Here is a 56,268-nt window from a genome sequence, read left to right on the forward strand (position 1 = left end):
TCGGTTACGGCGGTATCCACCCCCCATTCGGTATAGAGGCGGAGGAGGGAGAGGGCATCGTGCATTATCCCACCCCTATCACAATCACGGGGTGGACCAGAATATGGAGCGGATGGTTTGGCGGTTTGGCATGAGCGCGGTAGAGACAAAGCCAGCCGTTCATGTCGTTCCTCATTTGCTATGCTGGCAGATGTGGGCCGCCAGCCGCGGCAACCCGGTGCTGCCGTCTCAGCCTGAATAGGGTTCTTATGCTGTTTTGTCGTCTTATGCCTACGGTTTTCCTGCTGTCTGCCACCATGCTGGTGTCGCCTGCGCTGGCGGCGGTGCCTGAGCCTGCACGTGTTTTACACCATAAAACCGGCCCCGCCGCCCAAGCCGGGCACGGGTATGTCGATTCGGAGGCTTACCTGCGCGGGATCGTGGCTGTGCGCCTGGGGGATGACCTTGAGGCAGCACAGGCCTTCCGCAAGGCATTGCAGGCGGACCCGGCGGATGCAGACCTGTTGCGGCAGGCTTTTGTACGCAGTGTCATGGTCGGTGCCCCTCAGGCGGTGGAACTGGCCCGGGTTGTGGATAAAACACCGCAGGACAGGAGTGTGATTTCCGCCCTTGTTCTGGGGGATGACGCAGCTATGCGCGGCGCATGGCCCGAGGCCGTGCAGTATTATCACCGTGCCGGGGCCGACCCCATGGCCCGCCTGATTGTGCCGCTGCTGCTGGCGTGGTGCCAGCAGGCGCAGGGCCACGCGGATGAGGCAATAGAAAACCTGCTCCATGTGCCCGGCTCCGGTCTTATGCCGTTTTATACCCTGCATGCCGCACTTATTGCGCAGGTGGCAGGCCAGTCCGACCGGGCGGGGGCGCTGTTTGTGCAGGCCCAGAAGGCCATGCCTGGCTACGACATGCTCCTGACCCGCTCCCACGCGGCGTGGCTATGGAACCATGGCCAGCAGGACAAGGCACGGGCCGTTATTCGTAAACTGGTGGCAACAGACTCCATTCTGGGGCTGGCAGGCCCCGCCCTGCAGGCGGAAATCGCCCATTACCCCGTGACATCCGCGCGGGAGGGAATCGCCCGTGCCTATGTGCTAACGGCCTTCCTGCTCCGCCAGCAGGCGCGGGAGCAGGCCCAGCAGGGAATGGAAGGGGAGGGCAGTGCGCTCAACCTGTTCCAGTTTAATGAGGCCGCCCGCCTGATGCTGGGCTTTGCGCTGGCCATGGACCCAACGCTGGCTGATGCTCGCCTGATGCTGGCAGAAATTCAGGACGACGAGCACCATTTTGCCGCCGCGCGCGAAACACTGGTGCGCGTTCCCCCGCAGGACCCGCTGGCCATGGTCGCGACCCTGCGCCTTGCGGTGCTGGAAACCACCAACGACCACCCGGCCGAGGCCATACCGCTCCTCCAGCATCTTGCCCAGCAGGTGCCGGGCCAGATTATTATAGAGCGCTCGCTGGGTAACGCCTTCAGCCAGACCAAGGACTGGAAGGCCGCCATAGCCGCCTATACCCGTGCAATTGATCTGGCCAACGTGCAGAAAAGCCCAGACTGGACGCTCCTGTTCCTGCGCGGCATGGCCTACCATGAAGCCGGGGACTGGGCCGCTGCCAAAAATGATACCCGCGCTGCGCTGGCCTATGCCCCGGATGAGCCGCTTTTACTCAATTTTCTGGGTTACGGCATGGTCGAACAGCATGAAGACCTAGCCGAAGCCGAACAGCTTTTGCGCAAGGCCCATGCGCTGGATGACCAGGACGCCGCCATAACAGACAGTCTGGGCTGGGTGCGCGTGGAGCAGGGTGATCTGGCGGGGGGGATTCCCCTGCTGGAAAAAGCCGCCGAGCAGACACCGGAAGACCCGGAGGTAAACTACCATCTGGGCGAGGCCTACTGGCGTATTGGCCGCAAGACCGAAGCCGTGGACCAGTGGAATGTGGCGCTGGGCTTACACCCCAGCCCGGCGGATGAAAGCCTTATACGGGCGGCCTTGCAAAAAGCGGGTGTTCCCCCCACACCTCCTGCCGGGGTGGGTAGCCCTGCGGCACAGCCGGCTCCGGCCGCGCAACCCGCCCCCGCACAACCTGTTCAGGAACAAGGAAAGCACACGCCGTGACCGTTGCAGCACTGGATGTCTCCACCTTTGCATTTACAGAGGCAGCCCCCGCCAAGGTGAACCTGTACCTGCACGTTACCGGCCGCCGGGCGGATGGCTACCACCTGCTGGACAGTCTGGTGGTGTTTGCCGGGGCGGGCGATGTGCTGCACTACCAGCCCGGCCCCGAACCACTGAGCCTGCATGTTACCGGCCGTTTTGGCCGTGTGCTGGATGCTGCCTCCACAGGGGCGGACAACCTTGTGCTTCGTGCGGCCCATGCCCTGCAGGGGCTGCGCGGGAGCCAGACCCGGTTGCCGGGCGGTACACTGGTGCTGGAAAAAAAGCTACCTGTGGCCTCTGGCATTGGCGGAGGTTCGGCCGATGCCGCTGCGGCCCTGCGCCTGCTGGACCGGGCATGGAACGTGCAGGCCAGCCGCGCAGACCTGCTGGCACTGGCCCAGACACTGGGGGCGGATGTGCCCGTCTGCCTGCTCAGCCAGACAATGCGGATGGAAGGAATAGGGGAAAACCTGACCCCCGCCGCCCACCTGCCCGAATGCGGGATGGTTCTGGTAAATTGCGGGCAGGCTGTTTCCACTCCCGAGGTGTTCCGCCGCCGGGATGGGGCTTTTCTGCCGCGCGCTCCCTTGCCCGATAACTGGGCCGATATTGCCGATGTGGTGGCTTTTCTCAAACAGCAGGGGAATAGTCTGGAAGAGGCCGCCTGTGCTGTCTGCCCCCCTGTTGCCCATGTTCTGGCGGATATTGGCGGGCAGGATGGCTGCCTTATGGCCCGTATGAGCGGGTCTGGCGCAACATGTTTTGGGCTGTTTGCCACACCGCAGGCGGCACGGCAGGCCGCAGACCGGCTGGAAGATGCACACTCCGCATGGTGGGTGTGGGGGGGCGGTCTGGTATAATGCGCTTGCAGAGTTAATTTATCGTCAACGCGTATAGCGTATAAAGATTCATTAACCATTTTTTATAATTCGGCCACTAAGCCTTTTCCCTCAGGGTATTTTACAGGGGAGGGGGGTGGCGATGGTGCATTATGTCAATACCAATGGCGTAAGCTGCGCAATTACGGACCATCAGGGTTTTCTGGGGGTGCGCGACGGCTACCATGTGGCCATGACCGCCCCCGATGGTACGCGCATTTATGCCGGTGTTATTCACCCTGCCATTTTTGGCGGACAGACCAACGGGAATGTCCTTTTAGGCACGCACGGGTCGTCCCGTGCCGTGCCAGCACCTGCGGGGGGCACCTATGTTGTGCCGCCGGGCGTGCACGCCACGTTTGGCATAGGCCCCGCTACCGGGCACGCTCCGTTGGGGAGTGCATTCTACATAGGTGGTAATGCCCTGCTGGGTGTGGCCCTTGGTGCGCCCGCTGGTTTGCGGGTGTATGTGGTGGGGGGGTACGCCATGTTTGCCCCCACGGAGCCCAATGCCACACTCGATGGTGTGGAACTGAACATTGCCTATGGGGGTGTGTTCTCCTGCGGGGCTGGGCTGGCCGACGTGCTGTGCGGGGCCACGGTGCGCTTTGGGGCCGGAGGCGGTACGGTGGTGATCCACGCGGATTACGCACCGTTTGACCTGTCTGGCACCGCAATCATGGATTACAACCCCGAACAGGCCATGATCGAGGTCCGCCATAGTGCTCAGCCAGTCGTGACCTGCCGCGTGAGCGCGGACCGCCATTGCCGGAGCATTGTCCTGTACGGTCAGGGGCAGGAGGAAGTCGGGCGTTTTACTGTGGAACTGGCCCAGGGTGCCGTGCTGGATGCCGGGGAATACCATGTGGCCGATACACGCTGCCCGCTGCGCATTACGGCGGAAAAAGGCCAGACCCGTACCCGAGCCTGCTTTATTGAGGGCACGGACATCCACACCGCAAATGCTCCCGCAGAGGTAGAGGCATTGCAGGCCGGCAGCCTTGTAGATGTGTGGAGCAAGGGCGGCATGACAACCCAGCGCTTGTTGTGGGTTGCCCGCGGGCATGTGCAGGTCCGCCCCGACTGCGCGGAGAAGGAGGCAGGCTACCCCATTCGCGTTTTACGCCATGCACTGGGGCAGAACCTGCCCGACCGGGACCTGCTGCTCACCCCCCAGCATACCGTTTTGCATAATGGGCGCTTTGTGCCCGTACGCCTGCTGGTGAATGGTGGCAGTATTTTTTATGATCACAGTATTACCAGCTATAATTACACCCTTATGCAAACAGAAACGCATGCTGTTCTTGTAGCCAATGGCGTACCCACAGAGTTTTATCTGGCGCAGGAGGCTGGGCAGGCAGAGGCATGGGCCGGTGGGGTTGTGCGTGTGGGCCGTGCGGCCCCCCATGTGTGGGAGAAGGAGGTTCTGCCGTCCCCGCAGGTGGAGCGGGCGGCATTGGCAGCCATGTTTGCCCAGTTACGCGCACGCGGCCCCAGCGTGCCGGGGTGCAGGCCGTTTGCGGCCGCACCGGAACTGAGCATGGACCCGGACCTGTTTTTGGTCACGGATCGGGGGCAGCGTATCAGGTTGCTGCGGCGTGAGGGAGACAGGTGCTTTTACATGCTGCCAGTCGGGGTGAAAAAGGTTTTCCTCACCTCGCGCACCACCCAGCCTTCGGCTGTTCATGGCGCTTATGGGGATGGCAGGCGTACTTTTGGGGTCAAAATAGGGGGCATAACCCTGTTTAGTGGTGGCCGGCATGTGCCCCAGATATGCCATTTGCGGGCGGAGGGCGCCGCATGGCCCGGCTGGCATGTTATGGAGGCCAACGCAATAAGCCGCTGGACAACAGGTTATGCCGAATTACCGCTCAAGGGGGTAAAGGAAGGGCTGATCGGGCTGCTGACCATTCAGGTCCATGCGGCGGGGCCATTTGTTGTGCCGCCTCTGGCCGGGGTGGGGGATGGCAGGTTGCGGGCCTGAACAAATGAGCTTTGCAGGGCGGAGTGGTTTTTTTATAACTCCGCTCCCCCTGCGCTTCCACGGCAGAGGTGGGGGCGCAGAGGGCGGGCTTTAACGGCCCTGATCGTGCGGGATCAGTCTTTACGGCACTGGCGGATGTGGTTGAATGCCGCACTCAGCCCCATGGCTGCGAGCGCACCAAACAGGCTGGCCCGCAGACCGGATGAGACAAAAATCGTAAACGGGCTGTTCAGCCTGCGGGCCTTGGCTTCAAACGGGCCTTCGGCGCCGTAAGCGCCGGGTACCGGGTTGTACAGGTCATCTGGCTGAATGCCCTCAGCCCAGTCATGGCTCATCTGGGCTTTGTAGCCGTGGCTGGCCAGCCGGGCCTCGCGGCAGCTGCGGCCAGCCAGACGCCAAAGGGCGGCAAAGCTGTTGGCCCAACCGATGGAAATGGAGCGGCTGGTGGTAAAGGCCGCGCGGCAGATGGCCTCTGCCGCAACTTCCGGTTCGTAAACCGGGCCAAAGGGTTTGAGCCGTTTGCCGGTCAGGTTGCGGGTCCAGCCATAATGCGGGGTGTTAATGGCAGGCAGGTCCACCATAACAATGCGGATATGGTCTGCATCATGCCGCAGTTCCGTGCGCAGGCTGTTGCAAAAGCCGCGCAGGGCCGCGCGGGAGCCGTTTTCTGCTGCCTGTAGGGGCAGGTCACGCAGTGTGGGGGCCAGATCAAGGTTGATAATTGCCCCCTGTCCCCTGCGCCGCATAACGTTCAGGGCTGCCAGTGTGCCGTTAACGCTACCAAGGTAGGTAACTTGCGTGGCCCGTGCGATGTCCTGTGCATTCAGGGCTGCAACCTGGCCAACAACCGTGGCCCCCGCGCAGTTGGCCCAGACAGAAATGGGGCCAAGTTCGCTTTCAACCCGGTTGGCGGCGTCCTGCACGGCCTGTGCGTCGGCCACGTCCACGCTGATGACAAGGGAGCGGACGGAATGCTGGGCCAGATTCTGTGCCGTGGCTTCCAGGCGTTCCTTGTCCCGCCCCAGCAGGGCGACATCAAACCCCGCGCGCCCCAGTGCGCGGGCTGCTGCACGGCCAATGCCCGAACCTGCTCCTGTAATGACCGCAATCTGAGTTGCCATGCCTGATGTGCCTCCCGCGTTGGTTCTGGTGGTGTGGATGGGGTGTTAAAAACTGGGTCTTTCTCCCTGCGCGAGCAGGGGGTGGAGCGCAAGGCGTGCCAGAGCGCGCCTGCCTTGTGCGCCACAGGGGCCATATGGCCCCGTTAAGGGGCTACAGGTAGCGCAGCGCCAAAAAGCCGCCAAGCAGGGCAAGGGCGAATACGCCCGTAACCAGCGGCAGGCGGGTTTCCAGAAAATCCTGAATGGTTGGGCCAAAGCGGCGCAGCAGGCCCGCCACCAGCGCAAAACGCGCGCCACGGGTTACAAGGCTCGCGCACATAAAGGGCAGAATGGCAAAATGCGCCATGCCGCTGGCAATGGTTACAAACTTGTAGGGGATGGGGGTCAGCCCCTTGAACAGAATGATCCATACCCCCCACTGGCGGAATTTTTCCTGCAAGGAGAGCAGTGTGTGTTCGGCATGGTAAAAATGCACAATGGGTTTTGCCAGCGTATCCAGCAGCAGCGCGCCAATCAGCCAGCCCAGCAGGCCACCGGCCACACTGGCCACGGTGCAGATGGCGGCGTACCGCCATGCCTTGTCCTTTTGTGACAGCACCATGGGGACAAGCAGCGTTTCCGGCGGGAGGGGGAAAAAGCTGGCTTCTGCAAAAGCCAGTGCCGCCAGCCATAAAGGCGCGTGGGGGCTGGCGGCATGCCGCAGAACGCGGGCGTAGAGTTTATCGAGCATTCAGGTCCGTTACAGTCGTTCTTGGCGCAGCACGGCTTCCGCCTTGCTGTGGATCAGGTCGTATTCCGCCTGTGTCAGGTTGCCCCGATGCAGCATTTCGCTCGCGCGGGCAAGGGCATCCCTTGCATGGGTGGCGTCTGGTATGGGGTAGCGGCGGCCGGGTAGGGCAAAGGCGCTATCGGGCAGGGCATTGCGTTCTTGCGTGGTCAACTTGGACATGTGCGTATTCCTGTTCCCTCGGTTAAAGGTCGGAGGCACTTTCCACTTCGTCCAGTTCCGCCATGGCGGCTTCTGCACTGGTGGTTGGCACGTCAGAAACTGGCGTGCTCCGCATATCCTGCGCCGGAGGGTGCGACGCGGGAGCCGATGTGAGTGTTTGCGTGACACGGAATGCAGTCAAGACCGCAAATGACCCAAACAGCACTGCACCCATGGCCTGCCCCACCTGTACCCCCTGCGGGCCATAATGCGCGCATAGCAGAACAAACGGAATGGTGCCCAGCGTTGCCCGCCCCCAGTTGAACGCGGTGGAATACAGGGGGAAGCCAAGGTTGTTGAATGCAGCATTGGCAACAAACAGCATGCCAACAAACAGGTAACTGCCAATGGTCCATGTGCAGAACAGGTGCAGAAGTGCCGCAGCATTCCCCTGTGCATTGTACATGGCAATAATTAGGTCCTGCGCAAAGTAGAGTGCAACCCAGGTCAGCCCTACGCTGAGCACAACCAGCTTGAGTGCGGCTGTCAGGGTCTGGCGCACACGGTCGGAGCGGCCCGCGCCCACATTCTGGCCCATGATCGGGCCGACCGAGCCAGTTAGCGCAAACACGAGCGAGAACAGCACCGGTACCATGCGCTCAATAGAGGCCTGCCCGGCCACGGCTTCCAGCCCAAAGCCGGACATGGCGCGCGTGACGTACACCCCCCCTGCGGGTGTTGCCAGATTGGTCAGGATAGCGGGGAGCGATATGCCAGCCACCCGGCGGGTGTCGGGCACAATGCGGCGCAGGCAGGGGCGGGCCAGCATGCTGTGCCGCAGGGCGCCACGCAGCCCGGCCCCGGCCACCACAATGCGGGAGAAGGTGGTGCTGATGGCAGCCCCCACAAGCCCTTCATGCAGCCCGAAAATAAACAGCGGGTCCAGCACGGCCGCCACCACGGCCCCCATAAGGGTAATATGCATGGAGCCTTTGGCATCCCCCACCACGCGCATAAGGGCCGAGCAGCCCATGCCAACGCAGATCAGGGGCAGGGCAACGCTGAGAATACGCAGGTAGGCTGTGGCTTCGGTCAGGGTTTGCCCTTGTGCGCCAAACAGGTGGAGGATGGGGGCGGCCTCCATGGCCGTGGCAAGGCCCAGAATCCCCGTGACCACGGTCATGACAATCATGGAAGAGGCGGCAAGGCAGCGGGCTTCCTCATGCCGTCCGGCACCGATCTCACGCGCTGTGGCGGCACTTATGCCAATGGTCAGGCCAATGGAAATGGCAATCTGTAGGCCAATAACAGCACTGGCAAAGCCAATGGCCGCGGTCATGGCGGTGTTGTTGAGGTGACTGATATACACCATGTTGAGCATATCAACCGCAAACACGGCCATAAGCCCGATGGCCCCCGTTCCGGCCATGACCAGCACGTGCCGCATGATGCTGCCTGTTGTAAAACAGGCTTTATGGCGGCTGCCGGGCGGGGGTGGCCGGGTCATGCTGGCTCCGTTGGGGCTTGCTCGTTGCGTATGGGCACGCTCGGGCGGACATTACAGCCGGGCAGTATGTCACGTCCGGGCGGCGCTGCGAATAACCTGTTGGTGGATTAAACCGCATGGCTCGGCTGATTTATGGCGTAGGGGCGTGAATCCCGTGCGGCCATGCCGGGCGGGGGATGTGCCCATGCGTGCCCGGCCCGGCAGTGATAGGCCCGTGAGTTGTGCAGGATTCTTATGCGTAATGCGCATGGTAGGCATGCAATTGCCGCTAAGGGGGTATGCCATGCTGGCAAGGGGCCTGTGGCTGCCTGCCGGGGGTATTCTGGGGCGTGACTATCCGCGCGGAAGAGGGGGGAATGCGGCGTATGTGGCGGTAAACAGCCATTGGCGGGGTGTTGTGCACCAGACTGGCAAGGGCTGAACCTGCCAGGCGGTGCTGCCCGTGCGGGCAGTTTGCCCGGAACACAGGCCCGTACCCGGCCCGACCGCAACGCTCCCACTTAGAGAAAAGGGCGGATTTGCGCAAGTTAAGGATCATGGACAGGGCGGAGATGCGCGGCTTTTAGGCCACGCCTGCACCCCGGACGCATCAGGCAGGCCGAAGGGTGGATGACAATGGGGCGCGCGGTTGCTAAACCCCCCCTCGCTGCAGTCTTCCTTCCTAATTCGTGTAACAGCTGAGGCCGGGAACCGTCCTTGTCATGAAAATCGTCGCCTGTAATAGCAACCTGCCACTGGCCCAGGCCGTTGCAGCAGAGCTGAACCTGCCCCTGTGTAACGTAACCGTGCGCCGCTTTGCGGACATGGAAGTGTTTGTTGAAATTCATGAAAACGTGCGCGGTGAGGATGTTTTTGTCATCCAGAGCACCTGCACGCCCACGAATGACAACCTGATGGAACTGCTGATCATGCTGGACGCCCTGCGTCGCGGGTCGGCCAAACGTATTACGGCAGTTATTCCGTATTTCGGGTATGCCCGTCAGGACCGCAAATCCGGCCCCCGTACGCCTATCAGCGCCAAGCTGGTTGCCAACCTGCTGGTGGAAGCAGGGGCCAGCCGTGTGCTGACACTGGACCTGCACGCTATGCAGATTCAGGGCTTTTTTGATATTCCGGTGGACAATCTGTACGCAGCCCCCCTGTTTGTGCGCGACATCCGCGCCCAGTACGGTGACCGCGACCTTATGATTGTCTCCCCCGATGTGGGTGGGGTGGTGCGCGCGCGCCAGCTTGCCCAGCGCCTGAACACCGATCTGGCCATTATTGACAAGCGGCGTGAGCGCGCAGGCGTGTCTGAGGTCATGAACGTGATTGGCGACGTCAAAGGACGTCACTGCCTGCTGGTGGATGATATTGTGGATAGCGGTGGGTCACTGTGCAACGCAGCCCGCGCCATTGCCCAGCAGGGTGCGGCATCGGTTGGTGCATATGTTACCCACGGTGTGCTCACCGGGCAGGCCGTGCCCCGTATTGCCGAGTCCCCGATTGAAATGCTGACCCTGACAGACAGTATTCAGGCAACAGCGCCGGTCATGGCGGCCAGCAATATCCGCCAGATCACCATTTCCGGCCTGCTGGCGCGCGCCATGCGTGCCGTATCGGACGAAAGCTCCGTATCGTCCCTGTTTGACTGAAGGTGCCATGACCGTGCTTCTCCCCCGTCCATACTGGTATCTGCGGCACGGTCAGACGGACTGGAACAGGGCCGGTCTTTCTCAGGGGCGTACGGATGTGCCGCTGAACGAGACCGGGATTGATCAGGCGGTGGAGGCTGGCAGGCTGATCGAGCAGGCCATACGCGCACAAGGGGCGGGAGCCATTACACGTATTGTGTGTTCCCCCCTCGAACGTGCCCACCGCACGGCCCAGATTGTGCGGGATGAACTGGTCGCCTACGGCCTGCCGCAACTTCCCCTGAGCGTGGATGAGGATCTGGCCGAGGTCTGCTTTGGCGAGCAGGAAGGCCAGCCGATTGCCGACTGGTACGATGACTGGATCGCCGAGCAGTACACCCCACCGGGGGCTGAACCGTTTGCCGAGCTTAAAAGCAGGGCTGCCCGTGCGCTTAACCGCGCCACGGCAGCAGATGGGTTACCTCTGGTGGTGGCCCACGGGGCGCTGTTCCGGGCCTTGCGCGCGGTTATGGCCCTGCCAGCCAATGTACGCCTGCCCAACGCCATTCCGCTCAGTGCAGTGCATGATGCACAGACCGGCTGGAATCTGAGCGAACTCCCCTGATATTACGCCTCTGACCAGAAGGTTTTTTGCACCTGCTAACTGCGCTGGGCCAGCGTGCCCGCCCGGTGCGGTACAGTAGAGCCGTGCCTGATGTGGGGGCATCGTATGCCTGCCACATCAGGTCAGGCGGGTTGGCGGCTCATTCCCGAACCGTGGGCGGCTGCGGGAAAAGGGACGGGTCATGGATGGCCCGCAGCCTGACGCATTGCGGCAGCATCTTGCGGATCATCTTCATGGTTGCCAGGTCGGAAAGGCCTGTCTGTTCAGAAAACCAGTCCAGTTCTTCTTGCAAAAAGAATCCCCGCACTTCTGCCTCGGTTGCGGGTGGGCTGTGTGGCGCGCTCTGCCAGCGGCGTATGGTGCTGATCATGCCCATGGCCTGTGCGCGTTTTTCCAGCTTACTGGGCAGGTCGGGCCGGGGGACGGGGCCGAGCACTTCGTTCAGTGCGGTCATCAGGCCCGATTTGTCGCCCGTGGCGCCGGTAATAAAATCCCCTACATGCGTGATGGCATTGGAGACGGTGTTAAGGAATGTCATGGTAGCCCCCTGTTGTTAAAAAAGGAGATACAGGTGCAACGGACCGCAGGGCGGTGGAGTTGCAGGGCGGAATATTAAATAAAAAACATCTGGCAGCCCTGTGCGCAGCACTCTGGCAAAGACCTTGCCTGCCCCCTACATTACGTAGGGTTCACGTGGTTGCCCCTTTTTGGGGGAAAGCCGCAAAAGCAAGGAAATACCATGTCTGATCTGATCGTGCTGGGCTTTGACCATATTGATGACGCCGCCAAGGTGCTGAGCGAATGCCACACCTTGCAGAAGGAATACCTGCTGGACCTGGAAGATGCCGTTGTGGTCACGCGGGATGCCACCGGCAAGCCGCGTTTGCACCAGAGCGTTAATCTGGAAAAAGCGGGTGCATCCTGGGGACTGTTCTCTGGCGGGTTCTGGGGTGCGGTGGTCGGGCTTTTGTGCCTTAACCCGCTGGCAGGCTTTGTTATTGGCAGTGCCGTTGGGGCCGGTGCAGGCGCTCTGGCAGGCAAGATGTCCGATTACGGGATTGATGACGGGTTTATTACCAAACTGAGCGACACCATTCCCCCCAACACCTCTGCCCTGTTTGTGCTGGTGCGCAAATCCCAGCCGGATAAGGTTCTGGCCGATCTGCAACAGTTCAAGGGCCATGCCCGTATTTTGCAGACGTCCCTCTCCCCCGAAGCAGAAGCACGGCTCAAGGCGGCTCTGGGCGATGCCTCAGCCCCCGCTCAGCCTGTGGCCTGAACTCCAGCGTTTTAATGCGGTGCATGCAGGGGGTGGCGGGCATATGCCCGCCACCCCCTGTTTTTATGGGTAGGTGTATCGGGCGTGCCGTGTCTGAGTAGAGCGTGCCTGCCCTTACGGTTTTCTGCGTGGTTGTGCAGGCGGGGCTGGCATAGTAGGGGCACGTCTGCCTTCTTTTCCATTCTGTCGGGTTATGCTGCCATGGTACGTCTTGTCATGCTCTCGGTCGGGGCGTTCATATGGCTTGTGACCGAGGTCATGCCCATTGGGTTGCTGACCGATATTGCACAGGGGCTGCATGTATCCCCCGCTCAGGTTGGGCTGCTGGTTACAGGCTATGCTTGGCTGGTGGCGTTAACGGCCATTCCGCTAACATTGCTGACTTCAGGCGTGGACCGGCGGGTACTTGTGGCCAGCCTGCTGCTGCTGGCTGGCGGGGTGGATATAGCCTGCGCCTTTGTCACCAATTATGCGCTCATGGCCGTGCTACGCATTATGCTGGCATTGGGGCATGGTATTTTCTGGTCAGTTATTGCGGGGGTTGCGGTCCGTCTGGCGCCGGACATACCTGTGGCACGGGCCACGGGCTGGGCTTTTACAGGGGTCGCGGTGGGGTTTGCCGGGGGTATTCCCCTTGTGTCCGCCATTGGGCAATGGCTGGGCTGGCGCGCGGCTTTTTTAACCTGTGGTGCAGGGGCTCTGGCGGTGTTTGCTGCAGCTCTGGTGCTGTTGCCCGCCATGCCGGCCCAGCGGCGGCGGCTGGACCTGCTGCGCCTGCTCCGCCAGCCTGTGTTCGTTTATATTGCGGTGCTGACAATGCTGGTGATTATCGCGCATTTTACGGCTTACACGTATATCATCCCGCTCCTGCAAACCATTCCGCATAGTCCTGAACGGCTTATTCCCGTTCTGCTGCTGGTGTATGGCGTTGCGGGGGTTGGCGGCAACTGGGTGGGGGGGCGGCTACCCTGTTCTGCCGGACGGCTGATTGGTGTGGCAACGGCGGCCCTTGTAGCCAGCCACGGCATTATGGTGGCGGCAGGCTGGTGGCCCGGTCTGGTCTGGGTGGATATGGTCGTGTGGGGGATTGTTGGCGCGGTTATGAACATGGCCCCCCAGAGTTACGCCATGGAACTGGCCCCGGATGAGCGCGAGGCCGCATGCTCCTTTAGCGTGACCGGCTTTAATGCCGGTATTGGCGGGGGTGCTTTGTGCGGCGGGGTGGTGCTGGGTGCCGCCGGCCCTTACGCGGTGCTGGCATGGAGTGCGGGTATTGCTCTGCTTGCCCTGCTGGTGCTGTGGGCCGGACGGTTTGTGGTGAGTGGCAGAAAACAGGGCTGAACGGGGTGTGCCCATTCAGCCCCGGTTGTTAAAACCCTTGGGATATACCGCACAGTATGGTCCTGCGCAGGCCGTATTGGGGTGCGGTAACACCAATGCCCGAACCATCACGCAGCATGTAGGTGTGGTCTCCCAGATTGATCACATCCAGCCTTAGCTGCGTATCCCCCTGCCATGCCGAACCAAAGGTGTTGTGAATGGTCTGCACGGCAGAAAAATTAACGGTAGCATAAGGTGTTAATGCAAGCCCGTTGGGGATGCCGTTTGCATCATCATCCGCGCGCAGGCCACTGCCATAGACCAGCGTGGCAGACAGGCGCAGCGGAGCACGGGTTTTGTGGAAGAATGTGTATGCTGCTCCAGCAGATGCGGTCCAGCGCTGGTCATGGTCCAGATGGACCCAGCGGCTGCTGATGTAGTCCAGTTCGCCCTGGTCAAAATTGAACTGCGCACTGGTAATTTTTTTACCAATGGCGCGTGACCATGCAAAATTACCGTAAAGGGAGAGTGGGCCGCGGTCGTAGGAGGTGCTGACTTCGTACCCGTTTACCTGCCCATGGCGGTAGTTAAAGCCGCTCAGAATAATGGGGGCGCCAAACTGGCCCTCATCAATCAGGTTCTTGGCCAGTTTGTAATAGGCGTCAAAGGCAATATGCCAGCCGGGCAGAATGGTCTGGTCAAACCCTGCATCAAAATAATGGTCGCGCTCGGCACGCACTTTGCTGTTTGTAAGCGAATTGGGCGCGCCACTGGTGCCGTACAGATGGGTAAGCGATGCCCCGCTTACAATTTCAAACGGTGGGGGGGTAAAATAGCGCGAGTAGCCTGCGTGCAGGGTGCCGTTTTTCCATGGTTTCCACACAAGGTTTACACGCGGGCTAAACTGGTGTTCGGCTGTGTATTCGCTCACGCCATCAAAACGCAGGCCGTAATTGATGGTCAGGTTACGCAAGGGGCGCCATTCGTCCTGCGCGTACACGCCATAAACCATGCCGGTTTTGCCGCTGCTGTCATACACATTAAAGGGGTTGGGGCCGTATGTGGGCGGGGTGCTGCCAACATTGGTCTGTGGGAAAACGGTTGATGTGGTGCTCGAAACATTGCGTTCCACAAAAACCTGAAACCCGAAGCGCACAGTATGGTCGCGCGCTGCGCGCCAGGTTACGTCGTGCTGGGTGCCGGTGGAAAAGACCGAGCGCGCGGCCCGCTGGGCATTGCCAAGGTAGAGCAGGTCCCCCGTGGGGTCGGGGGAGTAGCGCAGGGAGCTGTAGCGGGTAAAAACGGAATCCTGTAGGCTAAAAGCCCCGATTTCCTTTTGCAGGGCCAGCACGGCAAAGTCGGTAATCTGCTTTTGGTGTTCGTTCAGGCTATCGCTGTTGGTAGTGGCCCCTGCGGGAGGCGTGTAGTTTTGGCTCCAGCTATCGGGGGTTAGGCCGGGGTTGTTAGGGAGCTGGTATTCCGCGTTGGAAATGCCTGCAATCAGGCTGATCCGCGTATCTTCATCCACAGTATAACGGGCATGGCCCAAAAAGTGGTACTGGTTGCTCAGGTCATGCGGGGCATTAAATGAGCTTGTGGTGTTTTCTATGCCCACGCGGTCATGCACAAAGTCCGCCGTGGCAAAAAAATCCCACTTTCCTTTGTGAAAACCATATTGCAGGGAAGGGAAGAAGTAATCCCGCGCCCCACCGTAAATGGACAGGTTCCCCCCTGCATTGGTCGTGCCATTTTTGGTGGTAATATCCACCACGGCCGCCTGCAGGAAGCCAAACTGGCTGGGCAGCGCGCCTGTGGTCAGGGACATGTTATCGGCAAAGCGGGTCATCAGTGCCTGCCCGAATACGCTCAGCCCTTCGGGTAGCTGCACGCCATCAAGGCGGAACTGCACTTCGTTATGGTCCCCGCGCACATGGATCTGGCCGTAACTGTCCTGCGCAACCCCCGGAGCTTGCAAAAGAACCTGATTAAGCGGGGCATTATCCCCACCGGGAATATTCTCCAGCGCCTGACGGCTGAAATGGTACACGCTGGCCCCCGTGGTGGGCGACAGCTCGGAGCGGGCACGGTCCAGATGTGCGGTTACAATAACCTGCTCCGCCTCATGCGTGGTGGAGTGGGGGATAACCTGCACGGTTTCCGCCCCTTTGCGCACGGGCTTTTTGGCCGTGGCTGGTGTGCCAGTGCCTGCAAGTGTGCCTGTGGTTGTCGTGGCTGTGACCTGCGTGGTGGTCGTGGCCGTCTGGGCTGCTGCTGCATGGCCTGTTGCCAGCAGGCTGCTCAAAAAAGAAGAGCAGAGGAGAAGACCAGATGGTCGGTAGGTCATAATTACATGCCGCCTGAATTGGAGTGAGCCAAGGGCCGCATAGCTATTAGTTATAATATAACATAACAATCAAATTATGCGCCGCACCGCAAACAGGACCAACCTCTGTTGCATTTGTGCAACGCATGGCAGACCCACCTCAAACAGTGCCCTATACAGCACCATGCCATACAAAAACGCCTCTCCCCCACAAGGTGGCGGGGGAGAGGCGTTTGAAAAAACTCGCTTATTATAAAAAGGTTATTTGGTTGTGTAACCACCGTTGACCAGAATGGTCTGCCCTGTCATCCACCAGCCATCGGACACCATAAAGCGTACATGGGGCACAATATCTTCCACCTCTGTCAGCCCTGTCTGACTGAAGGGGGAAAGTGCTGCGGCACTCTTGTGGTAGGCAACGGCCTCTGGTTCCTCCTGCCCGTAAAAAAATGGGGTATCCATGGGGCCAGGCCCAATGGCGTTGACCGAAATACCGCGTGCTCCCAGCTCCTTGGAGGCTGCGCGGGTAAAGTGCTCCACGGCTGCCTTCGCACCTGCATAGGTGCTGTAGAACGGGGTGTAAGCACCAAGCAGGGAGGTCACAATACTGAGCAGTTTGCCGTTGTCGTTCAGGTGTTTGCCGGCTTCGCGGATAAACTGGAACGCCACCTTTGTGTTAATGGCGAACATGGCATCGTATTCTTCATCCGTTGTGTCGGCTATGGGCTTTTTGAGCACTTTGCCCACGGTGTTGATCGCTATATCCAGACCACCCGTCATCTGCTGGGTTTTTTCAAACAGATCCGCCATGGCTCCGGGCTGGGTCAGGTCCGCCTGAATAACAAAGGCTTTTGCGCCAACATTGCGCACGGCTTGCGCTGTGGCCTTGGCATCTGCCTCGGTTGCGGAGCTGTTGTAGTGAATGACAACCGTTTGGGCGCCATGCCTTGCCAGATCACGGGCCACCATTCCGCCAAGGTTTTTGGCCCCACCTGTGATCAGAACGGTTTTGCCGGTTATGCTGTGTGTGGTCATGTCTGTGCTGCCTTAGCTGGTGCAAACAGGCGCTGGCCCGTTTTTTCTGTCCGGGCACAGTATCATTTGTAAATTACCAATAAAGCGGCGGAATATGATAAGACCTGTCAGCTTTTACGAATAATCAGGGTGGGGCAGGGGGCAGGCCAATGGACCGTATAGATCAGTGCCGCATATTTGCGCGCGTGGTGGAAACGGGCAGTTTTACCCGTGCGGCAGAAACATTGGGCCAGCCACGCTCCACCGTATCGACCGCCGTGCAGGCACTGGAAGCACGCGTGGGGGCGCGGTTGCTGGCGCGTACCACCCGCTCCGTAACCCCCACCCCAGACGGACGCGCGTTTTACGAACACTGCGTAAGGCTTGTGGCGGATATGGACGAGGCGGAGGACCTGTTCCGCCGCGAGCGCGGGCACGTGCGTGGGGTGCTGCGGGTTAACCTGCCTGCGCGTATTGGCCGCCTGATTGTTGCCCCAGCACTGCCGGAGTTTGTCGCGGCCCATCCAGATATTCAGCTTGAACTGGGGGTAACGGACAGGCCGGTAAACCTGACGGAGGAAGGGCTGGACTGTGTGCTAAGGGTAGGCACATTGCATGATTCAGGACTGATCGCGCGGCGCATGGGGCGTATGAGCCTGCTCAATGTTGCCAGCCCCGCCTACCTTGCCCGCCACGGCATACCCCAGGCCCCGGCTGATCTGGCGCGCGATGGGCATGTTGCCGTGCGTTACATGTCCCCCGCCAATGGGCGGGTGGAGGCATGGGAGTGGGAGGAAAACGGAGCCCTCCACACGCTGGACCTGCCCGGCCCCGTAACCGTGAACAGTGCGGAAACCCAGATTGCCTGCTGCCTGGCCGGGCTGGGGCTTATTCAGGTGCCGCAATATGATGTAAAGCCTCTGGTGCAGAGCGGGGAATTATGTGCGGTGTTGCCGCACTGGTGCGCGCCCGCCATGCCGGTAAACCTGCTTTACCCCCACAGGCGGCACCTTTCCTCCCGCGTGCAGGCTTTTGCCGGGTGGATGGAAGGGCTTTTGGCCCAGCATCTGGTCTGACCCGCCATAGCGGCGGGCCATTACGCAGGGTTCAGGGCAGGCGGGGGATAATAACCGGATTTTTGGAGTTGGGGTCCGGGTTAAGTTCAACCGTACCCGACTGGGAGGAGTAGGTGGACCCGGCGGACTGGTTGGGGCCCTTGGGCTCATGGAAGGCAGAAACAGGGCCAAACAGCAGGCTGCCTGTGTTTTTGTTCATTGTGCCTTCCGGCTGGCGGGAGCAGCCGCGGGTAATAATGGAGCAGATCCCGTCCGAGCCAATCAGCTCATCATTATTGCCGGTGTAATGCACATCCGCCACCCGGTCATGGTCTAGCCGGATCACGGCGGAGCAGGTGGTGCCACCCCCACCCCCAAGCTGGTTGATGGTGGTGACAATGTCCCCCACCGGAATAAGCGTGGAGCCCCCATAGCTGGGCTGGGGCTGTGTGCCGTTATAGATAAAAATCTGTGTTGTATCGTTTAACTGCTTTGTGGCGGAGGGTAGGCCCGCGCAGGCTTGCAGGTCGTATGATGTCATGCCGATCATGGTAACTTGCGCCTTATGCGCGGCACGCGAGTCAAAGTAACCGCACCCGCTCAACCCCAGACAGAGGGAGGACAGGGCAAGGGTGTTTAAAAGACGACAGTTCATATAAAGGCATATCCCAATAGCCAGACTTGGCGCATGCCCCCGCATGGCACACATTCCGCGCCCAGCCTACTGTGTTCTGTGCGCGCGATGCAAGGCGCAAACAAAGTGTAAAATAAAACCGTGCCAGTAAAATATGCTGTGTCCGCTATTATAGATCGGGCACCGGGCAGTCCTGCCCTATGGGGGCGGTCGCTATAAATGCGTCCGCCGCAGTCTTGCCATCCGTGTTATATGCTTTCATCATAAGGGGTGTGGTCACTGGGTGTGGCATCTGTTGTGGATATAAAAATCACAAGTGACGTCTGCCCGTTTGCTTATTGCAAACATTGTTTTCAATATTGGGTGTGCTTGCCGCCTCACCTCTGGCCCCTGTAAGGGAGAACTGCCGGTTATGTTGTTTTTGTTCCGCCATAAGGCGGCTGCGCTCTCCCCTTTCATGCTGTTGCTGCTGGGGGCGTGCGCCTATGTTACGCCCTCCCAGCCTGCGGCTCCGCCCTTGCCTGCTCTGGCAAAGCCTGCTCCGTTCAGTGCAGCGGATGCGGTTTTTGTGCAAAAGCTCAACACCATGGACCTTGCCCAGATTGGCATGGCCAACATAGCCAGAACCCATGCCGCCCGGAACGATATTGCCCTTGTGGGGGAGACGATCTCCAAGGACATAGGCGCGCTGCAAGCCCGGCTGGCCAAGGTGGCTGCGGCCCATGCCCTGACCCTGCCTGCCCAGCCATCTGGCCCCGAACAAAAACAGATCGAACGCCTGCAACGCTGGCAGGGTGCTGCGTTTGACAGGCATTACATCCGCTCCTTTACGGCTACACATGCCAAAATTAAGCCTGTGCTTGCCAGCCAGATTGCCACCTCCAAAAACCCCGATCTGGTCGCAATCGCGCGGGATGTGCAGACCCGGCTGGCGGATTATCAGGCCGTCATGCGCTAGGGGCCTGCCTGCACGGGAAAGGTGCATGCAGTCTTTTATGAGGCTGTGAGTTGATAATGGCTTGCACAAAAACATGAAGCCCCGCAAAGGGCATGCACCATGCTGACAATCGAATTCATTCTGCTGCTTTTACTGCTGACCGCTGTGAGCAGCCTGATAACCTTGCGGTTTAAACAAAAGGTGCCGCAGCCCGTTATTCTGATCGCTCTGGGCGTTTGCGCCGGGCTTGCGGGCATGCATGTGCAGTTGCACCCCGAACTGTTCATGTTCGTGTTTCTGCCGCCTCTTCTGTTCGCGGATGCATTTCGTATGCCCCTGCGCGAGTTTGGGGAACTGCGTGGGCCAATCCTGTTTCTGGCCTTTGGGCTGGTGGTGCTCAGCACCCTGCTGTGTGGCTATGCCATTCACTGGATTTTGCCGGTCATGAGCCTGCCGGTCTGCTTTACGCTCTCGGCCGCCCTGTCCCCCACAGATACGGTTGCCGTGTCCAGCCTGATCAAGGGCAGGCGGGTGCCTACCCGGCTGTTGCAGCTTTTGTCGGGCGAGGCGCTGTTTAACGATGCCTCGGGCCTTGTCTGCTTCCGTTTTGCCATGGCCGATGCGCTTACGGGTGAGTTCTCCTACCAGCAGGCGTTTGGCACGTTTTTGCTGGTCGCGTTCGGGGGGCTGGCCATTGGGGGGATTGTCGCCTGGGTTGCCGCCCGCCTGAACAAGATGCTCACCCGCTCCGGGTATGATGAAACCCAGTCCCAGATTGTGCTGGTGCTGCTTCTGCCGTTTTTAATGTACGCTCTGGCGGAAGCCATGGGGTGCTCGGGCATTCTGGCCGCGGTTGCGGGCTGTATGGTGGTCAAGCTTTCAGGGATTGTGGAAGATGCTTCCACCAGCACCCGCCTGCAATCCACCACGGTATGGACCATGGTCAGCTACGTGTTTAACGCGCTGATCTTTCTGTTCCTTGGCTTGCAGCTCCCCAACCTGTTGCAAAGTGCGCATACGCTGGTGCTGGCCCAGCATGTGGGCATGTGGCGGCTGGGGCTGCTGGTGGTGCAGATTTACTGCATTATGCTGGTCATGCGGTTTATGGGGGTCTGGCTGTCCATTGCCTGCCGCTGGGCTTCCGCACGGATCAACCACATTCCGTTCGAGGCCACAGGGTTTGCGGCCAGTCTGCTGCTGAGTTTTGCCGGGGTGCGTGGTGCGGTTACGCTGGCGGCGGTGCTGTCCCTGCCTACAGGGGAGGATGGCACAATGTCCTTTCCCACGCGTGAAGCCGTGGTGGTTATTGCCGCGGGGGTTATTGTTCTTTCCCTGCTGGTTGCCAGCGTGATTATTCCCTTATGCCTGAAGTTTATCCCGGCCGAACTGGTGGATAAAAATGCGCAGGAGGAAAACATGGCCCGCCAGCGGTTGCTGCGTGCCGCACTGGACCTGCTGCGCAAGGCCGAAACCATGCCCGCCATAGAAACCCCGCCCGAAACAGAGGAGGAGAAAGCCGCTCTGGAGGCCGCCCGTGTGGAGGTTATTGCCCGCCTGACCAAGCTCTACCAGACCCGACTGGAGCAGGAGGACGCCACCCCCCGCATTGCCCAGGCCGACAGGCGTAACGCCATACGGCATGCCCGTATGGAACTGGCCCTGCGCCTGCAAATCCTGCGGGCCGAACGGCAGACCATGCGTGAACTGGTGGCCCAGCAGGATATTAATGACCAGACAGAGTGGAAACTACAGCAAGAGCTGGATTACGAAGAAGAAGTGATTCACGCCCTCGCCCAGCGCCTTCCAAGGGAGGTCTGACCCGGCAGGTATCCGTATGGCAGGGTGTCTGGGCTCAGACCTCTTGAGGAGATTGAAGACGAGTGACCTGTATGGGCTGACGGACGAGCAGATGGATCGTCTGCGGCTCTTTTTCCGAAGAGCCATGGCAAACCTCACGTTGATGACCATCGTGTGTTGAGCGGGATCATTTTCGTGAACCGAAATGGTCTGCGCGGGCGTGATGTCCTCTTTCCGGGAATACGGTCCACACAAGACGCTCTACAACCGCTGGAATGTTACGGGGATATTCATCTGCATGATGCAGAAGAGCCCGTATACTGCTGCCCTACACTGCAGAACGCCTGACCTTTCTTCAGAAAACCGGTCTCACCGATGATAGGGGCGCTACCTGCAGTGCCCAGATGCTCGACCACATGCTCCCTGACGACATCACGCAGGGATCGGCACCCCACTGCCTGCAACCCCAGAAGCGCCTGTTGTCGCCATGGAGCGGGATATCCTGCGGCTTCCGCATGCATCCATCCCGCCTTGCATGGTTCATTGCCAATTAGAACGTCAAGGAAGGCACAAGTAGAAGCAGCAACATGCTTCTGCGTAAACAACGGTGCGATCTGCCCCCTGTTTATGGAGAGGATGAACACCCCAGTATAAAAATATCGTTCCGTGCAAGGTGAATATAAATATAAAATATTCAAAATAAATAATTATATTATTTAGAAGTGATATTAGGAATATTACCGAATTCACTTTTCATATTTATTGTTTTAAATTGAAAAATAACATGAAACGGGATTGCTGGGCGATCCCACGCTACTCCTAAGTTTACGGGTTTACTCCAGTCTTCACCAGCAAAAGACAGAGTTTCTATAAGACCGTCAAGAACTGTTCTTTTTTCTTTTATTAATATATTTTCTGAATTTTGAAAAAATAATACATATTCTTTTTGGTCTATCCATTCTAGATCAGTAAGAATCTCTAAGAGAGCATTATAATTTTTCCCCGCATAGTCTGGGGCATGAAGTTTTTTATATATCTCATTATAAACGTCATTAATCGTTTGCATCACATCACCCAATAAAATGATTGGATTAGTAAAGTTGAATTTTTCTTCTCTATCTTCAGTTTGGAAAACCCACGGACCGTTGGTGTTTTTTAATGTGGAAATATCAAACATTTTATCTTAACCCATTCCTTTGAATGTCTGATAGTGATCAGATGTATAGCAAGCTTTCCCGTTGCCTGCCTATAATAATAGGTTCTTTACTACGATTAACTCCATGCTGAATGACCTCCACTGAATACTGCACCGCCTACTGCGGAAACTGCCTCCGCAAGACAGTTCATCACTGCACTGACCAGAATTTTCTGTGTGTTCGGGTCACTGCTTCGCTGTATCCGTCGCCTTCCATTTACAGATCAGCCGAAGCGTTTGATTGATGGAGATATACGATTTATAGCCAAAGAACGGGATGACCAGATCTGTTGCCGGCATACTCCCGTCATCCTGCAGTTTTGCTTTTGTGAACTTTAACGGTCCTTATGGGACAGCTTTGAGGGCTTGTCCTGTCAGGCCTGTAGGATATGTCTGTCCCGCAGAACCGTCTTTTCATCATTAATATTTTACAGGATAGAAAGCCTGTTTATCGAAACCAACGTTATGGGCATTGAATATATCAATCAGTTTCTGTCCAAAAAGCCTATCATCACCAGAAGCCAGCCATGCATCAATAAAATTACGGCCTTTTTCCATTAAATAAAACTGATAGGTTGACCATATTGCTCCTCCATCTGCATTATTAGGAGAATTATCGGACATCTTCTTGAAAATATCATCCATTTCCTGACCTGCAGGATCCACATCGGGATAGTCGAGAACCATGAAATTTATTTTGATTACTCTATACGCAAAATCGAGTGCTTCCTGACACCATGTGCTTGCATATTCAACTCCCGAAAGCTTGTATATTCGGAAACTTTCGGAAGGCCAGTAATAAAACAGGCTATTAACATCATGACGACAGATTTCAAAAAATTTTTTGTATTGAAGGATTAATTCCACAGCCTACTCCTTTGGGAATTTCAATTTTAAAACGTTTGTACTATTAAGACTTTTAAGGATATCTATATTTATTTCAACTGTGGCCGCAACATCTGGAGTCCGAAAACTAGCCGCCCCAGCAGGTCTAAATGTTATAGCAGTTCCATAGGAAGACCTGTCAGAAGAACGAACAGTATCTCCGTGAGCACCGCGCGGTCGGGCACACGCGGGCGTTCGCCTTTCGCCCGCACAGGAATCACGTGAAGGAGTGCTCTGATCACCATTCCAGAGTATCGGAAACAAGAGAGTTGGCATGTCCTCCCACCACTTATCCCCCTCAAAGTACAAGGAGTTTTGAAAGGCACTTTCAACGATTGCCCTATGCTTGAGACTATGGCGAACATTTCTTGATACTACGCGCTCCCTCCCATGACACATAAGAAACTGTCTTACCTTCTACTGTCGTGATTTTTTGAACATTTATAGCATTGCCTCTCGCCTCTGGCGTGGAATTATATGCAGCTACAATGTACCAGTTCCCTGCTGGAAGATTAGAAAAGACAAAGTGAGCAACTGATGGACAAAGGCTGGGACCAGCCATAGGACAGGTAAAATGAGGGATGAAAGGCAACACTGATGGAACAACCCAACGAGGGTCATTTACGTTTTTATAATCATTAACACGAAGATTATATACTTCCATTTTCTTCGCTAGAATGTGCATATACTCACTCTCTGGAAGAAGATCTATTGTAAAATTTTTTTGCGGCGTTTCTCTAAAAGAACTTTCTATTGGATAAGAGTCATAGTTTCCGTCAGGTACTTGATAAGAATAATATTTTGTAAATTCGGCACCACTAACGCACCCTTTAATGGTCGCATTCCCGGGTTTTTGGGCCCATGCGACTTCAGCGCTATTGAATGGTATTTTGGGAGGTGCGGGGTGCACGCAGCCACTCAGCAGTAACATGGGAAAGAAGGTAAAAAATATTCTTTTGACACTAATATTTTGCATTATTTTTTGCTCTTTCTTCATCTATTAGATGGGGGTTCCATCCGCGTAGGCCAGCGCTTTATTCAGGTCAGGACGAAAGACTTTAAAATCCACGTTGGAAAGATGGAATCACAGGGTGCACATTAAAACCAGAGGGGTTTTAGGGCACTCCACCTCCACCCGGATCTGGCGGTGATGAGCTTAATCCGCTAATAAACGAAACGGCCCAGTCGATGGGGATAGATCACTATTCCCGAGAAAATGAAGTATGTTCATAAAATTAAGACGGAAACCGCTCAGTTTCGGAGGGGTTATGGGAAATATCATGATTAATAATAAACAGGTAACAGAGAAAAGTCCGTTTTCAATTTTTCATCAAGAGTGGTGGCTTAATGCTGCTACAGATGGGCATTATGATCTGATTGAAGTTAAAAAAGATGGTCTTGTTATTGGTGATCTAGCCATTTTTATGCAAACGCATTTGGGTATGAAAATAATAACACGTCCTCCTTATACACGAACCCTTGGGCCACGCTTATTTTTGCCTCCATCCAAGCCATTTCGCCGCGCGCAGAATATTCGCAATACCATTGCCGAGTTAGTAAAAAAAATACCATCTTACGATAGCTTGCATATAAGTCTTGATCCGGAAGATGAAACTGCATTTGCTTTTTCTTTATGCAAGTTCACAATTGGTCAGGCTTTCACATTTCGTGTTCCATTGGATATCCCTCTTAAAGACGTATGGGATAATTGCGATCAAAAAACACGCAATCTGATTAGAACAGCAGATAAAAAACTCTCTGTCGTCTGTAATACTAATTTGGACGATTTTATTCGTATCTCTCTCATTGACCAGCCTCGCGCCCAAAATAGTCACGATTTTGCACGTATGAAAAAAATTTTTGACGCATGCTGTCAGAGAGAACAAGCCTGTGTCATGAGCGCGTGGGATGAGCATAATCAGTTGATTGCGGCTGTCGTGTTAATCTGGGACCAGAACAACCTGTACTTCTGGCAATCAGCCAGAGATCGTGGAGCCACTATTGCCGGCTCTAACATGCTCCTGATCTGGCAAAGTATAGAATACGCCCATAACAAAGGTCTCACATTTGATTTTGACAGTTTTGCCTCAGCAAAATCTGCAAAAATGATTGCCAGTTTTGGACTGCCTCCCATTGTCCGCCCACAAGTTTTAGGCGCGTCCATACTTCGGCAATGGGAAAGATCTGCGAATGGCACGCTGAAAATTTTTAAAAATAAGATTTTAGGTCGTGCTGTCAGTTAGCGCGTGATGTGGACAATAGTTTGTACCAGCTGACACTATGTGTTTTACGAAGTTTCTTGATGATTAGCTCATTGAGCAGCCCAGCCATCATATGATTCGTTGAGCAAAAAACACAAGCCGGAAGAATCAACGGAGATGATGACTGTCGACGCCATGGATAGAAATCGGATAACGGACGAACAGTTGTAGCGTCCTGCACTCACCTCTTATTTTGTAGGGGCTTTGCCGCTAATACCCCCACTAGCTAACGCCGCGACTAAGGCTTGAGCTTCTTCATTGCTTAAGGTGCCGGGATTATCTTGAGGCATAGAATAGCGGATTTTTTGGAACAGCACGGCAGGCCGTGACAACCATTTTTGCGCAAACGCTGAGCCCGCAAGGAGTGGAGCCTCGTCCAAGCTACGAGAGGGGGTGTTGTGGCATGCACCACAACGCTGCTTGTAGAGCGCAACTCCATACGTCACCTGTTGTGAGGTGGCAGTAATGCCCGCCGCCTGCGGCACAGCACGCCCTTGCACGGGAATTGCCACCAAGAGGCTACACACGGTCATTCGCGTAGCACGCAATATGCTTTGTCGCATGTTGGGCACTCTTTTACTAGTCGACCCGCTTGCGGGTGCCGGCTTCCTGCTTGGGGGTAACTTGGTGCTTGTCTGGAAAAACCGGGTCACTGAAATGCTCAGCGTCATATTCTGCCTGCTTGAGCAAGTCTGCTGTGGGCGGCAGAGTTGGCGCGGCTTCTGGCGTTGCTCCAAAACGGAAGGCTGAGATGAGATCTCCAAACGTATCACGCCGCCACTGGGTAATATTAGGTTCGCGCACGCCTGTTATACGCTCAAGAAATTGGAGTGTTGAGGTGTGATCAAAGGTTTCGCTGCATACCCAGCCGCCTACTGTCCATGGAGAAATAATGATGCAAGGTACGCGAAAGCCTGCCCCAATAGGCCATTTATCAACATATTCTCCGGATGTACCGTCGGGGGCAAACGGCGGGGGTACGTGATCAAACAGGCCGTCATTTTCATCATAATTGAGAATAAAAGCCGTTTTTGCCCATACGTCTGGGTTGGCAGCGAGTGCGTTGAGTTTTTGCGCGATAAATTCAGCCCCGGCAGCGGGCATGTAGTCAGGGTGTTCGCATGCCCAGTCGGGGGGGCATAGCCAAGAAACCGTTGGCAGGCGATCATGCAAAGCATCATGTTCGAACTCACCTTCAGATGGTTCTGGCACACCTTTACGGTACAGGGCAGAGTTATGGGGAGCATCCATAAACTGCCGGAAATGTTGTAACTGATTAAAGGGGCGGCCATGTTTGCCGCACTGGTAGACGCGCCAGCTTACCCCTGCTTCTTCCAACCGTTCTGGGTAGGTTTTCCAGGCAAAGCCTTCTTGTGGTCGAATGTTGCTGGTAATGGGGCCGCCACTGGTCCCGTCTGGATCTATCATGCCGGTCATGTAGTACAAGCGGTTTGGTCCCGTTGGGCCGAGAACCGAGCAATGGTAGCCATCACAAATTGTAAAAGCATCGGCCAGGGCGTAATGGAAGGGAATATCCTCACGCTTGAAATAGCCCATAACGTAAGGGGCGTTTTCTTTATCGACCAAACGGTGGGCTAAGAGCCACTGATCCATTCTGCCACCATTCCATGCAATATGCTGCACGTTCCATGCGTGGCTGGTTGAAGGCAGTTTTTGCGCGTTAGTTGTTTTAGTATCAAGGTGGAAAGGCAGCAGGTAGCCTGAATGGTAATTTTCCGGGTCTGGTTGGTAAAAAACACTTTTGCCGTTTTTAAGGGTTAGAGCGTTTGGATCGTTAAACCCGCGCACACCAGCCAAAGTGCCAAAATAATGGTCAAAAGAACGGTTTTCCTGCATGAGCAGGACAACATGTTTAATGTCTTTGAGCGACCCTGCCCGCTTAGGCGTTTGGGCCATAAGTTTGCGCACATGAGGCGGCATAAGAGTTGCTGCAGAGCTAAGCGCTGCTAGACGGGCGGCACCTGTTATAAGGCGGCGGCGCGTTGACGGGCGTGAGCGAAACATAGATTAGCGCTTCCTGCTTTTATCTATACATATACGCCGTTCAATAACGCTTAAAGATGCTGTAGCTTATGACCGGCAACAAGAATGAAACGAAAAACAACCAGATTTTTAAAGAGAAAAATCTAAAACTATGCGACTGAAGTCATGTATTCAGGGTACCCATTGCGCTCTCTGTTGAGACTTTGCAACCAGTCAGCAGGCATGCAACATAAGTGTCATAAAAGGTGTGGCGGACAGAAGCTGAACTTTATGTAGACGCAACAGCACGCCCGCCCTTTCGGCATGTCGTTAGTTAAGCAGGATGATGATTGAAACGAATTGCACGGCTGAGTGAAAGGTTGATTTCAGCCCTCAGTAAAGAGTGAAGTCTGTTTCTCATTGTGTTTTGGCGGTATTTCAAGAATTCACGGCGCGCCAGAGAGATTGAGTCAAAAGTGACTTCATATTCTGTCATAAAACGTTCACAAACAAAGAATGATAAAATGCTACACGTCCTACGCATTCAGGGTGGGGCGTCTTTATGCTTGGCGATCAACATTACAGCTACTGGTTCGCGAAACATATTCTGCCGAATGAGCACGTGGTGAGAACATGGCTTGGTCGCTTTCCTCAGATCGAGGTAGATGACATCATTCAGGAAGCTTACGTCATCATGGCGGAAGCTGAGCTTGATAATATTTCTAATCCTATTGCCTATTTTTATACGGTTTGCCGGAACCTTATTTTGAAACATTATAAAAAGGCCCGCATTGTAGAAATAGTAGCTCTGGCTGATGTACAGAACGATCTGTTGGCAGATCATATGCCGTCACTTGAAGAAGTGGCAGATGCTAGAGCAGAACTGAGGTTTCTGAATTCAGTAATCCAGCGTCTGCCTGAGCGCTGTCGTAACGTGTTTATTGATCGCAAGATTAACGGGTTCACACAAAAAGATTGTGCAAAAAATCGTGGAATTTCAGAAAACAGTGTTGAAAAACAACTGGCGCGCGCATTGCTTTCCATTTCAAAATTCTATGCCCAGCGTGACAAAAGCCAGGCAATACCCATAAAAGGAGGTGTGGGTAATGACAAAAAAAGCCACTCCTGATCAGATTGCAGCAGAATGGATCGCACGTCTTGATAGGCGACAGTTGACAGCAGAAGAAGACCGTCTGTTGCAGAACTGGATTCGTGAGGATGTACGGCATAAAGGTGCGTTTCTGCGATGTCAGGCTATATGGCACGCAACAAATAGAGCGCAGGCATTACGGTCTCCTACCGCCAGCTGGAGCCAGAGACGGCAACTTCCATCCAGACGGATGGTTGTTTCAACAGCGGCAGCTGCATTTTTTTGTGCCATTTTTGTGCCGTCAGGAACAACAGAAGCAAAAATTTTCTATGAAACCCATAGGAATATTCTGCATACTCCAGAAAAATGGCGTAGAAAACTGATACTAGACTGTCATACCAAAGTGGAAGACAGTTCTTGTGACACCCGTGTAATTTCTGGTCTCTGTTACGTTACCGCGTGCGACGAGCTGGTGAAAACAGCCAATCTGAGATTTATAGTGAACGGCAGTCTGCTGGTTTCTCAAGGTCAGAACCACGAAAGCGGTGTTGTGATTAACGGCAGTGCTCATGTGTGGGGGCGCAGCATATCCGATCCTAAATGTCTTACCACAGGCACTCGTATTACGGTGACATCACGCGGAACATTACGGTTCAGTCATTTGGATAAGGATGAACTTGTCCGTCTGCTCGCATGGACAACAGGTCAAATAGCACTCGAAACAGAAACTATTTCCGAAGCGGCAGATATTTTCAATCGCTACAATCAGAAACAGATCATTTCTTCTTTTCGATTGGGCGATCAGAGGCTCTCCGGCTTATTCGATCTTAATCGACCTGATATATTTGTCCAGGCAGCCCGAAGCATTGCGGGTGCACGGGTAAGAGAGGACGCACACCACTTTTATCTGGAATAGCTTCCTGGGCTCAGGGCCCATTGATATGGGAGGCAGGCGGGAAACCGGTAAAATACAACAAGTGGGAATACAAACGCCGCAACCGTATCGCGATCATGTTCGGTAGGCTCAAGGGCTGGAGACAGGTCGCAACACGCTATGACAGATACCCGACCGCCTTCTTCTCGGCCATCTGCCTCGCTGCAATTGTCATGCTCTGGCTATAAGTCCTGAGCTTAGCATCGGGATGCGTGTCTTATTACTGTCACAAAAAAAAACGACGGAAATGGGAATGCCGACGACTCATTGAAGGCAGATGCTTCTGTTACACAAGGATGTTGTCATGTCTTTTTTGGGCGCCGAGATGAGCTGTCTCGCACCCTCATAAGTGCGGCATTTTTGATACAGGATATTTTTTGACACAAAGTGCTCGGCTATATGCATCATTGCCAGCAGCCTGATCTTTTTCATAAGACGAACGCGAGGGTATGACGGTGACAACACGTAGAGATTTTTTAAAATACGCCCTCTTGTCTGGAGCAGCTGCCGGATCTGCTTCAGTGTTGCCTTCTTCCATTCAGCGGGCTTTTGCCATTGCGCCGGATATTGGTTCAACATGGAAAGATGCCGAGCACATCGTTATTCTTATGCAGGAAAACCGCTCTTTCGATCATGTCTTCGGTACTCTGCAGGGTGTTCGGGGATTTAACGACCCCCGTGCAATGCGCCAACCAGACGGAGTTTCAGTTTTTGCCCAAACCGGCAAATCGGGCAAAACTTACCTACCATGGCGTTTGAACATCAAGGATACACGTGTAACATGGATGGGCTCAATTCCTCATTCCCGTGACAGTCAGGTTGACGCATGGAATAATGGCGGACATGATCAGTGGATTGATGCCAAAAAATCGCATCACAAGGGATATGGCAAATATCCTTTGACGATGGGATATTATACCCGCGAAGATCTACCCTTTTACTACGCTCTGGCTGATGCGTTTACTGTGTGTGACCAGAATTATTGTGGCGCAATGACAGGCACGTCCCCTAATCGTCTGTTGTTCATGACCGGAACGGTAAGAAATCAACAGGATGTCTCGTCAAAAGTGTATATGCGCAATGACGAAATTCTTGAAGGGGGGATGACATGGACGACCTTCCCCGAGCGGTTAGAAAAAGCGGGTATTTCCTGGAAATATTATCAAAATGAACTGACACAAACCGGCGGCATGAGTGAGGCAGAAGATGCATGGCTCAGTAATTTTAGCACAAATATTCTAGAATGTTTTGATCAATATTGCGTTTCGGCCAATCCGGGTTTTGGGGACTGGCTGGAGGCACGAATTAGCGAATGTCAGAATGATATTGAACAGTTGCATAAGCGAGAGATGCTTACGTCTGAGTCTCATAACGAACAGTTAACCGAAGCACGCGCCCTGCTTGCGGTCCTTTTGCGTAGACGTTCTGTTTCGGACTTAACGAAAGAAAAACTGTCGGAATCAGAGCGTAATCTTTTTGAAAAAGCATTTGTTATTAATAGAGGAGACAATAATTATCGGAAACTTGAAGATTTGTTTTTTAATGATGGGGTAAATAACTTGCATATGCAGGCCCCTAAAGGCGACGTTCTGTACCAGTTTCGTCAGGATGTAAAAGCAGGCAAATTGCCAACGGTGTCCTGGCTTTCAGCGCCGGAACACTTTTCCGATCATCCAAGTTCTCCGTGGTACGGCGCATGGTATGTGTCAGAAGTGATGGACATTCTGACGGAAAACCCGGAAGTATGGAAAAAGACCATTTTCATCATAACTTATGATGAAAATGACGGATATTTTGACCATTGCCCTTCATATACCGCACCTGACCCCAAGCGCCCTGAAACAGGACGGTCATCAGCCAGTATTGGTCCGGACGGGCTCGAATATACGACAGCTCAGGATGAAATGGATATGGGAGTACCAAGTCGTCTGGCCCGTACTGGGCCGATTGGGCTTGGCTTTCGCGTGCCAATGATTGTTGCTTCACCATGGAGCCGAGGTGGCTGGGTGAATTCACAGCTTTTCGAGCACACGTCAACCTTGCGTTTTCTGGAGTCATTCATTCAGGAAAAGTTTGGCAAAACTGTTAGAGAGACCAATATTTCGCCATGGCGACGGGCGATTAGTGGTAACCTCACGTCGTGTTTCCGTCCTTATGATGGCTCAATTCCGACTTTACCGTACCTGAACCGCGACGCTCATTTACACATGATTGAAGGCGCGCGCGATCAACCCATGCCGGGTGGCTTTCGTCCCCTTACAGCGACCGAAGTCTCGGCACTGCGTAATTTTCCCACAGACGTTCGCAACACGATCCAGCAGGAGTCTGGCACCCGCCCATCCTGTGCTTTGCCGTATGAACCTTATTGTGACGGTAGTATCGAAAAAAATGGAGGCACAATTAGTCTGCATCTACAGGCAGGCACCAAGATTCACGGAAACCACGCGGCTGGTTTACCTTTCAATGTGTATTATCACGATGTTCAAACTGCTTCGAGCATGCAAGCAGCCACCTATGCTGTCGCAGCGGGGGATACGTTAAATATTCCCTTCGACACGTCATCTTTTAAGCACCAAGTGTATGATGTCTCAGTCCATGCACCGAATGGTTTTTATCGGGGGTATAAAGGGCAGTTGCAAGGCCCACAGCTTCATATTCAATCTGCTTACCTCCTCGCTAAAAAGAAAGATTTTGTCCTGCGGTTGACCAATCGAGGAACGAAACCGGCGAACATTATCAGTGTGCTGAAAAGTCAGGAAGGGCAAAAAATGACCACCCTGCAGCCCGGGCAGAGCACTGAGCTTGTATTTGACCTGACGAAATCTTCAATGTGGTATGATGTTGTTTTAACTAGCCCGGATGATTCTGATTTTCTGTGGCATTTTGCCGGTCGGGTTGAAACCAGGAAGCCGGGAGAAACAGATCCAGCAATGGGTAATGTTTATCCGGTTCCTGAGAGACACAACGAGAAACTGGGCATGTCACGGTAATCCTCCAACTGATTCTGTCATAGTCATATGTCCAGAGCCATTGTGTTGCGGCCTCTTGCTCGTTTTGAATGCTTTCAAATAGATACTGCTCGAGCAATTCCTGCCGTACATTTCTGTTATAGCGTTCGATATAGGCGTTCTGCTGTGGATTACTTGGTTGCGTATAGCACTAGGTAATCCCCTGCTTTTCGGGCCGTTAAAACAATACATGCTGATATATTCAGAGTCATTATCTATTCGTATAGGCTCTGGTCTGCCTCTTCATAACCAGTGTCAGGTAACGGACAACCCGACAAGCTGGTAAGGAAAAATCAACCTCAATCGTCAGTCCTCCACGGTTGAAGTCAGCCTGGATGTTCAGAAGCCGAAAGGTACAAACATCCAAAAGCCTGTCAGGCATGAAGTCCATGGACCGGATCCTTTTGAGAAGGGCAGGGACTGACGGCTTTTTAGATTTTTTGCGTATCAGACGCTTACGGGGTTTATTACACAGATTGAGTGACTGTTCCCAATAACCCCGCTTATGATACCGGGCCTAGATCCGCACATTGCGTAGATACAAAACGCTGTGAGTCTATGTCAGTCTTTCCAGAAAATCGGTAATCCAATCGTTCTCCTTTGCCCGTCGTGGATGGTAACGACAGCAGGATCCGAGATTCCCAAAATTCGACAGGCTTGGATACTGTGACTTTGTGGTGCGGGGCAGCCTGTCCGACCATTACCCAGTGCTGGGCTGACGGATCGCACCTATGATCTGTGCGTCAGTAAAGCGATCACTCTTCATCAGAATCTCCTCATTCTTATGCTGAGAAAATTCCCGTCTAAAAGCAGCTCTTTTTATGGAGGGATTACCATGGCAAGTGTCCAGTATCAGAGAAACTCAACGCAAAACACGATAATCGCCGTCCGCTTGTGCGTTCAGGAAATCAGTTTTCTCATCGTAAAGCTTGCTGAACGGAGAGAACCCTTCAGATGGTCCGTCCTTGGACGAACACATCAGACCGGTGCTCTACGTGCTGACTCATGAAACAAAATACAACCATAGAGTTAATTATAAACCAGCTCAAAATAAATGCTGCGGCCATAACTTTCTTTTGCTTCAAGGCGGTTGAGGTTCTCCCCATAATACATGCGTGTATGTGAGCCAGCTAGATTGTAAACCTCGTATTTTATACGCAAGCTGTCTGTAATGTCATGCCAGGCACCAATGTCCAAACTCGGCTGAGAACCGTAACCATAGATTTGTGTCGGATCATCATTCAGCCCCTCAAGATATTTGGCAGAGTAAGAAAATGATGCTTTCACTGCGCCACGGACTTGTGGAATATGCCAGGTCACACTTCCATTAAAGACGTATTTCGGCTGCTCGACCAGTTGGTGAAGCTTGTAGGATACACCAGACCCTTCATATGTCATGCGGCCCTGCATCCATGTTCCGCTAGCATTAATATCGAAAGACTGTCTCCATGGACCTTTAATGTTTCGGTTAACAAAAGAAACCTCAACCCCCATGAGTGTCGAATTGTTGGCGTTACGTGGCTGCTTAACGTAAGTGAGCTGATCGTTGATAAGTTCTGTTGCCCTTGTCGTGTAAATATCATGTTTGATCATTTTGTTAAAATACGCGACACTTACAACGCCATTTCCATGATTGAAAAATTTATCAATTGACACGTCAAAATTCTGAGCCTGACGGGGCTTCAGATTAGGGTTACCTTGCGTTAGCGAACAATTCACCTGCCCTTGCGTATCATCCGAATTACCACAGCTAAATTGTGCAGCCTGCGCAAGATCAGTCGGTTGTGGACGACCGACAGACTGGCTGTAAACAGCATGAAGTATCAGATTTTCTGGGAATTCATGCACAAACGTCAAAGACGGCAGAGGATTGATATACCCGCTATTCTTTTTATTAATATTACCTGTTGGGTTAGTCCCGTCCGTTTCAGGAATAAATGCATTGAAGTTGACAGAATCCGCGCGCACCCCAGCAATAAGTTGTGAATGACGCCATTTATAATGAAGCGAGACATATCCATCAAAAAGCTGTTCCTGATACCGGAAGTAAGCCAGTTGGGTGTAATTTCTGGATTTTGTTACGTCCAGCGTTTGCTGATTCCATGGAAAATGTTGCACGTCTACAAACGGCCCATTAGGATTTTTCATGTCTGGAATAAACATGCTTGAAGCGGCATTGCCGCCAGGTTTATACCAGAGTTGGTCTGACGAATTGGTCGCATTAAGGCTGCGCCATTCAAACCCGCTCGCAAAACCAAACCCAAGGGAATTAGGCTTGAGATTACGCGTATAATCCAGGCGGACGTTCGTCATGCCTTCATGATCTCGGTCAAATTCCTGTTGTATATACTGATATTTATATCCGCTATTCAGTAATTTGTTCATGTCACTAATATCTGTAAGCGTTGCGACATTGTCCTTATCTATATAGTAATCAGCAAAAATCGCGTTACTTCCTTTTTCACTTGGATAAGATCTGGCTGTGATATACGGCTCATGGTCATAGTAATCTTCCCATGTGTATCCGGCCCGCAATTTAAGAGTAGAAACATCGTCATGCCATCCTAAATTACCCAGCACCCCGTTTGTGTTCATTTTCCAGTTGTCTTTACGGGCAATGGTCCGTGCCCGGTAAATATACTCACGACCAGTCGTAGGAGTCTGGTTCCATATCCCTGTATCATCGAGAAGGTATTCATTATGCTCCATAAAGGAGTTTTCCCATCTCTGATATGCGTAACCCATAACGGAAGCTTCGAAACCGCTATCTTTGGGGTGCCATTCCAGACGGGCAGCACCTCCTAATGTGTTCAGATCATTGGAATATGTTCCGCTATCCACATAGCGTGGCGCTGTCATACCATTCCAGCCAGGAGTGCTGGACGCATTCGGCTTAAGAATCTTCCCCGACGTATTATAAAAATTGTAACTGTCTTCCTGCCAAGTCTTGCTCGTATTGCGCGTACGCATCTGGTAACGGAATGAGGTCATAAAACCAAATTCCTTGTCTTTACCAAATCTGTCGGAAAGAACGACTTTAGCCCCACGACCCAAATGGGGAGACATGCCGGGTATTCTGTTCGCGCCAGCAGACCCTTTTTCTGTTCCGTAAATACCATAAATATCAATATACTTATACAACCCTTTGTGGTCGAAAGCGCTACGCGGATTCATATCAATAACCGCGCCGATAGCGCCACCATCCTGCTCGGCAGTAAAGGTTTTATAAATACTGTCTTCTCCCGTCATTTCAGCCGGTATATTCTGCAGATTAACGCGGCGCCTGATGCTGCCTCCATCGCTGATACTTGCAAGCGTTATGCCATCAAGCGTTGTCTGGTTCAGGTCTGAGGACACACCACGCACACTGATGTATCGGGGTTCATCACCGTTACGAATTCCGGTCACACCAGGTAACTGTGTCAGTAGCTGTGCCAAGGAGGTTGCGCCACCAAGGTTGGAAAGGTCGTTATAGGTGACAGTGTCTACAACACCTGCAAAATTACGTTTAGTCCGAAGCTCGCGCCTGTGTCCCTGTACAGTCAGGTTATCCTCGCCACTTGTTTCTAAACTATGCTTTTGTTTAGACGTTTTTGTACGGAGCGTAATGACGCCCGGATTTGATGCGTCAATTTTAAAAGCAGGGTTGCCAATAAGTTTATGGAGCGCCTTCAAGTTATCCATTTTTCCATATAGTGAAACCGAGCGCAGGTTATCGGCAACCTTACCATCAAATGCGATATGTAGCCCGGTCTGACGGCTGAATGCCATTAAAGCAGATGTCAGCTTTTGTGCTGGAATTGCGAAAACACTCTGTGGATCCTGAGCAACGGCACTAACTGGAGCGAAGCATGCGACGGAGGACGACAGGGCGAGCACGCGAGATCGGCTTAGGAAAGACATTCTTGCAACCTTGATTGAGACAGACCATCTACTCCAAAGAGTCCTGCATGCGCGTTTTTCCGCCGTCTTTTTTTGTGACGATTTTAAGACGCAGGCAGCGCCGGACTGTGCAGAAAATAAAACATCTGCTGAAAACCGTGATGGCTAATTTCCTCGGGGCTGTGAGGATATCCTTAGTTTTCAGGCAAGTAAGTTGCGCAAGAGCAACAGAAAGTCTTCATTGTCCCGACATGGTTGCTTTCTATTTCCAGGTCACGCGAAAGCAGGCAGGCCGTTTTGAAGCCAGCCACACGATCTGAAGGCTTCAGATCAGGGAAACGTCTATAAGGACAAGCTATCATTAATCAGGTATTCCGTCCGTTCATCGTACAGAGTGTTCAAGTTCTGGGTGACCAGGATCATGAAGACCAGTGCCGGATGAAACGGAGGACGTTTGCCTTTCGAAAACATAGACGCAAAGCTGCAAAACTGAAGGCGTGTAGACAACAGATACGGCTGTTGCACTCATACTTTCACGTTCGTAATTCATATAGCCGCAACCTTCATCTTCTATCTCAAAGAATGAATTCCAGGCTTGGCATTTTCATTAAATTGTCACGGTCAAGCATGCTCGTGATGCAGTATGACATCCGCTTTCTTAAAACGTATTGAGGTTATTCTTATGGATCGTGGTGCTCTGATCCTTCTAACGATGCTGATTTGTGGTGACACGCTGATTCCACTTCAAGTCGGGCACGCAGCAACGATAATGTTGCCAGATGGCCGAGGATTTTTGCCGCCACCGCCAGTCATCAAATCTCATGCGCAGGAAGCTGATATACAGGCTTTTGAAAGTACACGGGCTCTAAAAAACAGTAATCGCTGGAAACTGGCGCGCAATGACGCGGATCTTAATCCAGAACATATGATTGGTGACTTTTCATGTGCTGCAGGATTCAAGCTTTTGCCGAGCGAACTCCCCACTCTTGTTGCTGTTTTGAACGCATTGGAAAAGCCCCTTGAACAGCGCATAACGGAAGAAAAAGAGAATTGGCGGCGGCAACGGCCTTTCGTGGGCACAAGTCAGCCTGTTTGCACGCCAGATGCCGACAAACTGGCATCGAGTTTTTCCTATCCATCTGGGCATACTACATGGGGCTGGCTGGTAGCCTCTATCCTAAGTAGCGCTATGCCGGAACGCTCAAGTCAAATCATGCAGCGTGGACGAATTTTTGGCGAAAGCCGTATTGTCTGCGGTGTGCATTGGAAAAGCGATGTACAGGCAGGCTACATGAATGGCAGCGCCATGTTTGCAGCCATACAGGAGCAGCCATGGTTTGCAGAAAAAATGGATTCAATTCGTAAAGAATTACAAAATGCGCGTGTTAAAGCGACACCCGCGGAGAGTGCGACTTGCGTTTTAGAGCACGAAGCATCTCAAGAAACGTTTTAGAATAAATAAATTTATAAAACCGGATAGGTAGAAAATGGAGATCGGCAGAAATCTCCTTAAATATAAGCTTCTTCCGGACACTATTAGTTTTGCTAGTATGATGCCTTTATGCCCTGCAGGCCGACATTCCTCATCTGACATGCTCGGCCCTGCATCGCTGCTTTAAGCGTCACGAGATCTCACGGTTTTGGGGCATGCAGAGGCAAGCCAAAACGACAGCGCTTCAAACGCTATCCCATAGGCTTTTTTCACATTGATATTGCCGAAGCCCAGACTGCTGAAGGTAAGCTACACCTCTTCGTTGCTATCGATCGGACAAGAAAATTCGCTGTCACACAACTGGTCGAGAAAGCAGACTGGAAGACAGCCTGAGAATTTCTCGAGCGTCTCCTGAGCATTATCCCTTATCGGGTTCATACCATTCGGACCGATAACGGCAGCAGTGCGCTGAACAGCCTCGTAATCAAAATACGACGTGGTCGCGCCCCATGCGTTTCGACATGATCTGCGAAGCCCACGGGATCGAATATCTTCTGACTAAGCCTAATTGATCTTAAATCCAATTAATTAACAGTTTTTTGCATACTAGGTCCAAATCCCCCCAGTCGCCCGTTAAAATATATCTCTCACCGGACCATATTAAAAAATCTATATTGCCAATATCTACTGCACCATCTAAATCAATCGAAACGACATTTCTTAAACAAAATTCAAATATTTTAATATCGTTGAATATCAATACGCCATTTTTATAATAATATTTCTCCCCATTTTTTGGGGTTTGATACTGTGGATGATTTTCTTTTAAAACAAAATTCATCACAAATAAAATTTCACTTCCAGTGTATATTATTTTCAAAACATAACTATCTTCCAAATATATATCTTGAAATAAATTTAACTCCGAATAATCTCTGAGATTATTTTTATCGATCTTATTAAAGATCATAATTAACCTCCGTATGGTTTCTCAATCAGTTTCTGGCCAAAAAGTGTGTCATCACCAGAAGTCAGCTATGCTTCAATAAAATTACGGCCTTTTTCCATTAAGAATTTTTAATGCTATTATTAACTTTTTGGTTCAGATGAAACAACGTCTCCACAAACTCCGGGGTAGTTCAGCATTTTGATCAGGGCTATCGTGCATTGCTTGTGCCTATTTAAAGCGTTCATTCTGGATTATGCACCCCACCACAGAGGATTACCTTCAAGGGTATCATACCGTTCACGTATTTTTTTATCTCGTGCGTCATGAATACCCATCGCAAACAAGGGGGCGATAATGTCTCGTCCAATCAACAACGGGGTATATGAAGTATATTTTTTATGAACCCTTTCTGCTGTATCCATACATATTTCAAAAGATGAAAAATAAGAATCAAATATATAAATCAATTTATTTCCACTTTTATTTAAAGTAATATCAAATTCTTTCAAATTAAATCCGTATAAATCCACTTCAGATATGGTAATTTCATTAAATATATTTCTAATTATTGATAAGTTATTCCTGAGTTCATCAAAATTTTCTACACTAACATATCTCCGATACAGCCTGTCTGTCACCAAAGGTAGCTGTATTTTTTTCTGATATTCAACAAAGTGATTAACACATCTAAAGAAATACTCGACCTCTTCAGATGAGCCAAGTTCTGTCAATAACGATCCACCATAAACAGAGACAGTCATATTATTACCTTTCTAGTCTTTAAATCTAGGCTTAGGACTCATAGCCAGAACAAGATGGTTGCGGCGAGGCAGAGTGCCGAGAAGAAGACGATCAGGCATCTGTCATAGCATGTTGCGATCCGCCTTCAGTCCTTAAGCCTGCCTAACATAATCTCGATAAGGTTGCTGTGCTTGTATTTCCTCTTGTCGTATTTGACCGATCTCCACGAGATTTTCGGCCAAGAATACAGGGTTTGATTACTTTCTCCTCCAAGGCATGTCTGAACCAGTCAGCGTCATAGCTCCGGTCTCCTAGCATCCATTCGGCTGGTGGGAGACCATCCAGCAGGGCTGTAGCACCAGTGTAATTACTGATCTGGCCTACTGTTATGAAGAAGTCGAGCGGATGTCCGTTCCGCTCGGTGACGGCATGCAATTTCGTATTCATTCCGTCTTTGGTCCATCCGGTCAGACGGCCGGGGCCCTCTTTTTCAACCGCAGGCTCGAAACTGCACGATGGGCTTTGAGATAGGTCGCATCAATCATGATCGTCTGAGGCTCTGTTTTGCCGGTAGCCAGTTCCTCCATCATGCGGATGAATATCCCCATGGCACCCAGCGTTTCCAGCGGCTGTAGAGCGTCTTGTGTGGACCGTATTCCCGGGGCGGATCATGCGAGCGCAGACCATTTCTATTCGCGAAAATGATCCCGCTCAACACACGACCGTCATCAACGCGAGGTTTGTCATGGCTCTTCGGGAAAAAAGCTATGGACGATCCATCTGCTCGTCCGCAGTCAATACAGATCACTCACCTTCAGTCTCCTCAAGGAGCCTGAATCACATCCTGCTGCTTATATCAATGGACCCTGAGCCTAGGGAATAGTTTGATCAAGCAAGACTTCCACCCCGGGGACGATCCGCTGGATCAGGTCCCCTTCGGGCTGGGGGGTATTGGTCACGACATGAATACTGGCCGAGGCCGCTATGTCCTTTTTGGCAGCAAGCAGTGCGGTGCGGGCGTTTTCGCGCCAGTTTAGTGTGCGGCTGGTGCCGAGTGCGGCTAGCCCCGCACGGGCCAGATCGGCCAGTTGGGCCGAGGCTGCCAATGCCGGGGTCAACCCCGTGTTATGGGCTGCTGCGCGGGCAAAGGCGCTGTCGTTACTGGCCCAGCGGGTGAGTGTATTTTCCAGCTCATGGCGCAGTTCGGTATGGCCCGCAATAAAGGCTTTGGCTTCGGTATTAAAGGTTTCAGCCTCAAAACTGTCTGGGCTGGCAATATCCGCCGGGGTGCCGAGCTGTTGCAAGGTGGCGGTCTGTTTATGCCGGATTTGTAAAAACTCATGATTATGGGCGTAATTACGCACGGGTGAGACCGCCTGAAGCAGCACGGCAGCGGCCTCAGTCTCCCCCGGAGCAAGGCGCTCAAGCATGCGCCGGGTGTTGGCGTGGGCCTCCAGCCCCAGCAGGTCCAGCCGGTCTGCCATAATGGCCAGTCTGGGGTACAGGGTTGTGGCATCGCACTGTTCCGGCGCGGACCAGAACCGCTCGGCCAATGCTGCTGCTCGTGGCCATATGCGTGCATCCAGCATGTCGGGGGAGACAACCTCGGTCCACAAGGCGGCTTCCGCACCCAGCACATGGGCTTTTTGTGCGTCATTCAGGGGGGGGGGAGGGGCGTCCTCCGCCTTTGCCGGGGGGGCGGTGGGTGTTGGCGGGGTGTCGGGCGGGTTGGGGCCGGTGGTCTGGGCTGCTGCCTGTGCTTCTGCCGCATCCTTGCGCATGTCCAGCGGGTCTGTGGTGTAGTAAGCGCTCGCTGGGAGCAGGCGGTCCAGATAATAGGGGCCGGAAATAACCGTGTCATGGCCAGCGGTTGTGGCCTGTGCGGTATGGGCGGGGCCGCGCCAGCTTTCTATAATGGTGTCAGGGGGAATATCGGCTTCCTGTACCTCATCCCAGCCCATAACAGTTTTGCCACGCAGGCGCAGGGCGTGGGCTACGTGGCGGGTGTAATCCGCCTGCAAGGCCGCAACCGAGGCTATGTGGTGCTGCTTCATATACGCGGCAATGTGGGGGGATTGCGCCCATTGCTTTGCCACCACCTCGTCTCCCCCGATGTGAAAAACGGGGTCGGGGAACAGGCCCGCCATTTCTGCGTACACGGCGTTTACAAAGCTGAGTGTAGCCGGGTTGGTGGGGTCGAGGGCTGCGCGGTTGATCTCGGCCCGGTCGGTGGTGTTGAGCGGGGCGTTGGCGGCATAGCGCGGGTATGCCAGCAGCATGGCGTAGCTGTGGCCGGGTGTATCAAACTCGGGCACCACACGGATACCTCTGTCCGCAGCCTCGCGCACAAGCTGGCGAACCTGTTCCTGCGTGTAATACTGCCCATGGCTGCCAAGTGTGTGCAGGCGCGGGAAAACCCTGCTCTCCACCCTGAAGGCGGCACCATCGGACAGGTGGATGTGCAGCACGTTCAGCTTGACCATTTCCATGGCGTTCAGCTGGCGCAGCAGGTCGGGCAGAGGCATGAAGTGCCTGCTGGTATCCAGCATAAGCCCACGCCAGGCAAAGCGCGGGGTATCCTCAATATAGGCCTGTGCCAGCACGGGGCCATCGCGTTCCTGCCGTACAAGCTGGCTCAGGCTGGTCAGGCCATGCAGCACTCCGGCCACCCCTTGTGCATTCAGGGTTATGCCGGTGGGGGCAACATCCAGCGTATAGCCCTCACGCATGGTGGGGCTGGGGAATGTGATGTCCTTGGGGGTGTTGATGTTCAGCACAAGCCCACCCGGTGGAGGTGGGGCCTGAGTGAACATAATGGGCCTGCCTGCCAGTATGCAAAGCCGGGTACGCAACCGCTCTACAGCCCGGAGCAACAGCGGGGTTGGTGGGCTGTTCCAGTGCAGGGTCAGGCTTTGGGGTAAGGCAAAGGCAGCCCCCGATGCCTGTAGAACAGCCGGTGCTGGCATGACCAGCGGCAGGCGCACGCTATTGCGCACAAAAGCCAGTTGGGGCGTGCCGGGGGATGCGTCCAGCGCATTTTGCGCCATGGCCACACAGGGTGTGCTCCCTGCCAGAGTAAGGCCACACAGGAGCAGTGTTCTGGCCGGGATGGATTTGAAAAAGTGAGCAATCATGGCTGTGTGTTTTGCACCGAAAGTGAGGTTGCAAGCCTGTGCACCCATGCCGCATCTACCTCCCAGCCTGCCAGCTGGGCTGCACGCAGGGCGGCGCCACCCAGTGGGGGCAGGGCGGGAGGAGTTGCGGGTTGGCCCAGCAGTGTGCTCACCCGCGCACGGACGACCGCGCTGGTCATCACACTCCCGCCATAGCTCCACGGCAGGCCTTTCAGGGGCTGTTCAGCCGGAGGGCTGGTGGGTGCAGCAGGGGGGGGCAGCACAAGGCCGCGGCAGGCCGTATGCGCCAGATCGGCCAGATGCGCGGCCGCCGCATGCAGTATGGCCAGAGCGTGGGGGTCATGCGTCTGGGCCAGTGCATGGACTATGGGGGCCACATCTCCCACGGCGGAGCGTGGGTGGGGGCGGGTGCGTAGCCACTCGCGCAAGGCGTCGGCGGCGTTGGGGCCGTGGCTGGGCAGTTCCAGCGCATGCAGCACGGCGCGTGCAAAGGGCGCAAAGGGTGTTGTGGGGTCATCCAGAAAACGGGCGGCGTGGTTAAGGGCCTGGCAGCCAATCCAGTAGCCGCCCCCTTCATCCCCAAACAGCCAGCCCCAGCCGCCTGCGCGGGTGATGTGCCCATCTTGCGTGCACGCCTGCGCTACGGAGCCTGTGCCTGCCAGCACAAAAACTCCCGCCCCTCCGGCAAAGGCAGCCCGGTGGGCGGTCTGCACATCGTTTTCCAGTTCCAGCGGGATGTCTGGCCCAAGGGCTGCGCGGGCAACGTCCATCTGCTGGTGGGAGGAAGGGCGCGCTCCGTCATACCCGGCCATGCCCAGTACGGCCGCGCACAGGCCGTTATGGGGGAGTGCGCGCAGCAGGGTATGCAGGTGTTCGGCCCAGTCTGGCCGGTCATAGGGGTTGCAGCCGGGGCCGGTGGTGTGGGCCAGCAGGCCACCATCCCGCGTGATCAGGGCAACGCGGGTATGGGTGCCTCCGCCATCGAGTGCAAGAAGGGTCTGGGCCGGGGGCATTAATACAGCATCTGTTCGGGCGCGGGTGTGGTGTTATGGACGGCGGGACCTACGCCACGTGCAGCCTGCACGGCCAGCAGGTCCAGTGCCCGGCGCAGGTGCCCGTCGCACAGGCGGAGCAGCATACGCCCCTGTGCGGGTTCCAGCCCCTGACGCAGCAGTATGGCCAGTTTGATGGACCCATCTGCCTTGAGCAGGGCGGCCTGTGCCTGTGTGTCCGAGCAATCGGTTAACTGGGTAATCATCCGCAGTGCGCGGTGCACCAGCTTGGTGTTTACAATGCGCATGTCCACCATATGCCCCCGCCACGTATGGCCAAGGCGGATCATGAGTGTGGTGGAAAGCAGGTTGAGGCAGATTTTCTGCGCAGTGCCTGCCTTCATGCGGGTGGAGCCTGCCACGACTTCCGGCCCGGTTTCGGTCAGGATGCCTATGTCGGTTTCGGCCAGCAGGCGGGCTGCGGGGGTGCAGGACAGGCCAATGGTCAGGCTGCCGCAAAAGCGGGCGCTGGCAAGGGCTGCGCAGGTGTAGGGGGTGTTCCCGCTTGCGGCAATGCCGATCACCACATCATCAGCCGTGGGGGTGTGGCTGGTTATGGCGCGCTGGGCTTCGTCCTCATCATCTTCAGCGCCCTCCACGGGGCTGAACAGGGCGGCCTCCCCACCTGCCAGCAGCAGCACCAGCCGCTCCGACGGCCAGCCATAGGTCGGGATCAGTTCCACACCATCCTGCAAGCCAATCCGCCCCGATGTGCCTGCCCCTACGTAAAACAGCCGCCCGCCCCGTTCCAGCCGTGGCACCGCCTGTGCAATGGCAGCCTCCATGTCCGCCAGAGCGGAGCGCACTGCCGCCGTGGCCGCGAGCTGGCTTTCCAGCAGGCTTTCCAGCACGGTGGCGGTGGGCCATGTGTCCAGTCCGTCATAACGCGGGTCCTGCATTTCCGTGCGGGGGGGCTGGTTTGGTGTGTGTTGAGTCGTCATGATTTTGGCCTCCGGTTGCGGGCGGGCAGGGGGTACGGACTAAGGTGCATGATATGGAGCAGGCCGGCTAGCCCGAATAGGAGAATCACGCCCAGTACGATCAGCCACGCAAAGGCAAGGGGGTGCCCGTTGGGGCGCAGGGCCAGCATGGCCCAGACCATGCACGGCACGCTTAGTGCAAAGGCCGGTGCCAGTGTGCGTGCCTGCACACGGGGCATGGCCATGCCCGCAACAAACGTGCCCAGCATGGGGCCATACCCGCACGCGGCAATGGACAGGCCAAGCAGAATGGCGGACTGGCTGGCATGGGCAAACAGCCCCGCACATGCCACCAGCGCGCAGGCCCACACCACGCTAACCAGCCGGGCAAAGCCCAGCGCGGAGCAGCGCAGCCTGCGTGCGGCGCGCGCGCACAGGGGGGCAAAATCCCCCACGCTGGCGGCGGTCATGGCCGACAGCGTAGCCGAGAGTGAGCCCATGGTGGCAGCCAGAATACCCGCCAGCATAAGCCCGCGCAGGCCCGGTGGCAGGTCGTGCACAATATATGCAGGAAAAATGGCATCCGGGCTGGCATAGCCCGCCTGCGCAAGTGTGAGCCCGCCATTGCGTGCCCAGAGCAGTACGCCCGTCAGGCTGAGCAGGGCAAACAGCACACCCACCCCCAGCGCGCTGCCCATAAGGGCCAGCCGCGCATCCCGCAGGCTACGTGCGGCCAGCACACGCTGGACCATCAGCTGGTCGGTACCGTGGGATGCAACCGAGAGCAAAGCCCCTCCGGCAAGGGCGGCAAGGGGTGTAAACGGGCTGTTCAGCAACGGGGCGCCATGGGCAAACAGGTGCAGCCGTCCTGCCTGTTGCAGGCTGTGCCATGTGCCCGCGGGCGCGCCATGCCAGAGCAGCAGCGCGCAGGCTGTCGCCCCGAACAGGTACAGACCGAACTGGATACTGTCTGACCAAACCACTGCGCGCAGGCCGCCACAAACAGTGTAGAACAGGGTCAGCAGCATAATGCCCCCCAGCAGCATGGGCTGGGGCAGGTGTATGTGCAGGGCTGCCAGCATGGTGGCCAAAGGGAGCATGCCCGCAAACAGGCGCACGGCCTCTGCCAGCAGGCGGGTGGTCAGGAATGTGGCGGAGGCTAGCCGCTGCATGGTGGAGCCAAAGCGCTGGCCCAGCCAGTCATAGGCGCTGAGCATATGCCCCTGCTGGTAAAGGGGTAGGAACCACCACGCAACAATGGCCCGGCCCACAAGGTAGCCAAGGGCCAGCCCCACAAAAACCATGCCCGACCCATAGGCAATGCCCGGCACGCTGATGACGGTCAGGGTAGAGGTTTCCGTTGCAACAAGGGACAGGCACAGCGCCCACCATGGCAGGTCCCTGTGCCCTTCCAGGTACGCGGTGGGGGAGGACTGGCGACCCGCCAGCATAAGGGCCACAACCGGCATGGCTGCCAGATAGGCCAGCATGACCAGCAGATCGGTAAGGCTCATGGTGTGGTCCTGTTCATGCCGTGGGGCAGGGCTGGGGGAACGCCATACCGGGCGGGCCAGCCCGTGTGCGGGGTAAGGCTGGTATGGCGCACACGAACTTTAGGAACAGCCCGCGCGGGCAGCAAGCCTCTATTCCCGTGCCCCGCGTGGCGGGCCTGCCCGGGGGAGGCGCTCGCCCGAGTGTGACAGGCCGGGGGCTTGGCGCAGCAGGCTTGCGGGCGGTAGTCTGGGCAGCAGGTAGTGCCCCGGTGCGGGGTGGCTGGTGCACCGCACCGGTTGGAGGCAGAAAGGAACCGTTATGACCAGCAGTTGCAGTTCTGGCGGGTGTGGCCCCCGTGCCCCCCTGACCCCCGAACAGGAGCAGATTCTGCTCGGTCATGGCACGGAATACCCCGGTTCCAGCCCCCTGAACGGGGAAAAACGCCCCGGCACCTACCATTGTGCGGCATGCGGTACGCTGCTGTTTTCCTCCACCACCAAGTATGAGAGCGGGAGCGGGTGGCCATCCTTCTGGGCGGCAGAGCCGCAGGGCGTTGCCACCCGGCGTGATACAAGCCACGGCATGGTCAGGGAGGAAGCCCACTGCGCGCAGTGCGAGGGCCATCTGGGCCATGTCTTTAACGACGGGCCACCCCCGACCGGGCTGCGTTACTGCATGAACGGGCTTGCGCTGGACTTCCGCCCCAGTATTACGGGCAGCGCCGGGTAAACATACAGCCCCGGTGTGGCGGGGCGCACAGGTGTGTGCTCAGCCCGGAACCTGCTGCGGGGCCGGGGCAGTCTGCCTCCCCCCTACGGCGTTGAGGAAAAAAGACCATGCCTCGTTAAAAAAAGCATCGCGCTCTTCCTCGGTCTTGAGCGGATCAAGGCCAAAAAGGCTGTCTTCCATTGGCCAGCCGGTAACCATGCCGGTCAGCAGGCGGGCCGTGGTATCCGTGGCATGGCCAGGGTTGATCTGGCCTTTCTGCTCCGCCGCTTTGAGCAGGCGCACAAAATTATTATGGAAAGGCTGGCCAATGGCCGCCACCGCCTGTTGTTGCAGGGATGGGTGGCGGTGCCCGTCGGCTATGAGAATCCGGTACGTGCCCAGCGCATCGGGGCGGAGGGTCAAATCCAGCATCAGGCGGCTGATGTGGCGCAGCTCCTCCAGCGGGTTGGTCAGGGGGGTCTGTTCCATGGCCCGCAGTACCGAGCCGGTCAGGTTGGTGACCACTGCTATGAACAGCGCTTCCTTGGAGGAATAGCGACGGTAGATTGTCTGTTTGCTGGCGCACGCCTTGCGGGCGATCTGGTCGATGGAGGTGCCCGCGTAGCCATGCTGCACAAACAGGCCCGCCGCGATTTCCAGCAGATACTGGTCAAGGTCTTCCGTAACATCGGTCGTGGGTCGCCCACAGCGCCGTTTACGCCCCTGCAGGCAAGGGTTTGCCATGTCCAGAGGACGGGTGGCAAAGGTAAGGGCCTTGCTCAGGTAACCTTTGGGTGAACGGGGGGCTGGGGGCTCAGACAACGATTATCCGCTTTGTGTTAGCTGGTGTAGGGGAAGGGGTAGGGAAACACATCTGCAATGTGGCGGTTTTATACCCGTGTCGTGTTTTTATTTCGAGGTCTTTCCGTGCGACGCAAGAATGTGTTGCAAGAAAAGGGGGTGTTGCGGCAGCTCTTTTCCGCCACACACAAAGCACACATACCATGTGGCGCACGATCATGTCAGGAAATAACCCCAGTGGAACAGCAGATGCTTGAGGGCGAACAGGCTCCCGCACCAGACCAGCCCGGCCAGACCAGTGCGTATAAAGGGTTGCTCCCCACCCCCATGGCAGATGCGGCAGGGACCGCCAGCGCGGAGCAGATAGCCGTTCTGGCCCTGAACGTGCAAAAGCTGGGGCGTATTCTGCGCCGCTTTTACCAGCTTGCCATTGCCGTGGTGGCGGCCCTGTGTGTGGGGCTGTTCATTTACGCGGGTGGGGCCGTGGTTATGGTGGTGTTTGCCGCAGCCCTTGTGGCGGTGGTCCTGCATGGTGCCGCGCGGTTGATCTGCCGGGTGCTGCCCATGCGGCAGTGGGTGGCGGTTGTGCTGTTCCTTGCCGGGCTTGTGGGGGGTGTTTCGTTTGTTGTGCATGTGTCCGGCCCCGAGCTGGTCACCCAGCTTTCCCACCTGTATGCGGCCCTGACCCATGAGCGCGATGCCCTGCATGCCGCACTGGACAAAAACCCGATCGGGCATTCGGTGCTCAACCACATTCCCCGCTTTTTTGGTGGCAACCAGACATCCGGCCCCCTTGGGTCGGAGGGGGCTGGCGGAATAGATTTTGCAGGCTCCATGACCAACGTGCTGACCTCCACCTTCGGGTCGGCAGGTACGCTGGTGGTTATTGTGATTGCGGGGGTGTATTTTGCGCTCTCCCCCCACCTGTATGCCAATGGCCTGCTGCGGCTGGTACCCACGCGCTACCGTGGCACCGCGCGTGAGCTGATCCGCACAACAGCCCATGTGCTCTCTGCCTGGGTTGCGGGGCAGCTGCTGGATATGACCGTTGTGGGCGTGCTGACATGGGTTGGCCTGTCCCTGCTGGGTATGCCGCTTGCTTTCCCGCTTGGGCTGGTTGCGGGTACGGCCAACTTCATTCCCTATCTGGGTACGTTTATCGGGGCAGTGCCTGCCTTGCTGATCGCCCTGTCCATCAGCCCGCGTGAAGCCCTTATGGTGGCGGGGCTGTATGCCTTTATTCAGGCGTTTGAAGGGTATGTGATGTCTCCCTTCATTCAGAAAAGGGCGGTCAGCATGCCGCCTGCGCTGACCATTCTTTCCCAGACCATATTTGGCGCTTTTCTGGGGATGTGGGGCTTTGCTTTTGCCTCCCCCATTACGGCCGTGCTGCTGGCGGTGATCGACCACCTGACCGCCCCTCTGCCGGAGGAAGAACAGGTCTGACAGAGCGCATTTTTGGCATAAAAGGGTAAAAAACAGGACAAAACAGGCACGATCTGCGTTTTTGGGGGTGGTTTTCCCGCTTGTGTGCATGCACATTCCCCACAACAAGAATATCCGCTTGAAGGAAGCACGGGATGTCCAGCCCAGCCGACGACTTTCAGAAATACCGGCACCTCAGCCCGTTTGAACTCAAGGACCAGCTTATCCGGCTGGCCTCGGGGCGAGCACAGCGGGCCATGCTGGATGCAGGGCGCGGCAACCCCAACTTTCTGGCGACCTTGCCCCGGCAGGGCTTTTTTCAGCTTGGCATGTTTGCCGCAGCCGATTCTGCGCTCACCTTCTCCTATATGGCCGAAGGGGTGGGGGGGATGCCCCGCCGTGCAGGAATAGAAGCCCGGTTTGAGGCATTTCTGGCAGCCAACAAGGATGTGCCCGGCGTGGCCTTCCTGCGCCGTGCCCTATCTTATGTGCGTGACCAGATGGGCCTGCCAGCCGATGCGTTCCTGCTAGAAGCCACAGCGGGCATTCTGGGGTGTGACTACCCGACCCCACCCCGCATGCTCCGCTATGCCGAGCAGGTGGTGCGCCACTACCTGCTGCACGAAATGGCAGGCGGCACCATGCCCGAAAGCACGACAGACCTGTTTGCGCTGGAAGGGGGGACGGCTGCCATCAGCTATATTTTTGCCTCCCTGCGGGAGAACGGGCTGATCCGGCCGGGGGACAAGGCCGCCATTGGCATGCCAGTCTTTACCCCGTACGTGGAAATCCCGGAACTGCGGGACTACCAGTTGCAGGAAGTGGCCATTAATGCCGACCCCGAGGCCGGGTGGCAGTACCCGCCAGAGGAACTGGACAAACTGCTTGATCCCTCGGTCAAGATTTTTCTGGTGGTGAACCCCAGCAACCCGCCATCGGTCCGTATGAGCGATGCAGGGCTTGCCCGCATTGCCGAAATTGTCAAAAAACGCCCGGACCTGATTATTGTCACCGATGATGTGTACGGCACTTTTGCCGATGATTTCCGGTCCATTTACGCCATTTGCCCGTACAACACGGTGCTGGTTTATTCCTTCTCCAAGTATTTCGGTTCCACGGGCTGGCGGCTTGGTGTTGTGGCCATGCACCAGAACAACGTGCTGGACCATGCGCTGGCAGCCCTGCCTGAAGCCGAAAAACAGGAGCTGGACAAGCGTTACGCCTCGCTCACCCCCGACGTGCGCGGCCTGAAGTTTATTGACCGGCTGGTGGCCGATAGCCGCACCGTGGCCCTTAACCACACGGCGGGCCTGTCCACCCCCCAGCAGGTGCAGATGGTGCTGTTTGCCCTGTTTGCCCTTATGGATGGGCGGGATGCATATAAAAACGCGCTCAAACGCCTGCTACACCGGCGCGAACTGGCCCTGTACCGCGATCTGGGCGTAAAAGCGCCGGATGATGACGGCAGCACCCACTATTATACGCTGATTGATCTGGCCAATGTGGTCACGCAGCTTTATGGCCGCCGCTTCGCCCGGTGGTTGATGACCAAGGTGGACTACCAGACCATCCTGTTCCGCATTGCGGAGGAAACAGGCGTGGTGCTGCTGCCCGGTGATGGCTTTGCCGTTAAACGCCCATCGGCCCGGGCCTCGCTCGCCAATCTGAACGAGTACCAGTATGCAGCCATAGGTACGGCCCTGCGGCGCATGGCGGATGAATATTATGCCCGCTACTGCACGGAAAAAGGGGTGAAGGCCGTAGCCCCCGCACCTGCGGCACACTAAAGCCGGGCAAAGGCCGGGGTAGGGGGTAAGCCCTGCTCCAGCCTGCCCGGTATTGCCCCGCATGGCCTGCGCGGGGCTGGTTGCGTGGGGGCGCTAGCCCCTGCAGCCGTCAGTCGTTTTTGCCAAAAACCGGGCGGGTGGTTTCAAACAGGAACCATGTGCGGCGCTCTGTTTCATCAATCCAGTTTTCCAGCAGGCTGGCGGTGGCAACATCGTGGGCATCATCACAGATTTCATGCACCGCGCGCAGGCGTTTAGTCAGGGTCAGGTTGTCTTCGCGCAGTTCGGCCAGCATGTCCTCGGGGGTGACGTACAGGGCGTCGTTATCCAGAATGGCCGTTTTGCGGCTGATTTCCCCAACGGAGTGCAGCGTGGTGCCGCCAATCTTGCGTGCGCGCTCGGCCAGAGGGTCGGTCATGGCAAAAATCTGCTGGCTCTGCTCGTCCAGTAGCAGGTGGTAATCGCGGAAGTGGCGGCCACTCATATGCCAGTGGAAGTTCTTGGTTTTGATGTAAAGGGCGAACACATCCGCCAGAACCTCGGCCAGACCTGCGGCCACAGCCTTGACCTTTTCGGCCTTCAGGTCTGTGGGCGTGCCAAGATATTCCTTGATGTGACGTTCTGAAGCATTGGGTTTGGTCATGGGAATGCCAGCCTTTCCAATAAATGTCAGTCTGCGGTGCGGGGTGTTCCCCCACCGCTGCATCCAACGTGGAAAGTGCATGGGCAGATACAACCCCATGCGGGCAAAGACTCCACCCCTCACACGAACGTGACAAAACGGGGTGCGCGCATTGCCAGAGCGTAGCCTGCTACAGAGTGTGCGCAGGGCGGGCGGCTAAACCTCGCTTTTAAGCGGGCGGCTGAGCAGGTTGTGGGTGGCCTGTTGCAGGGTGATCTGCCCTTCCATAAAGGCGGCAATGCAGTCGGTTATGGGGGTTTCCACCCCATGGGTGCGGGCAAGCCTTTGCAGGGCGGCTGCCGTTGTTACCCCCTCGGCCACGCCGGGCAGGCTGTTCAGGGCGGTTTGCGTGTTCATGCCCTGTCCAAGGGCAAGCCCCATTTGATAATTGCGCGAGGATGCACCCGTGCAGGTCAGGAGCAGATCCCCCAGCCCCGCAAGGCCCGCTAGCGTTGCCGCCTGCCCGCCAAGGGCTGTAGCCAGCCGGGTTATTTCGGCCAGTCCGCGGGTAATCAGGGCTGCGCGTGCGTTTTCGCCCAGACCTGCGCCTATGGTCACGCCCGAGGCTACGGCAATTACATTTTTGGCTGCCGCCCCAAGCTGCACCCCCACACAGTCCGTGCTGGCGTAAAGGCGGAACAGGGGGGTGGAAAGCAGGGTGCTCAGGCTTTGCGCGCGTGCGGTGTCCGGGGCCGCCAGCACGGCGGCTGCGGGCAGGCCTGCTGCAATCTCGCGCGCAAAATTGGGGCCGCACAGCACAGCGCCGGGGACATCTGCCCGCTCCCGCGCGAGAATATCCAGCGGAAAAGCCAGTGTCTGGCGTTCTATGCCCTTGCAGCACAAAATGGCGGCAACACCAGTGGGCAGCAGGGGCAGAACAGAGGCCAGATACTGCGTGGGCACGGCAACCAGCACGCAGCGCGGCGTAACTGGTGGCAATGCGGAGCAGGGGTGAACGGTAGGGGGGAGCGGGTAGTCCGGCAGGCGCGGCATGGCCCCATTGGGTAGGGTTTGCGCGTTGCGTGCCCACAGGTGCACCTGTGCTCCGGTGCGGGCAGCATGCAGGGCCAGTGCAGTGCCCCAGGCACCGCCGCCAAGTACAAAAACAGGATCGCTCATGCCTGCATCGGTGCCAGAAGCCAGAGGAGTGTGCAAGCGGGGTAAAAGGGCAGGAATAAGCCCGGCTGGCGTGTGCTCAGGCAGAAGCAGCCATGGCCACGCTCTGCTGGCGGGCGGCGTGGGCGGCCAGTTCAGCCTGCTGCATGTGCCTCATTTTGGCTTCGCGCAGCAGGCATACAACGCCTTTAACGCAGTTGCCGCACTGGGCCTTGCACCCGCGGGCGGCATAAATCTCACGCGGGTGGTTTGCACCATCGGCCACGGCGGCTTCAACATCTTTATGAGTCAGTAGGTTGCAGGAGCAGACAACCATTACTTTGCACCTCATGGTTACGAGTCTGACCTCACTCAACCATAAATGAGAATTAGTCGCAATACTTTCTGTGCGCTGCACTTCTCATTTGCCCCAAAAAGTGATTACAGGGGGCCGTGCCCCTGCCGTGCTGCCACAAAGGGCGGGCTAGTGCGGGAGGGGGAAGGCCCGGTCATACGCCATGTTGAAGACAAAAGCGTACACCAGATAAAACAGGGCAAGGGAGAGGGAGAGCGAGAACGTCTCCATCAGCGGGGCATGGGTGTACAGGGCAATCCCCGGCACAAGGGCCACCTGCAACCCGGCCTCGAACAGTAGGGTATGCACCAGCCGCCCACGCATGGTTTTGTGCGTGGTGCGGTAAAGATGGGTCATCACCCGGTCAAAAATCAGGTTGTACAGGTAGTTCCACACCATGGCGGTTATGGCGCTGCCAAGGCCAATAACGCCCATGGCGGATTCGTGCAGGCCAAACAGGGCGCTACCAGCCGGAATGGTAATGGAGAGCGCAATAAGCTCGAACAGCAGAACATGGCGCAGGCGGTCCATGCCCGAACGCATGGGAACCACAGGAGGTGCGGGTAGCCCTGCCGCGCTCATGGCCGGGGGCTGGCTGGAAGAGTAAGTTGACATGGCGGTAATCTATCGAGCCTGATAGGAAAGAAAAGATGGAACCTATCGGAAAAACAGATGGATGAACGTTTCTCTCGAACAGCTTGAAGCCTTTGTGGCCACGGTGGATGCGGGGTCTTTTTCCGCGGCAGCGCGTGCGCTCGGGCGTGCCCAGTCGGCCATTAGTACGCATGTGGCCAACCTGGAGGTGGACCTTGGGGTTGTCCTGTTTGTGCGCACAGGGCGCACCCCCGTACTGAGCGTGGATGGCGAACGCCTGCTGCGTGAGGCCCGCGTGGTGCTGGAACGGCGTGAGCACCTGATTGGTGTTGCCCGCTCGCTGGAAAGCGGGGTGGAGAACAAGCTGGTTGTCGCCATAGACGAACTATACCCCGAGCATGCCCTTGGCCCGGTTTTTGCAGAATTTGCACAGGTTTTTCCGCATGTGGAAATGGAAATCCTGTTTCCACTCATGGAGGATGTCGGCCAGCTGGTGCGTGATGGTGCCGCCCAGCTTGGGGTTATGTGGCAGCAGCACCGCATGCCGCCCGAACTGGCCTTCCGCACCATTGGGCGGGTACCGCTCAAGCTGGTGTGCGGGCGCAACCACCCGCTGGCACAGGGTGGCCCCGTAGCGTGGGAGGAGCTTAAACGCTACCGCCAGATTCTGGTCGCGGCCCGTGGGCAGGAGCGCGAGCGGCATTACCTGCGGCTGGCAGGGGAAGTCTGGTGGGTGGAAAGCCACTGGGTCATTCTGGAACTGGTGCGCCACGGCATAGGCTGGGCCTTTGTATCCGACCATGTTCTGGCGGCATCGCCCGCTGCACCGGACATTGTGGTGCTGGAGCAACAATTTGATGCAGGCAACCGTCTGGTGCCCCTTGCCGTGGTCTGGCACGCCAAGGGTTCCCACGGGGTTGCCGCGCGGTGGCTTTTGCAACGATTTTTTAAAAAAGAAGGGAATTTTTAAAATCGACCACCGGATTTCCGCGGTCGGTTCCCGGTCGTGTCAGGTTGTTGACATATGTGTGCAATTTTTGTGTTGAAAAGGCAACAGTAACGACTATGATACGAAAATCCTGAAGGAAAACGAGAGAAAAACAGGTCTGCATGTCCCTTCTTAGCCCCCGCAAATCATGGCTTGGCCTGCTTCTTGGCAGTGCGGCCTTTTTTTCAGCAGCCACCGTTCAGGCCGCCGAACCCGTCCTGCAAACCGAGCAGAGCGACGTGGTCACCCTAAAACCTTACAGCCCCCACACCATTTTGGTGGAAGACGCGGTTTACACCCATAACAAGGATGGCCGTGTTGATGTGGTGGACGCCGACCGTGGCGTATTGCTGGGTATGGTGCAGGCTGCCTACAACCCCAACATGGTGCTCAGCCCCGATGCCAGCCACTTTTATGTGGGTGAAACCACATGGGAACGCGGCAACCGTGGCGCACGGAACGACCTTCTGGCCGAATACGATTCCCAGACACTCAAGCTGACTGCGGATGAAAAACTGCCGTCCCGCGCACTGGTGACCCCCAAGCGGAACGACATGGCCATCAGCGCCGATGGCGCACGGGTTTATGTGTACCAGATGAGCCCCGCCAACGCGGTGCAGGTGGTGGACACAAAGGAACACAAAGTTACCCATACGGTGGAAATTCCCGGCTGCGCCCTTGCATACGCCTGGGGCAATGCCGGTTTTTCCTCCCTGTGTGGTGATGGTACTCTGAGCAATGTCAGTGTCGAGGCAGATGGCAAGGCCAGTGTAACCCACAGCGCTGCGTTCTTTGAACCCGACAAAGACGGCATTTTTGAACAGAGCCCCAGTGTCGCCAAAGACGGTTCTACGTATTTCATCAGCTATAGCGGCAAGGTTTACCCAACCACCCTGTCTGCCAACAGTGTTGTGCAGCCTGCATGGTCCTTGCAGGAAGGGGCCGGTCTCAAGCCCGGGTCCGATGCTACGGCACCGTTTGAAGTCACCTGGCGTCCGGGTGGGTGGCAGATGTCCGCCCTGCACAAAGACACGCACGAGCTGTATGTGCTCATGCACCGTGGCACGTTCTGGACCCACAAGGATTCCGGGACCGAAGTCTGGGTGTACAACACGGACACGCACAAGCGTATCCGCCGTATGCCGCTCAAGGTGGCCAGCACCATGGTCGGCGTGACGCAGGACGCAAGCCCGCTGATGTTTACTGCGGATGAAGATGGCAACTTCTTTATCTCCGACGCCCGCACCGGCAAGCTGCTGCGGACCATGAAAGGGCTTGGTACGTCTTTGATTTTCACGGTTGCGCCGGGTGAAGGATGAGCCTGCAGGCTTCGCCTTTTCTGGCACCCGTATGGTGCGTTGAGACAGGGCAACTGGTAGCGGCTTTGTGTGCAGGTGGTATTGGTGCCCTGTTTATGGTGGCCGGTATTGCCAAACTGCGTGCGCATGACACGTTTTTGGGCACACTTGCCGCTTACCGCCTGTTGCCCGCATGGTCGTACGAAAGTGCGGCCTGGGCACTGGCTGTAGCCGAAATCGGGGTCGCTGCTTTGCTGTTTTCCGGTATTGGGGCAGGTGTTGGTAGCATGGCTGCGGCGGTGCTGCTGGTCGTGTTTGCCTGCGCCATGGGCGTGAATGTGCTGCGCGGCCGTACGGACCTGTCGTGTGGGTGCACGCCGGGGGTGGCTGGTCAAAAGCTCTCC

48 protein-coding genes and 8 pseudogenes (2 of these 56 cut by a window edge) are annotated in these 56,268 nt (G+C 55.8%); 25 read left to right on the top strand and 31 right to left on the bottom strand.

The window, feature by feature from the left end; all coding sequences use genetic code 11:
• A protein-coding gene (locus ACSYTG_RS02410; RefSeq protein ID WP_194301277.1) for a uracil-DNA glycosylase crosses the window boundary here: on the bottom strand, positions 1-65 show its start. Its footprint begins 781 nt before the window's first position; the window shows 65 of its 846 coding nt (coding positions 1-65); it begins with the start codon at positions 63-65; its stop codon lies beyond the left edge, outside the window.
• Positions 66-248: 183 nt separating this feature from the next.
• Here ACSYTG_RS02410 and ACSYTG_RS02415 point away from each other — a divergent pair, with 183 nt between their 5' ends.
• The 3 genes from ACSYTG_RS02415 (at position 249) to ACSYTG_RS02425 (ending at position 5,018) form a co-directional block, all read left to right on the top strand.
• Positions 249-2,114: a tetratricopeptide repeat protein gene (locus ACSYTG_RS02415; RefSeq protein ID WP_489783791.1), complete on the top strand. Its 1,866-nt coding sequence runs from the start codon at positions 249-251 to the stop codon at positions 2,112-2,114.
• Positions 2,111-3,016, top strand: a complete 906-nt coding sequence (locus ACSYTG_RS02420; protein ID WP_489783790.1) for a 4-(cytidine 5'-diphospho)-2-C-methyl-D-erythritol kinase — start codon at positions 2,111-2,113, stop codon at positions 3,014-3,016. Before ACSYTG_RS02415 ends, ACSYTG_RS02420 begins: the two co-directional genes overlap by 4 nt.
• Positions 3,017-3,137: 121 nt before the next feature.
• Positions 3,138-5,018, top strand: a complete 1,881-nt coding sequence (locus ACSYTG_RS02425; protein ID WP_489783789.1) for a Hint domain-containing protein — start codon at positions 3,138-3,140, stop codon at positions 5,016-5,018.
• A gap of 113 nt (positions 5,019-5,131) precedes the next feature.
• Here the strand turns inward: ACSYTG_RS02425 and ACSYTG_RS02430 are convergent, their stop codons facing one another.
• From ACSYTG_RS02430 to ACSYTG_RS02445, 4 genes are all read right to left on the bottom strand, one after another.
• Complete coding sequence (locus ACSYTG_RS02430) at positions 5,132-6,139, bottom strand: SDR family oxidoreductase (protein ID WP_415424569.1); 1,008 nt, start codon at positions 6,137-6,139, stop codon at positions 5,132-5,134.
• A 151-nt stretch (positions 6,140-6,290) separates the two neighbouring features.
• Complete coding sequence (locus ACSYTG_RS02435; protein WP_489783788.1) at positions 6,291-6,869, bottom strand: YqaA family protein; 579 nt, start codon at positions 6,867-6,869, stop codon at positions 6,291-6,293.
• Positions 6,870-6,878: 9 nt separating this feature from the next.
• Complete coding sequence (locus ACSYTG_RS02440) at positions 6,879-7,088, bottom strand: hypothetical protein (protein WP_086647229.1); 210 nt, start codon at positions 7,086-7,088, stop codon at positions 6,879-6,881.
• Between the two features lie 22 nt (positions 7,089-7,110).
• The gene (locus ACSYTG_RS02445; RefSeq protein ID WP_489783787.1) at positions 7,111-8,574 is read right to left on the bottom strand and encodes an MATE family efflux transporter; all 1,464 of its coding nucleotides are present in this window, start codon (positions 8,572-8,574) and stop codon (positions 7,111-7,113) included.
• Between the two features lie 241 nt (positions 8,575-8,815).
• Here ACSYTG_RS02445 and ACSYTG_RS02450 point away from each other — a divergent pair, with 241 nt between their 5' ends.
• The 3 genes from ACSYTG_RS02450 to ACSYTG_RS02460 all read left to right on the top strand — a co-directional run bounded on the left by ACSYTG_RS02450 (position 8,816) and on the right by ACSYTG_RS02460 (position 10,812).
• Positions 8,816-8,995, top strand: coding sequence for a hypothetical protein (locus ACSYTG_RS02450; protein ID WP_491706440.1), 180 nt, complete (start codon positions 8,816-8,818; stop codon positions 8,993-8,995).
• 280 nt (positions 8,996-9,275) lie between these two features.
• Positions 9,276-10,208, top strand: coding sequence for a ribose-phosphate pyrophosphokinase (locus ACSYTG_RS02455; RefSeq protein ID WP_086647231.1), 933 nt, complete (start codon positions 9,276-9,278; stop codon positions 10,206-10,208).
• Between the two features lie 7 nt (positions 10,209-10,215).
• Complete coding sequence (locus ACSYTG_RS02460) at positions 10,216-10,812, top strand: histidine phosphatase family protein (protein ID WP_253527672.1); 597 nt, start codon at positions 10,216-10,218, stop codon at positions 10,810-10,812.
• Between the two features lie 139 nt (positions 10,813-10,951).
• Here ACSYTG_RS02460 and ACSYTG_RS02465 read toward each other — a convergent pair whose 3' ends face one another.
• On the bottom strand, positions 10,952-11,350 hold the full coding sequence (locus ACSYTG_RS02465) for a hypothetical protein (RefSeq protein WP_086647233.1): 399 nt from the start codon (positions 11,348-11,350) through the stop codon (positions 10,952-10,954).
• 201 nt (positions 11,351-11,551) lie between these two features.
• On the opposite strand from ACSYTG_RS02465, the gene ACSYTG_RS02470 reads away from it, so the two are divergent.
• On the top strand, positions 11,552-12,091 hold the full coding sequence (locus ACSYTG_RS02470) for a DUF1269 domain-containing protein (RefSeq protein ID WP_086647234.1): 540 nt from the start codon (positions 11,552-11,554) through the stop codon (positions 12,089-12,091).
• A 201-nt stretch (positions 12,092-12,292) separates the two neighbouring features.
• Positions 12,293-13,432, top strand: a complete 1,140-nt coding sequence (locus ACSYTG_RS02475; RefSeq protein ID WP_086647235.1) for an MFS transporter — start codon at positions 12,293-12,295, stop codon at positions 13,430-13,432.
• 28 nt (positions 13,433-13,460) lie between these two features.
• Here the strand turns inward: ACSYTG_RS02475 and ACSYTG_RS02480 are convergent, their stop codons facing one another.
• Positions 13,461-15,755: a TonB-dependent receptor gene (locus ACSYTG_RS02480; RefSeq protein WP_095350216.1), complete on the bottom strand. Its 2,295-nt coding sequence runs from the start codon at positions 15,753-15,755 to the stop codon at positions 13,461-13,463.
• Positions 15,756-15,995: 240 nt separating this feature from the next.
• Complete coding sequence (locus ACSYTG_RS02485; RefSeq protein ID WP_489783785.1) at positions 15,996-16,769, bottom strand: SDR family oxidoreductase; 774 nt, start codon at positions 16,767-16,769, stop codon at positions 15,996-15,998.
• A 149-nt stretch (positions 16,770-16,918) separates the two neighbouring features.
• On the opposite strand from ACSYTG_RS02485, the gene ACSYTG_RS02490 reads away from it, so the two are divergent.
• Complete coding sequence (locus ACSYTG_RS02490) at positions 16,919-17,824, top strand: LysR family transcriptional regulator (RefSeq protein ID WP_489783784.1); 906 nt, start codon at positions 16,919-16,921, stop codon at positions 17,822-17,824.
• Between the two features lie 31 nt (positions 17,825-17,855).
• Here ACSYTG_RS02490 and ACSYTG_RS02495 read toward each other — a convergent pair whose 3' ends face one another.
• Complete coding sequence (locus ACSYTG_RS02495; RefSeq protein ID WP_086647243.1) at positions 17,856-18,353, bottom strand: hypothetical protein; 498 nt, start codon at positions 18,351-18,353, stop codon at positions 17,856-17,858.
• A 496-nt stretch (positions 18,354-18,849) separates the two neighbouring features.
• Here ACSYTG_RS02495 and ACSYTG_RS02500 point away from each other — a divergent pair, with 496 nt between their 5' ends.
• The 3 genes and pseudogenes from ACSYTG_RS02500 to ACSYTG_RS02510 all read left to right on the top strand — a co-directional run.
• Positions 18,850-19,395 carry a DUF4142 domain-containing protein gene (locus ACSYTG_RS02500; protein ID WP_489783783.1) on the top strand — a complete coding sequence of 182 codons (546 nt, stop codon included), beginning with the start codon at positions 18,850-18,852 and terminating at the stop codon, positions 19,393-19,395.
• 99 nt (positions 19,396-19,494) lie between these two features.
• Complete coding sequence (locus ACSYTG_RS02505; RefSeq protein WP_086647239.1) at positions 19,495-21,192, top strand: Na+/H+ antiporter; 1,698 nt, start codon at positions 19,495-19,497, stop codon at positions 21,190-21,192.
• A 16-nt stretch (positions 21,193-21,208) separates the two neighbouring features.
• Positions 21,209-21,475: pseudogene (locus ACSYTG_RS02510) on the top strand (transposase); the annotation flags it as partial.
• A gap of 1 nt (position 21,476) precedes the next feature.
• Here the strand turns inward: ACSYTG_RS02510 and ACSYTG_RS02515 are convergent.
• The 5 genes and pseudogenes from ACSYTG_RS02515 to ACSYTG_RS02535 all read right to left on the bottom strand — a co-directional run.
• A pseudogene (locus ACSYTG_RS02515) lies at positions 21,477-21,788 on the bottom strand (IS701 family transposase); the annotation flags it as partial.
• A gap of 95 nt (positions 21,789-21,883) precedes the next feature.
• A complete protein-coding gene (locus ACSYTG_RS02520) occupies positions 21,884-22,348 on the bottom strand; it encodes a barstar family protein (protein ID WP_489783782.1) in 465 nt (154 codons plus the stop codon).
• Between the two features lie 213 nt (positions 22,349-22,561).
• A pseudogene (locus tag ACSYTG_RS02525) lies at positions 22,562-22,794 on the bottom strand (IS5/IS1182 family transposase); the annotation flags it as partial.
• Positions 22,787-23,233, bottom strand: coding sequence for a hypothetical protein (locus ACSYTG_RS02530; protein WP_165925224.1), 447 nt, complete (start codon positions 23,231-23,233; stop codon positions 22,787-22,789). The gene ACSYTG_RS02530 and the pseudogene ACSYTG_RS02525, both read right to left, overlap by 8 nt.
• A gap of 370 nt (positions 23,234-23,603) precedes the next feature.
• Positions 23,604-24,248: a hypothetical protein gene (locus ACSYTG_RS02535; protein ID WP_489783781.1), complete on the bottom strand. Its 645-nt coding sequence runs from the start codon at positions 24,246-24,248 to the stop codon at positions 23,604-23,606.
• Positions 24,249-24,531: 283 nt separating this feature from the next.
• Between ACSYTG_RS02535 and ACSYTG_RS02540 the strand changes: the two genes are divergently transcribed.
• Positions 24,532-25,494, top strand: coding sequence for a GNAT family N-acetyltransferase (locus tag ACSYTG_RS02540; protein ID WP_489783780.1), 963 nt, complete (start codon positions 24,532-24,534; stop codon positions 25,492-25,494).
• Positions 25,495-25,700: 206 nt separating this feature from the next.
• Here the strand turns inward: ACSYTG_RS02540 and ACSYTG_RS02545 are convergent, their stop codons facing one another.
• Together ACSYTG_RS02545 and ACSYTG_RS02550 are read right to left on the bottom strand one after the other, a co-directional pair.
• Positions 25,701-26,183, bottom strand: a complete 483-nt coding sequence (locus ACSYTG_RS02545) for a c-type cytochrome (RefSeq protein WP_491706441.1) — start codon at positions 26,181-26,183, stop codon at positions 25,701-25,703.
• Positions 26,092-27,537, bottom strand: a complete 1,446-nt coding sequence (locus tag ACSYTG_RS02550) for an alkaline phosphatase family protein (RefSeq protein WP_489783779.1) — start codon at positions 27,535-27,537, stop codon at positions 26,092-26,094. Before ACSYTG_RS02550 ends, ACSYTG_RS02545 begins: the two co-directional genes overlap by 92 nt.
• Positions 27,538-28,057: 520 nt before the next feature.
• On the opposite strand from ACSYTG_RS02550, the gene ACSYTG_RS02555 reads away from it, so the two are divergent.
• The 4 genes and pseudogenes from ACSYTG_RS02555 to ACSYTG_RS02570 all read left to right on the top strand — a co-directional run bounded on the left by ACSYTG_RS02555 (position 28,058) and on the right by ACSYTG_RS02570 (position 32,509).
• Positions 28,058-28,624 (top strand): RNA polymerase sigma factor, encoded by a 567-nt coding sequence (locus ACSYTG_RS02555; protein ID WP_489783778.1) that lies wholly within the window; start codon positions 28,058-28,060, stop codon positions 28,622-28,624.
• Entirely contained in the window at positions 28,602-29,501 is a 900-nt protein-coding gene (locus tag ACSYTG_RS02560) for a FecR family protein (RefSeq protein ID WP_489783777.1), read from the top strand. Before ACSYTG_RS02555 ends, ACSYTG_RS02560 begins: the two co-directional genes overlap by 23 nt.
• Before the next feature lie 41 nt (positions 29,502-29,542).
• Positions 29,543-29,707 (top strand): annotated as a pseudogene (locus ACSYTG_RS02565) (IS5/IS1182 family transposase); the annotation flags it as partial.
• Between the two features lie 267 nt (positions 29,708-29,974).
• Positions 29,975-32,509, top strand: coding sequence for a phosphocholine-specific phospholipase C (locus ACSYTG_RS02570; RefSeq protein WP_489783797.1), 2,535 nt, complete (start codon positions 29,975-29,977; stop codon positions 32,507-32,509).
• 73 nt (positions 32,510-32,582) lie between these two features.
• On the opposite strand, the pseudogene ACSYTG_RS02575 reads toward ACSYTG_RS02570, so the two are convergent.
• The 3 genes and pseudogenes from ACSYTG_RS02575 to ACSYTG_RS02585 all read right to left on the bottom strand — a co-directional run.
• Positions 32,583-32,639, bottom strand: a pseudogene (locus ACSYTG_RS02575) (hypothetical protein); the annotation flags it as partial.
• A gap of 917 nt (positions 32,640-33,556) precedes the next feature.
• Positions 33,557-36,430 carry a TonB-dependent receptor domain-containing protein gene (locus tag ACSYTG_RS02580; RefSeq protein ID WP_415437076.1) on the bottom strand — a complete coding sequence of 958 codons (2,874 nt, stop codon included), beginning with the start codon at positions 36,428-36,430 and terminating at the stop codon, positions 33,557-33,559.
• Between the two features lie 248 nt (positions 36,431-36,678).
• Positions 36,679-36,874: pseudogene (locus ACSYTG_RS02585) on the bottom strand (transposase); the annotation flags it as partial.
• Positions 36,875-37,052: 178 nt separating this feature from the next.
• On the opposite strand from ACSYTG_RS02585, the gene ACSYTG_RS02590 reads away from it, so the two are divergent.
• On the top strand, positions 37,053-37,862 hold the full coding sequence (locus ACSYTG_RS02590) for an acid phosphatase (protein WP_489783776.1): 810 nt from the start codon (positions 37,053-37,055) through the stop codon (positions 37,860-37,862).
• A gap of 101 nt (positions 37,863-37,963) precedes the next feature.
• A pseudogene (locus ACSYTG_RS02595) lies at positions 37,964-38,303 on the top strand (transposase family protein); the annotation flags it as partial.
• Between the two features lie 112 nt (positions 38,304-38,415).
• Here ACSYTG_RS02595 and ACSYTG_RS02600 read toward each other — a convergent pair.
• From ACSYTG_RS02600 to ACSYTG_RS02630, 7 genes and pseudogenes are all read right to left on the bottom strand, one after another.
• Complete coding sequence (locus tag ACSYTG_RS02600; protein WP_489783775.1) at positions 38,416-38,811, bottom strand: hypothetical protein; 396 nt, start codon at positions 38,809-38,811, stop codon at positions 38,416-38,418.
• A gap of 230 nt (positions 38,812-39,041) precedes the next feature.
• Positions 39,042-39,551 carry a hypothetical protein gene (locus ACSYTG_RS02605; protein WP_489783774.1) on the bottom strand — a complete coding sequence of 170 codons (510 nt, stop codon included), beginning with the start codon at positions 39,549-39,551 and terminating at the stop codon, positions 39,042-39,044.
• A 38-nt stretch (positions 39,552-39,589) separates the two neighbouring features.
• Positions 39,590-40,311, bottom strand: a pseudogene (locus tag ACSYTG_RS02610) (IS5 family transposase).
• Positions 40,312-40,403: 92 nt separating this feature from the next.
• Positions 40,404-42,578, bottom strand: a complete 2,175-nt coding sequence (locus ACSYTG_RS02615) for a beta-N-acetylhexosaminidase (protein ID WP_489783796.1) — start codon at positions 42,576-42,578, stop codon at positions 40,404-40,406.
• A gap of 83 nt (positions 42,579-42,661) precedes the next feature.
• Positions 42,662-43,678 (bottom strand): N-acetylglucosamine kinase, encoded by a 1,017-nt coding sequence (locus ACSYTG_RS02620; protein WP_489783773.1) that lies wholly within the window; start codon positions 43,676-43,678, stop codon positions 42,662-42,664.
• Entirely contained in the window at positions 43,678-44,658 is a 981-nt protein-coding gene (locus ACSYTG_RS02625) for an N-acetylmuramic acid 6-phosphate etherase (protein WP_086646563.1), read from the bottom strand. Before ACSYTG_RS02625 ends, ACSYTG_RS02620 begins: the two co-directional genes overlap by 1 nt.
• A complete protein-coding gene (locus ACSYTG_RS02630) occupies positions 44,655-46,151 on the bottom strand; it encodes a sodium:solute symporter (RefSeq protein ID WP_086646564.1) in 1,497 nt (498 codons plus the stop codon). The genes ACSYTG_RS02625 and ACSYTG_RS02630 overlap by 4 nt, the downstream gene beginning before the upstream one ends.
• 298 nt (positions 46,152-46,449) lie before the next feature.
• On the opposite strand from ACSYTG_RS02630, the gene msrB reads away from it, so the two are divergent.
• Positions 46,450-46,860 carry a peptide-methionine (R)-S-oxide reductase MsrB gene (msrB, locus tag ACSYTG_RS02635; RefSeq protein WP_086646565.1) on the top strand — a complete coding sequence of 137 codons (411 nt, stop codon included), beginning with the start codon at positions 46,450-46,452 and terminating at the stop codon, positions 46,858-46,860.
• A gap of 39 nt (positions 46,861-46,899) precedes the next feature.
• Here the strand turns inward: msrB and ACSYTG_RS02640 are convergent, their stop codons facing one another.
• Positions 46,900-47,661, bottom strand: coding sequence for a TetR/AcrR family transcriptional regulator (locus tag ACSYTG_RS02640; protein ID WP_086646566.1), 762 nt, complete (start codon positions 47,659-47,661; stop codon positions 46,900-46,902).
• A 228-nt stretch (positions 47,662-47,889) separates the two neighbouring features.
• On the opposite strand from ACSYTG_RS02640, the gene ACSYTG_RS02645 reads away from it, so the two are divergent.
• Together ACSYTG_RS02645 and ACSYTG_RS02650 are read left to right on the top strand one after the other, a co-directional pair.
• Positions 47,890-49,086, top strand: coding sequence for an AI-2E family transporter (locus tag ACSYTG_RS02645; RefSeq protein ID WP_489783795.1), 1,197 nt, complete (start codon positions 47,890-47,892; stop codon positions 49,084-49,086).
• A 134-nt stretch (positions 49,087-49,220) separates the two neighbouring features.
• Positions 49,221-50,852, top strand: a complete 1,632-nt coding sequence (locus ACSYTG_RS02650; RefSeq protein ID WP_415424249.1) for a bifunctional aspartate transaminase/aspartate 4-decarboxylase — start codon at positions 49,221-49,223, stop codon at positions 50,850-50,852.
• A 109-nt stretch (positions 50,853-50,961) separates the two neighbouring features.
• On the opposite strand, the gene ACSYTG_RS02655 is transcribed toward ACSYTG_RS02650, so the two are convergent.
• The 4 genes from ACSYTG_RS02655 to ACSYTG_RS02670 all read right to left on the bottom strand — a co-directional run bounded on the left by ACSYTG_RS02655 (position 50,962) and on the right by ACSYTG_RS02670 (position 53,599).
• Entirely contained in the window at positions 50,962-51,495 is a 534-nt protein-coding gene (locus ACSYTG_RS02655; RefSeq protein ID WP_086646663.1) for a Dps family protein, read from the bottom strand.
• Between the two features lie 195 nt (positions 51,496-51,690).
• Complete coding sequence (locus tag ACSYTG_RS02660) at positions 51,691-52,653, bottom strand: NAD(P)H-dependent glycerol-3-phosphate dehydrogenase (RefSeq protein WP_489783772.1); 963 nt, start codon at positions 52,651-52,653, stop codon at positions 51,691-51,693.
• A gap of 76 nt (positions 52,654-52,729) precedes the next feature.
• Positions 52,730-52,966 carry a (2Fe-2S)-binding protein gene (locus ACSYTG_RS02665; protein ID WP_086646664.1) on the bottom strand — a complete coding sequence of 79 codons (237 nt, stop codon included), beginning with the start codon at positions 52,964-52,966 and terminating at the stop codon, positions 52,730-52,732.
• A gap of 147 nt (positions 52,967-53,113) precedes the next feature.
• Entirely contained in the window at positions 53,114-53,599 is a 486-nt protein-coding gene (locus tag ACSYTG_RS02670) for a PACE efflux transporter (protein ID WP_415420581.1), read from the bottom strand.
• Positions 53,600-53,660: 61 nt separating this feature from the next.
• Between ACSYTG_RS02670 and ACSYTG_RS02675 the strand changes: the two genes are divergently transcribed.
• The 3 genes from ACSYTG_RS02675 to ACSYTG_RS02685 form a co-directional block, all read left to right on the top strand.
• The gene (locus tag ACSYTG_RS02675; protein WP_086646569.1) at positions 53,661-54,548 is read left to right on the top strand and encodes a LysR family transcriptional regulator; all 888 of its coding nucleotides are present in this window, start codon (positions 53,661-53,663) and stop codon (positions 54,546-54,548) included.
• A 140-nt stretch (positions 54,549-54,688) separates the two neighbouring features.
• Positions 54,689-55,885 carry an amine dehydrogenase large subunit gene (locus tag ACSYTG_RS02680; RefSeq protein WP_086646570.1) on the top strand — a complete coding sequence of 399 codons (1,197 nt, stop codon included), beginning with the start codon at positions 54,689-54,691 and terminating at the stop codon, positions 55,883-55,885.
• Positions 55,882-56,268 carry the 5' portion of a MauE/DoxX family redox-associated membrane protein gene (locus ACSYTG_RS02685; protein WP_489783771.1) on the top strand. Its footprint extends 204 nt past the window's final position, so the window shows 387 of its 591 coding nt (coding positions 1-387); its start codon is at positions 55,882-55,884; its stop codon lies beyond the right edge, outside the window. The genes ACSYTG_RS02680 and ACSYTG_RS02685 overlap by 4 nt, the downstream gene beginning before the upstream one ends.

The sequence above is a fragment of the Acetobacter sp. ESL1128 genome, assembly GCF_058505085.1.

What these genes read in the sequence shown, in the direction of transcription:
- ACSYTG_RS02415 (WP_489783791.1), top strand. Translation starts at nt 249, where the DNA reads ATGCTGTTTTGTCGTCTTATGCCTACGGTTTTCCTGCTGTCTGCCACC.
- ACSYTG_RS02425 (WP_489783789.1), top strand. Translation starts at nt 3,138, where the DNA reads ATGGTGCATTATGTCAATACCAATGGCGTAAGCTGCGCAATTACGGAC.
- ACSYTG_RS02430 (WP_415424569.1), bottom strand. Translation starts at nt 6,139, where the DNA reads ATGGCAACTCAGATTGCGGTCATTACAGGAGCAGGTTCGGGCATTGGC.
- ACSYTG_RS02435 (WP_489783788.1), bottom strand. Translation starts at nt 6,869, where the DNA reads ATGCTCGATAAACTCTACGCCCGCGTTCTGCGGCATGCCGCCAGCCCC.
- ACSYTG_RS02440 (WP_086647229.1), bottom strand. Translation starts at nt 7,088, where the DNA reads ATGTCCAAGTTGACCACGCAAGAACGCAATGCCCTGCCCGATAGCGCC.
- ACSYTG_RS02445 (WP_489783787.1), bottom strand. Translation starts at nt 8,574, where the DNA reads ATGACCCGGCCACCCCCGCCCGGCAGCCGCCATAAAGCCTGTTTTACA.
- ACSYTG_RS02450 (WP_491706440.1), top strand. Translation starts at nt 8,816, where the DNA reads ATGCGCATGGTAGGCATGCAATTGCCGCTAAGGGGGTATGCCATGCTG.
- ACSYTG_RS02455 (WP_086647231.1), top strand. Translation starts at nt 9,276, where the DNA reads ATGAAAATCGTCGCCTGTAATAGCAACCTGCCACTGGCCCAGGCCGTT.
- ACSYTG_RS02460 (WP_253527672.1), top strand. Translation starts at nt 10,216, where the DNA reads ATGACCGTGCTTCTCCCCCGTCCATACTGGTATCTGCGGCACGGTCAG.
- ACSYTG_RS02465 (WP_086647233.1), bottom strand. Translation starts at nt 11,350, where the DNA reads ATGACATTCCTTAACACCGTCTCCAATGCCATCACGCATGTAGGGGAT.
- ACSYTG_RS02470 (WP_086647234.1), top strand. Translation starts at nt 11,552, where the DNA reads ATGTCTGATCTGATCGTGCTGGGCTTTGACCATATTGATGACGCCGCC.
- ACSYTG_RS02475 (WP_086647235.1), top strand. Translation starts at nt 12,293, where the DNA reads ATGGTACGTCTTGTCATGCTCTCGGTCGGGGCGTTCATATGGCTTGTG.
- ACSYTG_RS02480 (WP_095350216.1), bottom strand. Translation starts at nt 15,755, where the DNA reads ATGACCTACCGACCATCTGGTCTTCTCCTCTGCTCTTCTTTTTTGAGC.
- ACSYTG_RS02485 (WP_489783785.1), bottom strand. Translation starts at nt 16,769, where the DNA reads ATGACCACACACAGCATAACCGGCAAAACCGTTCTGATCACAGGTGGG.
- ACSYTG_RS02490 (WP_489783784.1), top strand. Translation starts at nt 16,919, where the DNA reads ATGGACCGTATAGATCAGTGCCGCATATTTGCGCGCGTGGTGGAAACG.
- ACSYTG_RS02495 (WP_086647243.1), bottom strand. Translation starts at nt 18,353, where the DNA reads ATGATCGGCATGACATCATACGACCTGCAAGCCTGCGCGGGCCTACCC.
- ACSYTG_RS02500 (WP_489783783.1), top strand. Translation starts at nt 18,850, where the DNA reads ATGTTGTTTTTGTTCCGCCATAAGGCGGCTGCGCTCTCCCCTTTCATG.
- ACSYTG_RS02505 (WP_086647239.1), top strand. Translation starts at nt 19,495, where the DNA reads ATGCTGACAATCGAATTCATTCTGCTGCTTTTACTGCTGACCGCTGTG.
- ACSYTG_RS02520 (WP_489783782.1), bottom strand. Translation starts at nt 22,348, where the DNA reads ATGTTTGATATTTCCACATTAAAAAACACCAACGGTCCGTGGGTTTTC.
- ACSYTG_RS02535 (WP_489783781.1), bottom strand. Translation starts at nt 24,248, where the DNA reads ATGAAGAAAGAGCAAAAAATAATGCAAAATATTAGTGTCAAAAGAATA.
- ACSYTG_RS02540 (WP_489783780.1), top strand. Translation starts at nt 24,532, where the DNA reads ATGATTAATAATAAACAGGTAACAGAGAAAAGTCCGTTTTCAATTTTT.
- ACSYTG_RS02545 (WP_491706441.1), bottom strand. Translation starts at nt 26,183, where the DNA reads ATGACGCTGAGCATTTCAGTGACCCGGTTTTTCCAGACAAGCACCAAG.
- ACSYTG_RS02550 (WP_489783779.1), bottom strand. Translation starts at nt 27,537, where the DNA reads ATGTTTCGCTCACGCCCGTCAACGCGCCGCCGCCTTATAACAGGTGCC.
- ACSYTG_RS02555 (WP_489783778.1), top strand. Translation starts at nt 28,058, where the DNA reads ATGCTTGGCGATCAACATTACAGCTACTGGTTCGCGAAACATATTCTG.
- ACSYTG_RS02560 (WP_489783777.1), top strand. Translation starts at nt 28,602, where the DNA reads ATGACAAAAAAAGCCACTCCTGATCAGATTGCAGCAGAATGGATCGCA.
- ACSYTG_RS02580 (WP_415437076.1), bottom strand. Translation starts at nt 36,430, where the DNA reads ATGTCTTTCCTAAGCCGATCTCGCGTGCTCGCCCTGTCGTCCTCCGTC.
- ACSYTG_RS02590 (WP_489783776.1), top strand. Translation starts at nt 37,053, where the DNA reads ATGACATCCGCTTTCTTAAAACGTATTGAGGTTATTCTTATGGATCGT.
- ACSYTG_RS02600 (WP_489783775.1), bottom strand. Translation starts at nt 38,811, where the DNA reads ATGATCTTTAATAAGATCGATAAAAATAATCTCAGAGATTATTCGGAG.
- ACSYTG_RS02605 (WP_489783774.1), bottom strand. Translation starts at nt 39,551, where the DNA reads ATGACTGTCTCTGTTTATGGTGGATCGTTATTGACAGAACTTGGCTCA.
- ACSYTG_RS02615 (WP_489783796.1), bottom strand. Translation starts at nt 42,578, where the DNA reads ATGGCGCAAAATGCGCTGGACGCATCCCCCGGCACGCCCCAACTGGCT.
- ACSYTG_RS02620 (WP_489783773.1), bottom strand. Translation starts at nt 43,678, where the DNA reads ATGCCCCCGGCCCAGACCCTTCTTGCACTCGATGGCGGAGGCACCCAT.
- ACSYTG_RS02625 (WP_086646563.1), bottom strand. Translation starts at nt 44,658, where the DNA reads ATGACGACTCAACACACACCAAACCAGCCCCCCCGCACGGAAATGCAG.
- ACSYTG_RS02630 (WP_086646564.1), bottom strand. Translation starts at nt 46,151, where the DNA reads ATGAGCCTTACCGATCTGCTGGTCATGCTGGCCTATCTGGCAGCCATG.
- msrB (WP_086646565.1), top strand. Translation starts at nt 46,450, where the DNA reads ATGACCAGCAGTTGCAGTTCTGGCGGGTGTGGCCCCCGTGCCCCCCTG.
- ACSYTG_RS02645 (WP_489783795.1), top strand. Translation starts at nt 47,890, where the DNA reads ATGCTTGAGGGCGAACAGGCTCCCGCACCAGACCAGCCCGGCCAGACC.
- ACSYTG_RS02650 (WP_415424249.1), top strand. Translation starts at nt 49,221, where the DNA reads ATGTCCAGCCCAGCCGACGACTTTCAGAAATACCGGCACCTCAGCCCG.
- ACSYTG_RS02655 (WP_086646663.1), bottom strand. Translation starts at nt 51,495, where the DNA reads ATGACCAAACCCAATGCTTCAGAACGTCACATCAAGGAATATCTTGGC.
- ACSYTG_RS02660 (WP_489783772.1), bottom strand. Translation starts at nt 52,653, where the DNA reads ATGAGCGATCCTGTTTTTGTACTTGGCGGCGGTGCCTGGGGCACTGCA.
- ACSYTG_RS02665 (WP_086646664.1), bottom strand. Translation starts at nt 52,966, where the DNA reads ATGGTTGTCTGCTCCTGCAACCTACTGACTCATAAAGATGTTGAAGCC.
- ACSYTG_RS02670 (WP_415420581.1), bottom strand. Translation starts at nt 53,599, where the DNA reads ATGTCAACTTACTCTTCCAGCCAGCCCCCGGCCATGAGCGCGGCAGGG.
- ACSYTG_RS02675 (WP_086646569.1), top strand. Translation starts at nt 53,661, where the DNA reads ATGAACGTTTCTCTCGAACAGCTTGAAGCCTTTGTGGCCACGGTGGAT.
- ACSYTG_RS02680 (WP_086646570.1), top strand. Translation starts at nt 54,689, where the DNA reads ATGTCCCTTCTTAGCCCCCGCAAATCATGGCTTGGCCTGCTTCTTGGC.